The organism is Isoptericola sp. Y541 (genome assembly GCF_059445465.1).
This window is the reverse complement of record NZ_JCAIUJ010000001.1, coordinates 679972-736717: the sequence shown is the minus strand read 5'-3', so window position 1 is coordinate 736717 and position 56746 is coordinate 679972. Positions and strand designations below refer to the sequence as shown.

General features: G+C 73.3%; 47 protein-coding genes, 1 tRNA gene and 2 pseudogenes (2 of these 50 running past the window's edge). 34 read left to right on the top strand and 16 right to left on the bottom strand.

Going from position 1 to position 56746, the window contains the following annotated elements; all coding sequences use genetic code 11:
* The 10 genes from AC1C2V_RS03315 to AC1C2V_RS03270 form a co-directional block, all read left to right on the top strand.
* Positions 1-1036: the 3' portion of an ROK family transcriptional regulator gene (locus AC1C2V_RS03315; RefSeq protein ID WP_495388137.1), read on the top strand. Its footprint begins 200 nt before the window's first position; 1036 of the gene's 1236 nt are visible here — the last part of the coding sequence; the start codon falls outside the window, past its left edge; the stop codon is at positions 1034-1036.
* A 79-nt stretch (positions 1037-1115) separates the two neighbouring features.
* Positions 1116-2474 carry an extracellular solute-binding protein gene (locus AC1C2V_RS03310; protein ID WP_495388136.1) on the top strand — a complete coding sequence of 453 codons (1359 nt, stop codon included), beginning with the start codon at positions 1116-1118 and terminating at the stop codon, positions 2472-2474.
* Between the two features lie 4 nt (positions 2475-2478).
* On the top strand, positions 2479-3408 hold the full coding sequence (locus AC1C2V_RS03305; RefSeq protein ID WP_495388135.1) for a carbohydrate ABC transporter permease: 930 nt from the start codon (positions 2479-2481) through the stop codon (positions 3406-3408).
* Positions 3408-4325 (top strand): carbohydrate ABC transporter permease, encoded by a 918-nt coding sequence (locus AC1C2V_RS03300; protein ID WP_495388134.1) that lies wholly within the window; start codon positions 3408-3410, stop codon positions 4323-4325. Before AC1C2V_RS03305 ends, AC1C2V_RS03300 begins: the two co-directional genes overlap by 1 nt.
* 66 nt (positions 4326-4391) lie before the next feature.
* Positions 4392-7457 (top strand): alpha-mannosidase, encoded by a 3066-nt coding sequence (locus tag AC1C2V_RS03295; RefSeq protein ID WP_495388133.1) that lies wholly within the window; start codon positions 4392-4394, stop codon positions 7455-7457.
* A gap of 80 nt (positions 7458-7537) precedes the next feature.
* Entirely contained in the window at positions 7538-8728 is a 1191-nt protein-coding gene (locus AC1C2V_RS03290) for a glycoside hydrolase family 76 protein (RefSeq protein WP_495388132.1), read from the top strand.
* A 13-nt stretch (positions 8729-8741) separates the two neighbouring features.
* Complete coding sequence (locus tag AC1C2V_RS03285) at positions 8742-10643, top strand: ABC-F family ATP-binding cassette domain-containing protein (RefSeq protein ID WP_495388131.1); 1902 nt, start codon at positions 8742-8744, stop codon at positions 10641-10643.
* On the top strand, positions 10640-11110 hold the full coding sequence (locus AC1C2V_RS03280; protein WP_495388130.1) for an Lrp/AsnC family transcriptional regulator: 471 nt from the start codon (positions 10640-10642) through the stop codon (positions 11108-11110). Before AC1C2V_RS03285 ends, AC1C2V_RS03280 begins: the two co-directional genes overlap by 4 nt.
* A gap of 57 nt (positions 11111-11167) precedes the next feature.
* Positions 11168-12532, top strand: coding sequence for an L-lysine 6-transaminase (gene lat / locus AC1C2V_RS03275; protein WP_495388129.1), 1365 nt, complete (start codon positions 11168-11170; stop codon positions 12530-12532).
* Between the two features lie 162 nt (positions 12533-12694).
* Positions 12695-13288, top strand: coding sequence for a hypothetical protein (locus AC1C2V_RS03270; RefSeq protein WP_495388128.1), 594 nt, complete (start codon positions 12695-12697; stop codon positions 13286-13288).
* Between the two features lie 68 nt (positions 13289-13356).
* On the opposite strand, the gene AC1C2V_RS03265 is transcribed toward AC1C2V_RS03270, so the two are convergent.
* On the bottom strand, positions 13357-14301 hold the full coding sequence (locus AC1C2V_RS03265; RefSeq protein ID WP_495388127.1) for a hypothetical protein: 945 nt from the start codon (positions 14299-14301) through the stop codon (positions 13357-13359).
* Positions 14302-14663: 362 nt separating this feature from the next.
* On the opposite strand from AC1C2V_RS03265, the gene AC1C2V_RS03260 reads away from it, so the two are divergent.
* The 5 genes from AC1C2V_RS03260 (at position 14664) to AC1C2V_RS03240 (ending at position 20685) form a co-directional block, all read left to right on the top strand.
* Positions 14664-16325, top strand: a complete 1662-nt coding sequence (locus tag AC1C2V_RS03260; protein ID WP_495388126.1) for a peptide ABC transporter substrate-binding protein — start codon at positions 14664-14666, stop codon at positions 16323-16325.
* A gap of 90 nt (positions 16326-16415) precedes the next feature.
* Positions 16416-17420 carry an ABC transporter permease gene (locus AC1C2V_RS03255; protein WP_495388125.1) on the top strand — a complete coding sequence of 335 codons (1005 nt, stop codon included), beginning with the start codon at positions 16416-16418 and terminating at the stop codon, positions 17418-17420.
* Entirely contained in the window at positions 17413-18345 is a 933-nt protein-coding gene (locus AC1C2V_RS03250; protein ID WP_495388124.1) for an ABC transporter permease, read from the top strand. Before AC1C2V_RS03255 ends, AC1C2V_RS03250 begins: the two co-directional genes overlap by 8 nt.
* A gap of 17 nt (positions 18346-18362) precedes the next feature.
* Positions 18363-19379, top strand: coding sequence for an ABC transporter ATP-binding protein (locus AC1C2V_RS03245; protein WP_495388123.1), 1017 nt, complete (start codon positions 18363-18365; stop codon positions 19377-19379).
* Entirely contained in the window at positions 19372-20685 is a 1314-nt protein-coding gene (locus AC1C2V_RS03240; protein ID WP_495388122.1) for an ABC transporter ATP-binding protein, read from the top strand. The genes AC1C2V_RS03245 and AC1C2V_RS03240 overlap by 8 nt, the downstream gene beginning before the upstream one ends.
* Here the strand turns inward: AC1C2V_RS03240 and AC1C2V_RS03235 are convergent.
* Positions 20628-20798, bottom strand: a pseudogene (locus tag AC1C2V_RS03235) (hypothetical protein); the annotation flags it as partial. The gene AC1C2V_RS03240 and the pseudogene AC1C2V_RS03235 sit on opposite strands and share 58 nt — an antisense overlap.
* On the opposite strand from AC1C2V_RS03235, the gene AC1C2V_RS03230 reads away from it, so the two are divergent.
* Both AC1C2V_RS03230 and AC1C2V_RS03225 read left to right on the top strand, forming a co-directional pair.
* Positions 20751-21503, top strand: a complete 753-nt coding sequence (locus AC1C2V_RS03230; RefSeq protein WP_495388440.1) for a type 1 glutamine amidotransferase — start codon at positions 20751-20753, stop codon at positions 21501-21503. The pseudogene AC1C2V_RS03235 and the gene AC1C2V_RS03230 sit on opposite strands and share 48 nt — an antisense overlap.
* A complete protein-coding gene (locus AC1C2V_RS03225; protein WP_495388121.1) occupies positions 21503-22300 on the top strand; it encodes a serine hydrolase in 798 nt (265 codons plus the stop codon). The genes AC1C2V_RS03230 and AC1C2V_RS03225 overlap by 1 nt, the downstream gene beginning before the upstream one ends.
* A gap of 13 nt (positions 22301-22313) precedes the next feature.
* Here the strand turns inward: AC1C2V_RS03225 and AC1C2V_RS03220 are convergent, their stop codons facing one another.
* The 4 genes from AC1C2V_RS03220 to AC1C2V_RS03205 all read right to left on the bottom strand — a co-directional run bounded on the left by AC1C2V_RS03220 (position 22314) and on the right by AC1C2V_RS03205 (position 25631).
* A complete protein-coding gene (locus tag AC1C2V_RS03220; protein ID WP_495388120.1) occupies positions 22314-23558 on the bottom strand; it encodes an MFS transporter in 1245 nt (414 codons plus the stop codon).
* A 52-nt stretch (positions 23559-23610) separates the two neighbouring features.
* Positions 23611-24114, bottom strand: coding sequence for a MarR family winged helix-turn-helix transcriptional regulator (locus tag AC1C2V_RS03215; protein WP_495388119.1), 504 nt, complete (start codon positions 24112-24114; stop codon positions 23611-23613).
* Between the two features lie 341 nt (positions 24115-24455).
* Complete coding sequence (locus AC1C2V_RS03210; protein WP_495388118.1) at positions 24456-24746, bottom strand: hypothetical protein; 291 nt, start codon at positions 24744-24746, stop codon at positions 24456-24458.
* 15 nt (positions 24747-24761) lie between these two features.
* Positions 24762-25631 carry an alpha/beta fold hydrolase gene (locus AC1C2V_RS03205; RefSeq protein ID WP_495388117.1) on the bottom strand — a complete coding sequence of 290 codons (870 nt, stop codon included), beginning with the start codon at positions 25629-25631 and terminating at the stop codon, positions 24762-24764.
* Between the two features lie 104 nt (positions 25632-25735).
* Here AC1C2V_RS03205 and AC1C2V_RS03200 point away from each other — a divergent pair, with 104 nt between their 5' ends.
* Positions 25736-26416, top strand: a complete 681-nt coding sequence (locus AC1C2V_RS03200) for a TetR/AcrR family transcriptional regulator (protein ID WP_495388116.1) — start codon at positions 25736-25738, stop codon at positions 26414-26416.
* A gap of 22 nt (positions 26417-26438) precedes the next feature.
* Here AC1C2V_RS03200 and AC1C2V_RS03195 read toward each other — a convergent pair whose 3' ends face one another.
* Both AC1C2V_RS03195 and fdhD read right to left on the bottom strand, forming a co-directional pair.
* Complete coding sequence (locus tag AC1C2V_RS03195; RefSeq protein ID WP_495388115.1) at positions 26439-28760, bottom strand: FdhF/YdeP family oxidoreductase; 2322 nt, start codon at positions 28758-28760, stop codon at positions 26439-26441.
* A complete protein-coding gene (fdhD, locus tag AC1C2V_RS03190) occupies positions 28757-29647 on the bottom strand; it encodes a formate dehydrogenase accessory sulfurtransferase FdhD (protein ID WP_495388114.1) in 891 nt (296 codons plus the stop codon). The genes AC1C2V_RS03195 and fdhD overlap by 4 nt, the downstream gene beginning before the upstream one ends.
* A 133-nt stretch (positions 29648-29780) precedes the next feature.
* Here fdhD and fdhA point away from each other — a divergent pair, with 133 nt between their 5' ends.
* On the top strand, positions 29781-31004 hold the full coding sequence (gene fdhA, locus AC1C2V_RS03185; protein WP_495388113.1) for a formaldehyde dehydrogenase, glutathione-independent: 1224 nt from the start codon (positions 29781-29783) through the stop codon (positions 31002-31004).
* Positions 31005-31061: 57 nt separating this feature from the next.
* Here fdhA and AC1C2V_RS03180 read toward each other — a convergent pair whose 3' ends face one another.
* Positions 31062-31661: a TetR/AcrR family transcriptional regulator gene (locus tag AC1C2V_RS03180; protein WP_495388112.1), complete on the bottom strand. Its 600-nt coding sequence runs from the start codon at positions 31659-31661 to the stop codon at positions 31062-31064.
* Between the two features lie 222 nt (positions 31662-31883).
* Here AC1C2V_RS03180 and AC1C2V_RS03175 point away from each other — a divergent pair.
* The 9 genes from AC1C2V_RS03175 to AC1C2V_RS03135 all read left to right on the top strand — a co-directional run bounded on the left by AC1C2V_RS03175 (position 31884) and on the right by AC1C2V_RS03135 (position 41825).
* Positions 31884-31955: transfer RNA gene (locus AC1C2V_RS03175), tRNA-Gln, on the top strand.
* A gap of 169 nt (positions 31956-32124) precedes the next feature.
* A complete protein-coding gene (glmU, locus tag AC1C2V_RS03170; protein WP_495388111.1) occupies positions 32125-33792 on the top strand; it encodes a bifunctional UDP-N-acetylglucosamine diphosphorylase/glucosamine-1-phosphate N-acetyltransferase GlmU in 1668 nt (555 codons plus the stop codon).
* On the top strand, positions 33789-34772 hold the full coding sequence (locus AC1C2V_RS03165) for a ribose-phosphate diphosphokinase (protein WP_495388110.1): 984 nt from the start codon (positions 33789-33791) through the stop codon (positions 34770-34772). Before glmU ends, AC1C2V_RS03165 begins: the two co-directional genes overlap by 4 nt.
* 39 nt (positions 34773-34811) lie before the next feature.
* Positions 34812-35957, top strand: a complete 1146-nt coding sequence (locus AC1C2V_RS03160) for a glycosyltransferase (RefSeq protein ID WP_495388109.1) — start codon at positions 34812-34814, stop codon at positions 35955-35957.
* Between the two features lie 301 nt (positions 35958-36258).
* A complete protein-coding gene (locus AC1C2V_RS03155) occupies positions 36259-36879 on the top strand; it encodes a 50S ribosomal protein L25/general stress protein Ctc (protein WP_495388108.1) in 621 nt (206 codons plus the stop codon).
* A 109-nt stretch (positions 36880-36988) separates the two neighbouring features.
* On the top strand, positions 36989-37591 hold the full coding sequence (pth, locus tag AC1C2V_RS03150) for an aminoacyl-tRNA hydrolase (RefSeq protein ID WP_495388107.1): 603 nt from the start codon (positions 36989-36991) through the stop codon (positions 37589-37591).
* A gap of 105 nt (positions 37592-37696) precedes the next feature.
* On the top strand, positions 37697-38902 hold the full coding sequence (locus AC1C2V_RS03145) for a glycosyltransferase (protein WP_495388106.1): 1206 nt from the start codon (positions 37697-37699) through the stop codon (positions 38900-38902).
* Entirely contained in the window at positions 38899-40620 is a 1722-nt protein-coding gene (locus tag AC1C2V_RS03140) for a polysaccharide biosynthesis tyrosine autokinase (RefSeq protein ID WP_495388105.1), read from the top strand. Before AC1C2V_RS03145 ends, AC1C2V_RS03140 begins: the two co-directional genes overlap by 4 nt.
* A 44-nt stretch (positions 40621-40664) precedes the next feature.
* Entirely contained in the window at positions 40665-41825 is a 1161-nt protein-coding gene (locus tag AC1C2V_RS03135) for a glycosyltransferase family 4 protein (RefSeq protein WP_495388104.1), read from the top strand.
* Here the strand turns inward: AC1C2V_RS03135 and AC1C2V_RS03130 are convergent.
* From AC1C2V_RS03130 to AC1C2V_RS03115, 4 genes are read right to left on the bottom strand one after another with little or no spacing between them, the layout of a single operon-like run.
* Positions 41773-42975, bottom strand: a complete 1203-nt coding sequence (locus AC1C2V_RS03130) for a glycosyltransferase (protein WP_495388103.1) — start codon at positions 42973-42975, stop codon at positions 41773-41775. The two genes, AC1C2V_RS03135 and AC1C2V_RS03130, sit on opposite strands and share 53 nt — an antisense overlap.
* Positions 42972-43997 (bottom strand): glycosyltransferase family 4 protein, encoded by a 1026-nt coding sequence (locus tag AC1C2V_RS03125; RefSeq protein ID WP_495388102.1) that lies wholly within the window; start codon positions 43995-43997, stop codon positions 42972-42974. The genes AC1C2V_RS03130 and AC1C2V_RS03125 overlap by 4 nt, the downstream gene beginning before the upstream one ends.
* Entirely contained in the window at positions 43994-45379 is a 1386-nt protein-coding gene (locus tag AC1C2V_RS03120) for an O-antigen ligase family protein (protein ID WP_495388101.1), read from the bottom strand. The genes AC1C2V_RS03125 and AC1C2V_RS03120 overlap by 4 nt, the downstream gene beginning before the upstream one ends.
* Positions 45376-47400 carry a glycosyltransferase gene (locus tag AC1C2V_RS03115; protein WP_495388100.1) on the bottom strand — a complete coding sequence of 675 codons (2025 nt, stop codon included), beginning with the start codon at positions 47398-47400 and terminating at the stop codon, positions 45376-45378. Before AC1C2V_RS03115 ends, AC1C2V_RS03120 begins: the two co-directional genes overlap by 4 nt.
* Before the next feature lie 204 nt (positions 47401-47604).
* On the opposite strand from AC1C2V_RS03115, the gene AC1C2V_RS03110 reads away from it, so the two are divergent.
* From AC1C2V_RS03110 to AC1C2V_RS03100, 3 genes are read left to right on the top strand one after another with little or no spacing between them, the layout of a single operon-like run.
* Positions 47605-48636, top strand: coding sequence for an NAD-dependent epimerase/dehydratase family protein (locus AC1C2V_RS03110; protein ID WP_495388099.1), 1032 nt, complete (start codon positions 47605-47607; stop codon positions 48634-48636).
* Positions 48633-49955, top strand: a complete 1323-nt coding sequence (locus AC1C2V_RS03105; protein ID WP_495388098.1) for a methyltransferase domain-containing protein — start codon at positions 48633-48635, stop codon at positions 49953-49955. The genes AC1C2V_RS03110 and AC1C2V_RS03105 overlap by 4 nt, the downstream gene beginning before the upstream one ends.
* Complete coding sequence (locus AC1C2V_RS03100) at positions 49952-51184, top strand: class I SAM-dependent methyltransferase (protein ID WP_495388097.1); 1233 nt, start codon at positions 49952-49954, stop codon at positions 51182-51184. The genes AC1C2V_RS03105 and AC1C2V_RS03100 overlap by 4 nt, the downstream gene beginning before the upstream one ends.
* A gap of 19 nt (positions 51185-51203) precedes the next feature.
* Here the strand turns inward: AC1C2V_RS03100 and AC1C2V_RS03095 are convergent, their stop codons facing one another.
* The 3 genes and pseudogenes from AC1C2V_RS03095 to AC1C2V_RS03085 all read right to left on the bottom strand — a co-directional run bounded on the left by AC1C2V_RS03095 (position 51204) and on the right by AC1C2V_RS03085 (position 53688).
* Positions 51204-51704, bottom strand: a complete 501-nt coding sequence (locus tag AC1C2V_RS03095; protein WP_495388096.1) for an HNH endonuclease signature motif containing protein — start codon at positions 51702-51704, stop codon at positions 51204-51206.
* Positions 51705-51759: 55 nt separating this feature from the next.
* Positions 51760-52704, bottom strand: a pseudogene (locus tag AC1C2V_RS03090) (DUF222 domain-containing protein); the annotation flags it as partial.
* A gap of 405 nt (positions 52705-53109) precedes the next feature.
* Positions 53110-53688: a dTDP-4-dehydrorhamnose 3,5-epimerase family protein gene (locus AC1C2V_RS03085; RefSeq protein ID WP_495388095.1), complete on the bottom strand. Its 579-nt coding sequence runs from the start codon at positions 53686-53688 to the stop codon at positions 53110-53112.
* 182 nt (positions 53689-53870) lie between these two features.
* On the opposite strand from AC1C2V_RS03085, the gene AC1C2V_RS03080 reads away from it, so the two are divergent.
* The 3 genes in view from AC1C2V_RS03080 to AC1C2V_RS03070 are tightly spaced (at most 29 nt apart) and all read left to right on the top strand, a layout consistent with a single transcriptional unit that may run on beyond the window.
* Entirely contained in the window at positions 53871-55280 is a 1410-nt protein-coding gene (locus AC1C2V_RS03080; RefSeq protein ID WP_495388094.1) for a glutamate-1-semialdehyde 2,1-aminomutase, read from the top strand.
* A complete protein-coding gene (locus AC1C2V_RS03075) occupies positions 55277-56125 on the top strand; it encodes a sugar phosphate nucleotidyltransferase (protein ID WP_495388093.1) in 849 nt (282 codons plus the stop codon). The genes AC1C2V_RS03080 and AC1C2V_RS03075 overlap by 4 nt, the downstream gene beginning before the upstream one ends.
* A gap of 29 nt (positions 56126-56154) precedes the next feature.
* On the top strand, positions 56155-56746 hold the 5' end (the start) of the coding sequence (locus AC1C2V_RS03070) for a polysaccharide pyruvyl transferase family protein (RefSeq protein WP_495388092.1). 596 nt of this gene lie beyond the right edge of the window; only the first 592 of its 1188 coding nucleotides appear in the window; it begins with the start codon at positions 56155-56157; the stop codon falls past the right edge of the window.

The window sequence follows — 56746 nt, the reverse complement described above, 5'->3', positions numbered from 1 at the left end:
CCGGGGCAAGCCCCGCACGATGCTCTACCTGCAGCCGCAGGGCGCGTACGCGCTGGGCGTCCACATCGACCCGGTGGTGGTGACGTCGGTGCTGGTCGACCTCGAAGGGCGCACCGTGGAGAAGGTCGTCGAGCCGACGCCGGCGGGCCCCGAGGCCGTCGCCGCCTCCGTGGCCGCAGCCACCGAGGCCATGCTGGGGCGTGCGGGCGTCGACCGGTCCGCCGTCCTCGGCCTGGGCGTCGCCGCGCCGGGCCCGGTGGACCTGCGGGCGGGGACGGTCCTCCGGCCGCCGCTCCTGACGGGCTGGCAGGAGGTGCCCGTGCGCGACCTCCTGGGCGTCGCGACCGGCTTCGACGTCGTCCTGGACAAGGACGTCTCGGCCGCGATGGTGGCCGAGCTGTGGCGCGGCAACCGCATGCTCCGGGGCACGTCGCTGTTCTTCTATACCGGGTTCGGCGTCGCCGTCGCGGTGGCGCACGACGGCGAGCTGCTCGCGGGCTCGTCGCGCAACGCCGGCGAGGTGGGTCACCTGGTGGTCGACAACGACGGCCCGCTGTGCGGCTGCGGCAACCGGGGGTGCATCGGAATCTCCGCGGCGGCCGGGACGCTCGTGGCGGAGGCGGTGGCGGGCGGGGTGCTGCCGCCCGGGACCCCGGCGTCGTCGCCGAGCGAGCTGGACGCGGCGCTCACGACGCTGTGCCGGCTCGCGGCCGAGGGCGACGGGGCGGCGGCTCGGATCCTGGTGGTCTCGGCGCGCCGGGTGGCGCGGGGGATCACCGTGGTGGCCGACCTCGTGGACGCGGACGTCGTCGTCTTCGGCGGCCCGGCCTGGGCACGCCTGTCGCCGCACTACCTGCCGGTGGTGCGCCGCGAGCTCACCCTCGCCGCGACGTTGCGCGAGGTGCACCCGGTCGAGGTGCTGGGCTCCGCCGTCGGCGACCACGTCGGGGCGGTCGGCGCGGCGAGCCTCGTGCTCGACGGGCTCTTCACCCCGCGGCCGTCCGGGCTCGTCGACGGCGTGCCGCGGACCCCTTGACACTATTAACTCCATTAGATTGAGTTAATATGTCAGCCGGCCCGATGTCGTCGGGCCGCACATGTGGCAAAGGAGCACCATGCGACTGGCACCAACCCTCGCCGCGGGGACCGCGGTCACTGCGCTCGTCCTCGCCCTCGGAGCCTGCGGTTCGGGAGACGGCGGGGGCGACGGCGACGCGACGATCAAGATCGCGTACCAGAAGTTCGGCAACTTCACGCAGGCCGACGAGCTCTTCAAGGACGTCAAGGCCGAGTACGAGGAAGCGAACCCCGACGTCACCATCGAGCTGGTGCCCATCGAGGCCAGCCAGAACGACTACTTCACCAAGCTCGCCCTGATGAACCGGGCCCTCGGAACCGCGCCAGACCTCATGTACGAGGACACGTTCATGATCAAGTCGGACGTCGAGGCCGGGTACCTGCTGCCGATGGACGACTACCTCGCCGGCTGGGAGGACTGGGGCCAGTTCGTGGACCAGGCCAAGCAGGCCGGCATGGGCGACAACGGCAAGACCTACGGCGTCCCGATGGGCACCGACACGCGCGGCCTGTGGTTCAACAAGGAGGTGCTCGCCAAGGCCGGGCTGCCCGACGACTGGGCCCCCAAGAACTGGGACGAGCTCCTCGCGGCGGCCCGGGCGATCAAGAAGGCCGACCCGGACGTCATCCCGCTCAACGTGTACTCGGGCAAGCCCATGGGCGAGGGCTCCACGATGCAGGGCTTCGAGATGCTGCTGTACGGCACGGGCGGCACGCTCTACGACACCGACGCGGCGAGGTGGTTGGTCGGGTCGCAGGAGTTCGTCGACTCGCTCGACTTCATCAAGACCATCTACACCGAGGGGCTCGCCCCGACGCCGCAGCAGGCGCTCGACCCGAACGTGGGGAACACCGTCTCGGCCGAGTGGTTCCCGCAGGGCAAGCTCGGCATCTCCCTCGACGGGTCCTGGACCCCGGGCGCCTGGCTCGAGGAGGGCACGGCGCCGTGGCCCGAGTGGACCGACGTCATGGGTACGGCCGCCATGCCCACGCAGGAGGGCCAGGCCCCCGGCGCGGTGAGTATGTCGGGCGGCTGGACGATGGCGATCGGCTCCGGGTCGAAGAACCCCGACGTGGCGTTCGACGTCCTCACCCACGCCCTGGACAAGGAGAACTCGCTGCGCTTCGCGATCGACAACAGCCAGATCGCGGTGCGCTCCGACGTCGCCGAGGAGCCGTCGTACTCCGAGGCGAACCCGACGGTGCCGTTCTTCTCCGACCTCGTGGAGGTGACGAACTTCCGCCCGGCCACGTCCGACTACGCGCAGATCTCCAACGCCATCCAGGTGGCGATGGAGTCGGTGATGACCGGCCAGCAGGAGCCCGCGGAGGCGGCCGCGGTCTACGACAAGGCCGTGATCGCCCAGGTCGGCGAAGAGAACACGACGAACGGCTGACGACGTGACCACCGCCCTCGCCCCCGCACCGCCGGGGGCGGGGCCGTCGCCGGTGCGGCGCACTCCGGTGCGCCGCACCGCCGGCCGCCTCGTGCCGCTGCTGCCCGCCGTCGTCCTGCTCGCGTTGTTCATGATCGGGCCCGTGGTCTGGTCGTTCTACGGGTCGTTCACCAACGCGGCGCTGACGGGGCCGAACGCCCTCGCGCCCGAGTGGGTGGGGCTCGACAACTACGTCGCGCTGCTCAGCGACCCCGACTTCCCGAAGGCCCTGTGGCTGACGGTGCTCTTCGTCATCGCGTCCGCCGTCATCGGGCAGAACGTGGCCGGGCTCGGCCTGGCGATGCTTATGCGCTCCGCCCTGAAGCCCGTGCGGGCCGTCGTCTCGACGCTGGTCGTCACGGCGTGGGTGTTGCCGGAGATCGTCGCCGCCTTCGCGGCGTACGCCTTCTTCCACGCCGACGGCACGCTCAACTCGCTGCTGTCCGGCGTCGGGATCACCGGGGCCGACTGGCTCTTCGACTACCCCATGCTCGCCGTCATTCTCGCGAACGTCTGGCGGGGCACGGCGTTCTCGATGATGGTCTACTCGGCCGCGATCTCCGAGGTGCCGCCGGAGATCACGGAGGCCGCGACGGTCGACGGCGCCAACGGGTGGCAGCGACTTGTGTGGGTCACGCTGCCGACCATCCGCCGCAGCATCTCGACCAACCTCATGCTCACGACGCTGCAGACCCTGTCCGTCTTCACGCTGATCTACGTGATGACCGGCGGCGGCCCCGGCACCGACAGCTCGACCCTGCCGATCCTCGCCTACCAGGAGGCGTTCAAGTTCGCCCAGGTGGGCTACGGCACCGCGATCGCCACGGTGATGCTCGTCATCGGCGCCGCCTTCTCCGTCGTGTACATCCGCAGCCTGAAGCCGGAGGTCGACTGATGGCCCAGACCGTCCCCGCGCCGTCGCCCGTGCCCGCCGCAGAGGTCGGGGACGCGCCGCCGGCCCGCCGCCGCACGAGGCCGTCGGTCGCCGCGCCCGGGCCGCGCGCCGCACGCGTGGCGTCCAACGTCGTGCTCGTCGCCGTCGGGCTGTGCTTCCTGCTGCCGCTCGGCTGGATCGTGCTCGCCTCGCTCGACGCGAGCGCGACCCTGTCGGTGCGCCTTCCCGACGCGTTCACGTTCGCGAACTTCACGGCGGTCATGACGCCCGAGCAGACGTGGGTGCCGCTGGCGAACGCGTTCGTGCTGTCCACCGGCACCGGCGTCATCACGGTCCTGGCGTCGGTGCTCGCGGCCTACCCGCTGTCGCGCTACCGCATGCGGTTCAACAAGCCGTTCATGTACGCCGTCCTGTTCGGCACCTGCCTGCCGATCACGGCCATGATGGTGCCGGTCTACTCGCTGTTCGTGCGGCTCAACCTGCTCGACTCGCTGCCGGGCACCACGTTCTTCATGGCCGCGACGTCCCTGCCGATGGCGATCTGGATGACCAAGAACTTCATGGACTCCGTGCCGATCTCCCTCGAGGAGGCGGCGTGGACCGACGGTGCGTCGGCCATGACCACGCTGCGCAGGATCGTGCTGCCGCTCATGCGCCCGGGCATCGCGGTCGTGTTCATCTTCGTGTTCATCCAGGCGTGGGGGAACTTCTTCGTCCCCTTCGTGCTGCTGCTGACCCCCGGGAAGCAGCCGGCGGCCGTGAGCATCTTCGCCTTCTTCGGCCAGTACGGCTCGGTCGCATACGGGCAGCTCGCCGCCTACTCGATGCTCTACTCCATCCCCGCCGTCGCCCTCTACGTGCTCGTCTCGCGGCTCTCCGGCGGCTCCTTCGCGCTCGCCGGCGCCGTCAAGGGCTGACGGCGCCGCGCGTCCGATCAACCCGTCCCACCCGATCCATGTCCCCGTCACCAGGAGCTTTGATCCATGCACGACACCACCGCCCGCACCACCGCGCGCCTCGCGCGGTTCACCCACGACTGGCTCGAGCCCGCGGTGCTCCGCGAGACCCGCCCGCTCGACGTCGAGGCGTGGACCGTCGGCGGCGAGCCGGTGCCCTTCGCCGAGGCGACCGCGGCGACCTACGTGCCCTTCGCGATCGGCACCCCGTGGGGGCGCCCGTGGGACACCACCTGGTTCCACGTCACCGGGGCCGTCCCCGCGGAGTGGGCCGGTGACGGCGCGCCCGCCGGCACGCGCGTCGAGCTCGTCGTCGACCTCGGGTTCACCGGCGCCGGCCCGGGCTTCCAGGCCGAGGGCACCGCGTGGACCACCGACGGGCGCATCATCAAGGCCGTCGAGCCCCGCAACCAGCACGTGCCGCTGGCGCCCGGACAGGCGCTCGACGGCGACGGGCGGGTCGACCTCTACGTCGAGGCCGCCGCCAACCCCGACGTGCCGGGCGGGGCATGGACCCGCCCGACGCGCATGGGCGCCTGGGACACCTCCGGCCCCGACCCGATCTACGCGCTGCGCACCATGCACCTGGCGCTCGTCGACCAGACCACCTGGGAGCTGCTGCAGGACGTGCGCGCCCTGTCGGGCCTGGTGCGGGTGCTTCCCGCCACGAGCCCGCGGGCCGCCGAGGTGCTGCGCGCCCTGGAGGACATGCTCGACGCCGTCGACCCGGACGACGTGGCCGGCACCGCGGCGGCGGGGCGCGCGGCGCTCGCGGCGACCCTCGCCAGCCCGGCGGCCGCGTCCGCCCACCGCATCCACGCCGTGGGGCATGCGCACATCGACTCCGCCTGGCTGTGGCCCACGCGCGAGACGGTGCGCAAGTGCGCCCGCACGTTCTCCAACGTGCTCGCGCTGATGGACGAGGACCCGGACGTGAAGTTCGCCTGCTCGTCGGCCCAGCAGTACTCCTGGGTGCAGGAGGAGTACCCGGAGCTGTTCGAGCGGATCCGTGAGCGGGTGCGCGAGGGCCGGTTCGTTCCCGTGGGTGGCATGTGGGTGGAGTCGGACACGAACATGCCGGGCGGCGAGGCGCTGGCCCGCCAGCTCGTGGCCGGCAAGCGGTACTTCATCGAGGAGCTCGGCGTGGAGCCCAAGGAGGTGTGGCTGCCCGACTCCTTCGGGTACACGGCGGCGCTGCCGCAGCTCGCCCGGCTCGCGGGCAGCGACAACTTCCTCACCCAGAAGATCTCGTGGAACGACACGAACACCATGCCGCACCACACCTTCTGGTGGGAGGGCATCGACGGCAGCCGGGTCTTCACGCACTTCCCGCCCATCGACACCTACAACTCGGACCTCTCGGCCGAGGAGCTGCACCGCGCCGAGCGGCAGTACGCCGAGAAGGGCCGCGCGAACACCTCGCTCGCGCCCTTCGGCTTCGGTGACGGCGGCGGCGGCCCCACCCGCGAGATGGTGGCCGCGGCGCGCCGCACCCACGACCTCGAGGGCTCGCCGCGCGTGGAGCTGTCCGACTCGCAGACGTTCTTCGACGCCGCACGCGCCGAGTACGCCGCCCCGCCCACGTGGACGGGGGAGATGTACCTCGAGTACCACCGCGGCACCTACACCTCGCAGGCGCGGACCAAGCGCGGCAACCGCCGCAGCGAGCACCTGCTGCGCGAGGCCGAGCTCTGGGCGTCGACGGCGGCGGTGCGGACCGGGGCCGAATACCCGGCCGAGCGGCTGCAGAAGCTGTGGCGCACCGTGCTGCTGCAGCAGTTCCACGACATCCTGCCCGGCTCGTCGATCGCCTGGGTGCACCGCGAGGCGGAGCGCAACTACGCCGAGGTGGCCCGCGAGCTCGAGGGGATCGTCGCCGAGTCGCTGCGCGCGCTGGTCGGCGAGGGCGACCGCCCGGTCGCCGTCAACGCCGGGCCGTTCGCGCGCAACGGCGTCGCCGGGCTGGGCGTCGCGGCCCTCGACGCGCCGCGCGGCGCGGGCACGGCGACACCGGTGCCCGGCTCCGGCCCGTGGGGCGACGGCTGGGTGCTGGAGAACGACCTGGTGCGCGTGGCCGTGGACGCGAACGGGCACGTCGTCTCCGCCGTCGACAAGGCCACCGGGCGCGAGGCGATCCTGCCGGGCGCGAAGGCGAACCTGCTGCAGCTGCACCGCGACGTCCCCAACGAGTGGGAGGCGTGGGACATCGACGAGCACTACCGGCGCAGCACCACCGACCTGGTGGACGCGGCGAAGGTCGAGGTCGTCGATGGCGACGCCGGCCCCGCGCTGCGGGTGCTCCGCGAGGTCGGGTCGTCGCGCGTCGAGCAGGACCTCGAGCTGCCGGTGGACGGCCGCGCGCTGCGCATCACGACGCGCGTCGACTGGCACGAGCGGCAGAAGCTCCTCAAGCTCGCGTTCCCGCTCGACGTGCACGCCGAGCGGGCGACGTCCGAGATCCAGTTCGGGCACGTGCACCGGGCCACGCACGTCAACACGTCGTGGGACCACGCGCGGTTCGAGACGGTCGCGCACCGCTGGGTGCACGTGGGCGAGCCCGGCTTCGGCGTGGCCGTCGCCAACGACTCGACGTACGGCCACGACATCACGCGCACCCGCCCGGACGACGCGACCGACGAGCAGGGCGCGACCGGCACCACCGTGCGGCTGTCGCTGCTGCGCGCGCCGATGTTCCCGGACCCCGACGCCGACCAGGGCGAGCACGTGCTGCGCTGCGAGCTCGTCGTCGGCGCCGGCATCGACGACGCCATCCGGCACGGGTACGCGCTGAACCTGCCCGAGCGCGTGCTGACCGGCGACCACGGGGTGGAACCGCTGGTGACGGTCGACAACGACGCCGTGGTGGTCGAGGCGGTCAAGCTCGCCGAGGACAGCACCGGGGACGTCGTCGTGCGGCTCTACGAGAGCCGCGGCGGCCGGGCACGCGCCCGCGTCACCCCGGCATTCGCGCACGCCGGCGTCGAGGTGACGGACCTGCTCGAGCGCCCGCTCGGCACGCCGGAGCGTGACGGCGACGACGTGCTCCTCGACCTGTCGCCGTTCCAGGTCGTCACGCTGCGCGTGCGCCGCTGACGACCCCGCTGGTTGAGCTTGTCGAAACCCGGGATTCGACAAGCTCAACCAGCGTTCGATACCGAGCGAAGGAGAGCACGATGAAGTTCACCAGAGTGGTCGGCACGGTCGCGGCGCTGGCCTGCGTGGTGGGGGCGGCAGCGCCCGCGTCCGCGCAGGGCGGCGGGCACGGGGGCGACGGCGGTACGTCGCAGCGCACGCAGGGGGCGCGGGCGGTCGCCGGCTACGAGGCGATGCAGGAGCACCTGTACGCCGACGACGGGTCGTCGCTGTACCTGGAGCGCTACCCGCTCAAGGCGGACGACCGGGCGTACTCGTTCGAGTGGCCGTTCTCGCAGGCGCACATCGCGACGCTCGACCTCGCGGGCATCCCCGGGCGCACCGGCCGGGAGTTCGACGACGACCTCGCCGACCGCGGCGTCGGGCAGGAGCGCTACTGGAACGCGGGCGGCGGGACGACGGGCCTGCCCGCGTACGACTCCTACCCGCGGGCGCCCTACGGCGACGGCGGCGACATCTTCTACGACGACAACGAGTGGGTGGCGCTCGCCAAGGTGCAGCAGTACCTCGACACCGGTGACGACGCGGCGCTCGACCGGGCCGAGGAGATCTTCGACCTCGTCGTCTCGGGCTGGGACACCGACCCCACCCACCCCGCGCCGGGCGGCGTCTTCTGGACCCAGGCGGAGTGGAGCACCGACCGCAACACCGTCTCCACGATGCCGGGTGCGCAGCTCGCCACCCGCCTGTACATGATCACGGGGGAGCGCGAGTACCTGCACTGGGCCGAGCGGATGACGTCGTGGACCGACGAGTACCTGCTCGCCCCGGACGGGCTGTACTGGGACAACATCAAGCTGGACGGCTCGATCGACGAGACCCACTGGTCGTACAACCAGGGGGTGCCCGTGGGGACTTACGCCCTGCTGTTCGAGGCCACCGGGAAGAAGGAGTACCTGCGCAAGGCGCAGTCGGTGGCGCGCGCGTCGTACCGGTACTACGTCACCGAGGGTCGGCTCGACGACCAGCCCATGTTCTTCAACTCCATCTGGTTCAAGAACCTCCTGCTGCTGGAGTCGGTGACGGGCGGCAGCCGGTACCGGGACGCGATGGCCGACTACGCGGACTCGCAGTGGCGTGACGTGCGCGACCCCGAGACCGGGCTGTTCCCGGCCGACGGGGAGGCCACGGAGCTGCTCGGCCAGGCCGCGATGGTGCAGATCTACGCGACCCTCGCCTGGCCGCGCGGCAAGGCGGGCATCCTGTACTGACTACGCTCGGGGGGTGGCACATCTCCTCGGTGCGGACGGCATCACCCTGACCTTCGGCACCCGCACCCTCCTGCGTGACGTCTCCCTCGGGCTCGACGACGGCGATCGCACCGGCGTCGTCGGGCCCAACGGGGGCGGCAAGTCCACCCTGCTGCGCCTGCTCGCCGGCACGCAGGCGCCCGACGCCGGCCGCGTCACCCGCGTGGGCGGCTCCCGGATCGGCATGCTCGTCCAGCGTGACGTGGACGACGACGCCGCGACGATCCGCGACCTCGTGCACGGGGACAACGCCACCCACGAGTGGGCATCGGACGCGCGCATCCGCAACGTGCACGCCGGCCTGCTGGCCGACCTCGACCTCGACCAGCCGGCGTCCACCCTCTCCGGCGGGCAGCGCCGCCGCGTCGCGCTCGCGGCGCTGCTCGTCGAGGACCCCGACGTGCTGCTCCTCGACGAGCCCACCAACCACCTCGACGTCGAGGGCGTCGCCTGGCTGGCCGAGCACCTCCAGGCCCGATACGGGCGGCCCGGCGCCACCGGCGCGCTCGTCGTCGTCACGCACGACCGCTGGTTCCTCGACGCCGTGTGCACCCGCACCTGGGAGGTGCGCGGCGACGGGACCGGCGCCGTCGACGGGTACGAGGGCGGGTACGCGGCGTACATCCTGGCGCGCGCCGAACGGTCCCGGCAGGCCTCCACCGCCGCCGAGAAGCGCAACAACCTGCTGCGCAAGGAGCTCGCGTGGCTCAAGCGCGGCGCCCCCGCGCGCACCTCCAAGCCCAAGTTCCGGCTCGACGCCGCGGCCGCGCTCATCGACGACGAGCCGCCGCCGCGCGACAGCCTCGAGCTCACCCAGATGGCCACGCGGCGTCTGGGCAAGGACGTGCTCGACCTCGAGGACGTCACCGTCACCGTGCCTGTCTCCCCGGTTGAGCCCGTCGAAACCACCTCGCTGGTTGAGCCTGTCGAAACCAAGGTCTCGACAAGCTCGACCGGCGAGAGGGGCGAGCGCCGCGTGCTGCTCGACCACGTCACCTGGCGGCTCGGCCCGGGCGACCGGTACGGCGTCGTCGGCGTCAACGGCTCCGGCAAGACCACCCTGCTGGCCCTGCTCGCCGGTCGCCGTGAACCCGACTCCGGGCGCGTGCGGCGCGGCAAGACCGTGCACGTCGCCGAGCTCACGCAGGACGTCAGCGAGCTCGACGACGTCGCGCACCTCACCGCTGTCCAGGTCGTCGACCGCGAGAAGCGCACCGTCGTCGTGGACGGCAAGGAGCTCACCGCCGGGCAGCTCACCGAGCGGCTCGGCTTCACGCGCGAGCGCGCGCACACCCTGGTGCGCGACCTGTCCGGCGGCGAGCGTCGCCGCCTCCAGCTGCTGCGCCTGCTGGTCTCCGAGCCCAACGTGCTGCTGCTCGACGAGCCCACCAACGACCTCGACACCGACACCCTCGCCGCCGTCGAGGACCTGCTCGACGGGTGGCCCGGCACGCTGATCGTCGTCTCGCACGACCGGTACCTGCTGGAGCGGGTGTGCGACCGGCAGTGGGCGTTGCTCGGCGACGGCGCGCTGCGGGACCTGCCGGGGGGAGTCGAGCAGTACCTGGAGCTGCGTCGGCGCCGTCCTGTGCGGGTCGGGTCGGGCGTGTCGAACCCGCCGTCGGTCGTGCCTGTCGAGACCACGGCCGGGTCGGCGTCGGCTGCCGACGTGCGCGCCGCGAAGAAGGAGATCTCCCGGGTCGAGCGGCGGCTGTCGCGGATCTCGGACGAGGAGCGCGCCCTGCACGAGAAGATGGCGGCCGACCCGACGGACTACGAGGGGGTCGCCGCGCTCGACGCCCGGCTGCGGGAGCTGGCGCGCGAGAAGGAGGAGCTCGAGATGGCGTGGCTCGAGGCGGCGGAGGTGGCGGGATGACGGCGGACCGGGTGGTGGACGGCGTGCTGGACGGCGTCGACCGCGTGCTGGTGCAGGCCCTGCGCGAGGACGGGCGGGCCACGCTCGCCGTGCTCGCCGGGATCTCGGGGCTGTCGCAGTCGGCCGTGCAGGCGCGGGTGCGCAAGCTCGAGGCGCGCGGCGTCATCACCGGCTACCGCGCCGTCGTCGACCCCGAGGCCGTGGGGCTGCCCATCGCGGCGTACGTCGAGATCACGCCGCTGGACCAGTCGCAGGCCGACGACGCCCCCGAACGGCTGCGCGACGTGCCCGGCATCGAGGCGTGCTGGTCGGTGGCCGGCAACGCGAACTACCTGCTGCTCGTGCGGGTGCCGTCGCCATCCGCGCTCGAGGACCTGCTCGGCGTGATCCGCCGCGAGGCGAGCGTCTCCACGCGGTCCACCATCGTGCTCCGCACCTACTTCGAGGGGCGTCCGGTCACCGCCTGACGAAGGATCTCCTGCGAACATCTGGTTAGGCCGGAGAATCTCCCCTACGGTCGGAGTATGACCGAGACAATTTCTCAGCGCCCAGCCTCCAGCGTCGGCGGCTCGATCGAGGCCACGGCCGTCCTCGAGTCCCTGCGCGAGCACATGCTCGTCGACGGTTTCGACCTCGTGCTCGACCTCGAGCGCTCGCACGGCTCGACCCTCGTCGACGCCCGCGACGGGCGGGAGTGGACCGACCTGTTCACGTTCTTCGCCTCCAACCCCCTGGGCATGAACCACCCGGCCCTGTTCCGCGACCCGGTGTTCCGCGAGGAGCTGACCCGCGCCGCGATCAACAAGCCGTCCAACTCCGACGTCTACACCGTCGAGCTGGCCAGCTTCGTCGCCACGTTCGCCCACGTGCTCGGCGACCCGGCCCTGCCGCACCTGTTCTTCGTCGACGGCGGCGCGCTCGCCGTCGAGAACGCACTCAAGGTCGCGTTCGACTGGAAGTCGCGGCACAACGAGAGCCACGGTCGCTCGCCCGAGCTCGGGACCCGGGTGCTGCACCTGCAGCACGCGTTCCACGGGCGGTCGGGCTACACGATGTCGCTCACCAACACCGAGCCCGGCAAGGTCGCCCGGTTCCCCAAGTTCGACTGGCCGCGCATCAGCTCGCCCTACCCGGGGCACGACGCCGACGGCACGCCGCGCGACGTCGAGGCGCTCGAGGCGGCAGCGCTCGCCGAGGCCCGGGCGGCGTTCGAGGCGCACCCACACGACATCGCGTGCTTCATCGCCGAGCCGATCCAGGGCGAGGGCGGCGACCACCACCTGCGCCCCGAGTTCCTCCAGGCCATGCAGGCCCTGTGCCACCAGCACGACGCGCTGTTCATCCTCGACGAGGTGCAGACCGGCGTCGGCATGACCGGCACCGCCTGGGCCTACCAGCAGCTCGGCGTGCAGCCCGACGTCGTCGCGTTCGGCAAGAAGGCCCAGGTGTGCGGCGTCATGGCCGGCGGGCGCGTGGACGAGGTCGGCGACAACGTCTTCCACGTGTCCTCGCGCATCAACTCCACCTGGGGCGGCAACCTCGCCGACATGGTGCGCTCGCGCCGCATCCTCGACGTGATCCAGGCCGAGGGCCTGATCGAGCGCGCCGCGAGCGTCGGCGCCGGCCTGCTCGCGCGGCTCGAGGAGCTCGCGGCCGCGCACCCAGGTGTCGTCACCGACCCCCGCGGGCGCGGGCTCATGTGCGCGGTGTCGCTGCCGTCGCGCGCCGTGCGCGACGCCGTCGTCGCCGGCCTGCACGACGAGGGCTTCCTCATCCTCGGGTGCGGGGAGCGGTCCGTGCGGTTCCGACCGGCGCTCACCGTCGAGGAGTCCGTGCTCGACTCTGCTGTCGACGCCCTCGATCGGGTGGTGTCGCGCGTCGCTGGTTGAGCCTGTCGAAACCCGGCGCACCGTTGACGGCAGGTCCGGGGATCGCGCGCACGGTAGCGTTCACGGGCGCCAGGGCGCCCTCCGCTTCGGGACTTCTACTACCGTGCGCGCGATCCCCGGACCTGCCTTCTTTCGTCTTTCGGGTGGTGGCAAAGTGGGGCCGTGACCGACTACCGCATCGAGAACGTCTCTGGTGATCCTGCACGGATCGTGACCGTGCTGCCCGGCAGCGGGTATACCGCGGAGGGGCCGGTGCTGGCGCGGCCGGCTGCTGCGCTGCGCGACGCCGGGTGGTCGGTGCGGACGGTCGTGTGGGACGGCGTCTGCCGGGGCTTCGACGAGGCGCGCGCCGTGTACGGCGCGGTGCTGCGCGAGGGGCTCAACGCCGCGCCCTCGGCGGCGCACCTGGTGCTGGCCAAGTCGCTCGGCACGCTGGCGCTGCCCCTCGCCGTGGAGCTGGGGCTGCCTGGCGCGTGGCTGACGCCGCTGCTGACCTCGGACATGGCTCCGGACGTGCGTGCCGCTGCGGCCGGGCTGGGGGAGTCAGGCGTCCCGGCGCTGCTCGCCGGGGGCACGGCGGACGAGCTGTGGGACCCCGCCCTCGCGGCGGCGTCCGGGGCACGCGTCGTCGAGGTGGTGGGGGCCGACCATGCCCTCGAGGTTGTAGGCGACCCAGCGCGGACCCAGCAGGTGCTCGACGGCGTGACCTCCGCCGCCCTCGGCCTTGCCGAAGAGGTCCTGCGCCGCCGCGACTGAACGGTGCGGCAGTTCCAGGACGGTGCGGCAGTTCGAACTGCCGCACCGTCCCCGAACTGCCGCATCGCTCAGAACCGTCGGCGCGGCGACGGGAGGAGCGGAACGAGCCGCGCCGCGCGCCGCACCTCGGGTGGGAACCGCGCGAGCAGGCGCCGTGTGACGTCGTCGGGATCCTGTGCGTCGCGTGCGACGAACCGCAGCGGCCGGACGCCGAGGCGCTCGGTGATCGCGTCCTCGCGCACCTTCTCCTCGAACAGCGCCTCTTCGGCGTCGTACCTTGGGCCGAACGCGCCGTCGCGGTACTTGACCCGCCCGTCGAACTCCGCGAGCACGCGGTGCTCCGGCCAGGCGAGGTCGACGAAGAATCGCCCGGCGTGTGTGCCGACCTCGAACTGCGTCCGCGGTCGGGGCAGCCCGGCCCGGAGCGCGACGTACCGCAGCCATGACTCCCACGGCGGATCGGCGCCGCCGTCGGCGAGCTCGAGGACGAGACGACCTCGAGCCGAGCCGTTGCACCGACCCCGCTGGCGGAGCGCCGCGACGGCGGCAGCACGGTCGAGACCGTGCTCAAGCGCCCAGTCGGCGACGACGAGACCGTCGAGCGGGTGCAGGGTGGTGATGCAGTCGACCACGGTCCGGGTGAGGTCGGTGACGGGCAGCCCGCCGACCTCGACCCAGCGCTCGGGCAGCCCGCGATGCCTCACGATGTCACGCGCCGACCGCGTGCTGCCGCCGGACCGCTGCAGCACGTGCGTCCTCGTCGGCGGCTCCCAGAGCGGGACGCCGTGCAGCAGCGCCGCGCTCTCGTGGCTGAACACGTGATCCGCCTGCAGCTGGCGGTGTACGGCGCCGACACAGTCCCGGGCGCGGGCGCGAGCACCCCGTGGGCCGCCGTCGCCGCTGCTGCGGTAGGCGCCGCGCCGTAGCCGCTCGATCTCACCGGTGCCGGCCGTGCGTCGGAGCATCACCGGGTCGTGCTCGCGCGCGATAAGGATCTGGCGGTCGTCGGTCATCCAGTCAGAGTGCGAGCCTGCCGTGAGGGCGTGGCGCCGGGGAAGCGGACCTGTGGATGACGGCCGTCCGGGGGCAGGCTCGCCGCGGCAGTTTCGAGACGGTGCGGCAGTTCGAACTGCCGCACCGTCCTGGAACTGCCGAACGCTCGGCGGGCTGCCGACGTGCCGGGGGTGCGACACACGGGGATCGTTACGCATCCTTAACAGTGATTTTCACCACGACAGCTCAAGATGGCGATATGTTCCACGGCAGTGTTGCCGTGGGTTCGCGGGTGCGGACGGCGACGACGTGCACGACGACGTGAACGACAGCATGGCAATGGGGCCTTGAGCGACCACGACGTGGGGAGAAGCCGGTGACGATGGGGCGAAGGGCCGCAATGGCGGCCGCGGCGACAGCGGTGGCGCTGACGCTGGCAAGCTGTTCCGGTGGTGGCGGGAACGACGACGGTGACGGCGGGGACGGCGGCGGTGGCAGCGACTCGGACGCGACGCTGCACCTCGGGCTCGCGCAGGACGTCGAGACGCTGCTGCCGATGGACTCGAACGTCGGGGACAACATCTCCGTGCTCGACGTCGTGTACGACGGCCTGGTCCGGTACGACCCGGGGACCACCGAGCCGTACAACTACGTCGCCGAGAGCGTCGAGAGCGACGACAACACGGTCTGGACCATCAAGATCAAGCCGGACCTGACGTTCCAGAACGGCGAGCCGGTCGACGCCGACGCGTTCGCGCGGGCCTGGAACTACGCCGCGTACGGACCGAACGCGATGGCGAACAACTACTTCTTCGAGCGCATCGCCGGCTACGAGGAGATGCAGGGCGAGACGGACGACGACGGGAACGTCGTCGAGGAGCCCGCCGCGAAAGAGCTCTCGGGCCTGAAGGTCGTGGACCCGCAGACGCTCGAGGTCACTCTCACCGGGCCGTTCGCCGCCTTCTCCACGATGCTCGGCTACACCGGGTTCTTCCCGATCGCGCAGGAGTGCCTCGACGACATCGAGGCGTGCGCGGTGCAGCCCATCGGCAACGGTCCGTTCCAGGTCGAGAAGTGGGACCAGGGCGTGAACCTCACGGCCAAGCGCTGGGAGGACTACACGCTGGAGGAGACGCCGGAGTACGGCGCCATCGAGTGGACCGAGTACACGGGCGAGGACAACTGGCCGGACTTCCAGGCCGGCAACCTCGACTTCGCCGTCCCGCCGCCCGCCGAGCAGGCGGCCGCGGCCAACGACCCCGACCTGCAGGAGCGCTACGTCGAGGGCCCGGGCGCCGCGCTCACGTACCTCGCCTTCCCGCTGTACAAGGACGGTCCGTGGCAGGACGTCGAGTTCCGCAAGGCGGTCTCGATGGCCATCGACCGGCAGGGCATCATCGACGCCCTGCTGCCCGGTCAGCGCGTGCCCGCCGACAGCTGGGTGGTGCCCGACGTCGTGCCGGGCGGCACGGGCGGCACGTGCGAGTTCTGCGAGTTCGACCCGGACGCGGCCAAGGCGGCGCTGGAGCAGGCCGGGGGCTGGCCCGAGGGCGAGACGATGACCATCCACCTCGGCCAGGACGCGACCGAGCAGGAGCTGTTCAAGGCGGTCGGCGACTCCATCCAGGAGACGCTCGGCATCCCGTACGAGCTGGACGCGACGCCGGACTACTTCGCCCGCCGCTCGGCGCGTGACTTCTCCGGCCCGTTCCGCTCCAACTGGTTCCCGGACTACCCGCTGAACGAGAACTACCTGGCCCCGGTGTACGCCAGCGGGGACGCGAAGAACGGCAACACGGAGTTCGGGTATTTCAGCGAGGACTTCGAGGCGGCGATCAAGGCCGGCGACGAAGCCGCGACTCTCGACGAGGCGGTCGCCCAGTACCAGGAGGCCGAGAAGATCCTGGCCGCCGACTTCCCGACGGTGCCCGTGGTGGTGGCGCAGAACACGTACTACTACAGCGAGAACGTCTCGAACGTCGTGCTCGACCCGTTCAGCGGCGAGCCCAAGCTGCGCCTCCTCGAGGTCAGCAGCGGCATGTGACACCGCCGGTTGAGCTTGTCGAAACCACGTCGCATCGGTTTCGACAAGCTCCACCGGCGTTCCCTCCCCGCACCACCAGAAAGACTGTGAATGGCCCGCTACATCTTGCGCCGTGTCTTCCTGGGCGCGGCCACCCTGCTGCTCGTGATGTTCGTGCTGCACCTGCTCACGACGTTCGCGATCCAGCTCAACGGCAACCCCGCCCTCGCGTTCTTCGGCGACCACATCCCGACGAAGTCGCAGCTCGCCGCGGTGGAGGCGCGCTACGGCCTCGACGACCCCTGTTACGACCAGCCGGGCAACCCGTGCCTCGGCCCGTTCGTCGAGCGGTTGGGCCAGTACGCGCAGGGTGACTTCGGCACCAACCTGCGCGGGCGGGAGGTGACGGACATCGTCGCGACGGCGGCGCCGAACACCCTCAAGCTGTTCCTCATCGTGACGATCGTGTGGTTCGTGCTCGGCATGGGCCTGGGCACGATGGCGGCGCGCTGGCGCGGCCGGTCCGGGGACCACGGCATCCGGCTGACGTCGGTGCTGATCGACGCGTTCCCGATCTTCGTGCTCCTGTTGGTGTACCGGTACGTGTTCTCGGTGCCTCTGAACGGCTGGGCCAAGGAGACGTTCGGGGCGAGCAGCCTGCCCGCGCTGTGGTTCCGGCCGTCGTTCGACGACGACCATCCGTGGGCGACGTTGCTGGTGCCCGGGATCCTGCTGGGCCTGGCGGGGTCGGCGGCGTTCATCCGGCTGGTGCGCGCGAGCCAGCTCGAGTCGTACGCGGGCGACCACGTCCGCACGGCACGCTCACGCGGGCTGAACGAGCGGCACGTGGTGCTGCACCACGTGGTGCGCAACTCGGCGGTGCCGGTCGTGACGGCGATCGGACTGACCTTCACCGAGGCGCTCGCGGGCGCCGTCATCACCGAGGGGATGATGAACATCTACGGCATGGGCGGGGTGCTGTGGGAGGCGGTCCGCGCCGCGGACGTGGCGCTCGTCCTCGGCGTGGTCACGATCCTGGCGGCGGTGACGGTGGCCGTGATGCTGGTGGTCGACATCGCCTATGCCGCCCTCGACCCGAGGATCCGATATGCCTGAGCCCTCCGCCGTCATCGCCACCCCGGAGGCGCCGGGCGTGGACGCGTCGGCGTCGCTCGGTGGGGACGCCTGGCGCCAGCTCCGCCGCCGGCCGGACGTGATCGTCTCCGCGATCGTCGTCGTCTTCTTCGCCGTGATGGCGGCGTTCCCGACGCTGTTCACCAGCACGAACCCGCAGCGCTGCGTCATCGGGGACTCGAAGATCCGGCCGCAGGGCGTCGGCGCCACCCACCCGCTCGGCACCGACGTGCACGGGTGCGACCTGCTGGCGCAGCTGGTCCACGGGGCCCGTCCGTCGCTGCTGCTGGCGTTCGTGGTCGTGGGCGTGTCGCTGATCATCGGCGTGGTGCTCGGCCTGCTCGCCGGGTACTACCTGGGCTGGGTGGACACGCTCGTGTCCCGGACGATCGAGGTGTTCCTCGTCATCCCGCTGCTGCTCGCCGCGCTGCTGCTGCTGTCGCTGTTCCGCAACGTGAACGTGGGGGGCGGCACGTTCGACGTCATCCTGCTGCCGGCGGTGGTGCTCACCATGTTCGGCTGGATGGGGTATGCCAGATACGTGCGGGCGAGCGTGCTGGAGGCGAAGAACCTCGACTACGTGACCGCCGCCCGCGCGCTGGGTGCGTCGGACCTGCGGGTGATGGTGCGGCACGTGCTGCCCAACGCGATCGGCCCGGTGACGGCGCTCGTGCCCACGGCGATCGCGGGCGTGATCAGCGCGGAGGCGGTGCTCGCGTTCCTCGGCATCGGGGTCCGCCCGCCCGCGATCAGCTGGGGGATCATGATCACGAACGGTGCGGACTGGGTGACAGGCGGGTACGCGTACCTGCTGCTGTACCCGCTCGGGTGCCTGATCCTCACGGTCCTGGCGCTCGTCGTCCTCGGCGACGCCCTGCGCGACGCCCTCGACCCGAGGCTCCGGTGAGGGGGCAGGTGAACGACATGAAACCCGATCTCGGCGCCACGCTGCTCGAGGTGGAGGACCTGGCCGTCGAGTTCCGGTCCGACGACGGCGCCGTGCGCGCGGTCGACGGGCTCAGCTACCGGGTGGAGGCGGGGCGCACGCTGGCCCTGGTGGGCGAGTCGGGGTGCGGCAAGTCCGTGAGCTCGCTCGCGGTGATGGGCCTGCTGCCGCCGACGGCGCGCGTCGTGCGGGGGGCCGCGCGCTACCGCGGCACGGACCTGCTCGGGCTGTCGCCCACGAAGCACCGCGCGCACTGCGGCACGCACGTCGCGATGGTGTTCCAGGACGCGCTGGCCGCGCTCAACCCGGTGCACACGGTGGGCTACCAGCTCTCCGAGTCGCTGCGGGCGCGCTCCGGGGTGTCCCGACGCGAGGCGCGGAAGCGGGCGGTCGAGCTGCTCGACCTCGTGAAGGTGCCGAATGCCCGTCAGCGGGTCGACGAGTACCCCCACCAGTTCTCCGGCGGCATGCGGCAGCGCGTGATGATCGCGTCCGCGCTCGCCCTCGACCCGGACGTGCTCATCGCGGACGAGCCGACGACGGCGCTGGACGTCACGGTGCAGGCGCAGGTGCTGCGCCTCCTCGCCGAGATCCAGGCGGAGCGGCAGATGGGGCTGGTGCTCATCACGCACGACCTGGGCGTGGTGGCCGGCGTCGCCGATGACGTGACGGTGATGTACGCAGGGCGGGCCGTGGAGCACGCACCCGTGCGCGACCTGTACGCCGCCCCCGCACACCCGTACACCCGGGCGCTGCTGCGCTCGGTGCCGCGGGTCGACGCGCCGGACGACCGCACCGCCGGCGGCCGGCTGCCCGTGGTGCCGGGCCGCCCGCCCGTGCCGGGCCGCGTGCCCTCGGGCTGCCCCTTCCACCCCCGGTGCGACATGGCGCAGGACGTCTGCCGCACCGACGTGCCGCCGCTCGACGACGTCGCCCCCGGGCGGTCGTCGGCCTGTCACTTCGCCGCCGAGCTCCTGGGAGGCGTCCGTGCCTGACCGGCCCGATCGCACGACGGACACCTCGTCCGACGTCCCGCCCGACACCTCCTCCGACGTCGTGCTCGAGGTGCGCGACCTCGCGAAGTCGTACCCGGTGCGCAGCGGCGTCGTGATCAAGCGCACGACGGGCCACGTGCAGGCCGTGGACGGGGTCTCGCTCGCGCTGCGGCGCGGGCGCACGCTGGGCCTGGTGGGGGAGTCCGGGTCCGGCAAGTCCACGCTGGCGCGCGTGCTCGTGGGGATCGAGAAGCCCACCCGCGGCCAGGTGCTGGTGGACGGCGAGGACGTGTCGACGATGTCGCGGGCCGCCCGCCGCGAGCTGCGCCGGTCGGTCCAGATGGTCTTCCAGGACCCGTACACGTCGCTCAACCCGCGGATGTCGGTGGGCGAGATCGTCGCCGAGCCGTTCCGCATCCACCCCGACGCCGTCCCCGCCGGCGGGCGGCGCAAGGCCGTCGCGGACCTCCTCGAGCTGGTGGGCCTCGACCCTGATCACACCCACCGCTACCCGCACCAGTTCTCCGGCGGCCAGCGCCAGCGCATCGGCATCGCCCGGGCGCTCGCGGTCAAGCCGCGCGTGCTGGTGTGCGACGAGCCGGTCTCCGCTCTGGACGTGTCCGTGCAGGGGCAGGTCATCAACCTGCTGGAGGACCTGCAGGACGAGCTCGGCCTGGCGTACCTGTTCATCGCGCACGACCTGGCCGTCGTGCAGCACATCGCCGACGAGGTGGCCGTCATGTACCTCGGCCGCGTCGTCGAGGAGGGCGACGGGCCCGCGGTGTACGACGACGCGCACCACCCGTACACCCGAGCCCTGCTCTCCGCGGTGCCGGTGCCGGATCCGACGGCCCGACCCGCCGAGGGCGCGCTGCTGCTGGAGGGCGACCCGCCGTCGCCCGCCGATCCGCCGTCCGGCTGCCGGTTCCACACGCGCTGCTGGCTCGCCCGGCAGCTCGCCGCGCAGCAGGGCGTGTCCGGCGACGGGCCGGACGCCGTGCCCGAGCGGTGCCGCACCGAGGACCCGGTGCTGGTGCCGCTCGGCCGACGCGACGACGCGTTCGTGCCGCACGCCACCGCCTGCCACTTCGCCCGCGAGGCGGCGGCGCTGGGTGGTGCGCCCGACGTCGACCCCGAGGCGACCCTCGACCCCGACGCCGCCCGCGCCGTCGTCCACCACGCCCAGACCGAACCCGTGCCCGAGACCGTCCCCGACAGCACCGTCCCCGACAGCACCGTCCCCGACAGCACCGTCCCCGACAGCACCGTCCCCGACAGCACCGTCCTCGAGAGCAGGGAGCGCTGACCGTGCCCGACCCCCGACCGACCGTCGTCCTCGTCCAGAACTCCCCCCGCAGCGGGCCGGGGCGCATGCCCGGCTGGCTGGAGGAGGACGGCGCCGCCGCCGTCGTCGTCCAGGGGGCCGACCTCGCCGAGCAGGTCCCCGCGCTCGCCGGTGACGGCGCCTCTGTAGATGGCCTCGTGCTGCTGGGCGGCGGGCTGCTGCCCGACGAGGACGAGCACGCCCCCTGGCTGCCGCACGAGCGTGCGCTCGTGGCCGAGGCGCTGGACGTGGGCGTACCGGTGCTCGGCATCTGCCTCGGCGGCCAGGTGCTGGCGCACGTCACGGGCGGCACGGTCACCGGGCGCTCGGGGGAGACCGAGAAGGGCCTGTGCCCCGTGCGCCTGCTGGACGATGCGGCCGACGACCCGCTGCTCGGTCCCGTCGGACCGCTGGCCGACGACGGGGTGGTGCGCATGGTCGAGAGCCACGTGGACTCGATCACCGGCCTGCCGCCGGCGGCCGTCCACCTCGCCACGAGCGACGCGTGTGGCGTCCAGGCGTTCCGGGTGGGAGACGTCGCCTGGGGGCTGCAGTTCCACCCCGAGGCGGCGCCCGAGCGCATCGGCACCTGGGACGCGCACGAGCTGGCCGGCCTCGGCTTCGACCGCGACGAGCTGCTGGCGGCCGCGCTCGAGGAAGCGCCCGTCAACGAGCGGCAGGCCCGCGCGCTGTCCGCCGCCTTCGCCGCCGTCGTCCATCGCTGTGAGCGCGCAGGTGGCCCCGCCGATCGGCGTGTCGAGGGCCAGTCGCGCGCCCACGGCGTGGGGGGTGGGCGCTGATGCCGGCCACCGGGACGCACTCGGACGGCGTGCCCGTCGTCGCCTACCAGGTGCGGTGGGCGGGCGGGGAGGTGCTCGCGGAGCGGTCCGCGGACGCCTCGTTCTACGCCGCGTCGACGGTCAAGCTCGCGGTGCTGGCGGCGGCGGCCCGGGCGCTGGACTCCGGTGCCCTGACGCTCGAGCAGGAGGTGGCCAGCACCGACACGTTCCGCTCGCAGGTGCCGGGCGCGCCCGACTATCGCATCGAGCCCGACGACCTCGACCCCGGCATGCCCGCCCCCGGCACCTTCATGCCGGTGGGGCTCGTGGTCGAGCGGATGGTGGTCGTCTCCTCCAACGAGGCCACGAACATGGTGATCGACCTGGTGGGTCTGGACGCCTCCAACCGCGTACTGGCCGACGCAGGAGCCACCGGGAGCGTCGTCGGCCGCAAGTACAGCGACCTGGCCGCCGAGGACCGCGGCGACAGCCACCGCGTCACGGCGGCCGACCTCGCCGCGCTGATGTCCGCCGTCGTCACCGGGCGCCTCGCGGGGCCCGAGCGCACCGCCTGGATGCTCGACCTGCTCGCCCGCCAGACCGACCGGCAGCTCACCGCCGCCGCGCCCGAGGGCGCGCCGTACGGGTCCAAGTCGGGCTGGGTGGACGGCATCCGGCACGATGTCGCGTACATCGGCGAACCCGGTCCCGACGCACTGGTCGTCGCGGTCTGCACCCGCGGCTACGACGAGGTGCAGGCGGAGGAGACGCTGAAGGCGCTGGGCGAGCTCGCGCTCACCCTCACGAGCGCGCGCTGAGCGGGTCGGCGGTTCAGCTGCGCTGCCGGGCCGACGCCAGCCACATCGCCGAGGCCATGACGCCGAGGAGCGCGGCGACGACGGCCAGCGGCGCCGTCCAGCCGCCCGTCGCCTCGTGCACCGCGCCCATCGTCGTCGGCGCGAGAGCCGCGCACCCGTAGCCCGCCGTCTGCACGACCGCCGACGCCCGCCGTGCCACCGCGACTCCCGGGCTGCGCTGCGCCACCAGCGTGAAGATCGCGGTGAAGTTGCCGCCCTGCGCGGCCCCGGCGAGGCACACCCAGAGGAGCCACAGGTCGGGCGCGAGGAGCAGCCCCAGCGGCAGGGAGATCCACAGCGCCGACAGCAGCATGGCCACGGTGCGTGCCGACAGTCCCCGGGCGATGCCGGCCGGCACGATGAACGAGCCCAGCACCGCGCAGAGCTGGAACGGCGCCGCCGCGCCGCCGGCGCCGACGGCGGTCATGCCGAGGCGGTCGTGCAGCATCTCCGGCAGCCACGCCGTCACCGCGTAGTAGCCGCTGGCCTGGCCGGCGAACGCGACCGACAGCAGGACGACGAGGCGCCGCACCGCCGCCCGGGCGGCAGGGTCGAGGGCCGCCAGCTCCGCGCGGGCGGACGCAGGGCGCGCCGCCCGCACCCCGTCCCCTGTCGCCGCGCGCCCGCGGGCCGCGAGCCGACGGCCCGCCGGGACCCACGCGACCAGCGCGAACACCGCGAGCACGCCCCACCCGGCCAACGCCCACTGCCAGCCGAACGCCGTCGCGAGCGGCACCGTGAGCATCGTGGTGAACGTGGACCCCAGGTTCATCATCGCGCTGTACGCGCCGGTCACGGCCGCGGCCCGGCGCCGGAAGTCCCGGGTGATGACCACCGGCACCGCCACGTTGCCGATGGTGATGGCGATGCCGACCACGGCGGTGCCGGCCAGGGCCGCCGGCACCGAGCCCGCCGAGCGCAGCACCGTGCCGGCGAGGATGCCGGCCAGCGCGGCGCCCAGCGCGAGCTCCGGGCCCATCCGCGCCACCAGCACCGAGGCCAGCGGCGTGCACAGCGCGAAGCACAGCACCGGTACGGACGTGAGCAGCCCGGCCCCCGTGGGGGTCAGGCCCAGCCCCGCCGCGACCTCGTCCACCACCGGCGGCAGGGACGTGATGGGGGCCCGGAGGTTGAGCGCCACCAGCAGCAGTGCGGCCAGCAGCAGGCCCGTGCGGGCGCCGTCGTCCCGGGCGCCGGACGGGGAGGGGTACTGAGTCACTCGATGATCACTCGATGATCACTCGGTCGTCGATAGGTCGGTCATCCGGTCGTCACTCGTCGAACTGGCCGACCACGGTGCGCAGGAGGTCGGCGAGCTGCGGTCGCACCGCGGCGGGGAGCGCGTCCAGCACGCGCGCCTCGACGTCGAGCAGGTCGCTCATGGCCGCGTCCACCCGCTGGCGGCCCGAGGCCGTCAGCTGTACCAGCACCCCGCGCCGGTCCTCCGGCGCTCGGTGCCGCTCCACCAGGCCGCGCTCCTCGAGCCGGTCGATGCGGTTGGTCATCGTGCCGCTGGTGACGAGCGTCTGGGCGACCAGCACGCCGGGGGACAGGCGGTACGGATCGCCGGCGCGACGCAGCGCGGACAGGACGTCGAACTCCCACGTCTCCAGGTCGTGCCGCGCGAACGCGCCCCGACGTGCCCGGTCCAGGTGGCGCGCCAGCCGGCTCACCCGGGAGAACACCGTCAGGGGTTCGACGTCCAGGTCCGGGCGCTCGCGGTGCCACGCGTCGACGATCCGGTCGACCTCGTCGGAACGCGCCTCGACATCCATGGGGACGAGACTACCGCCGGTCTCTCGACGTCAAGAATCTTGATGCGACACTTGGGTTGCGGCGAGGTGGTACGGAGGTCTCGTCGCGAGGCGCGCCATCCGCCGCTCGTTCCTCGCGGCTCCCGCCAGGCCCGACCAGCCTCGCGACGAGACCTCCCGTACCACCTCGCGCTTTCGTCCTGCGCGCCGCTTCGCTTCCGCTCGAAGAACTACCTCGCCTGAGGTCGGACTATCTGGTCCGAACCCGGACTACCTCGCGGAATCTCGGACTACCTCGCGGAATCTCGGACTACCTCGCGGAATCTCGGACTACCTCGGCGAGACCCGGACTTCCTGGGCTGTCAGGCCTGGGCGGCCTCGCCCTCGGCGGTCTCGGTGACGACCTGCTCGACGGTGACGTGTCGCGCGCCGCGCAGCGTGACGAACGCAACGGCGGCGGCGGCGAGGACGACGACCGCCGCGACGAGGAACGCGGTGTGCATCCCGCTGACGTAGGCGCTCCCGGCGACCTGCGCGGCGGAGGCGTCCAGATGGGCGGGGACCGACCCCTGGGCGAGGCCCTGGAGCCCGGCCTCGTCCAGGCCCAGGGCTGCCGTGCCGGAGTGCACTCGTGCCGCGACGAGCGAGGACATGACGGCGGTGCCGGCTCAGGCGTCGTGGGCTCGCAGGAACTCGTCGACGATCGGCAGCACCTGGTCGGGGAGCTGCCACAGGACGCCATGGCCGCCGCCGGGCACCAGCTCGACCCGCGAGTCCGCCACGTGCGCCGTGACCCGCTGTCCGGCGACGACGGGGTCGCCCAGGCGGGTCTCGGCGCCGAACACGGCGAGCGTGGGCGCGGTGATCGCGCGCAGCTGGTCGTCGGTCAGGGGGGTCGGCCACGGCGTCCGCCGGCGGTAGCGCGTCGCGGCACGCGCGAGGGCGCGGTCCTCGTCGGACGTCGTGACCCCCGGGGTGAGCCACTCGTCGAGCCGCGCGAAGCTCCGCGCGGTGGGCACGGCGGCCGCGCGGACCATCCGGGCGACGACCTTCCGCGACGGCTTGACCAGCGCGGTGATCCCCTCGCCGAGGGTGAGGCTGGCCAGTCGGCGCGGGGCGCGGCTCGCCAGGAGCGCGGCGAACCAGGCGCCCTCGGAGTAGCCGAGGACGTGCGCGCACTCCAGGCCGAGCCCCGCCAGCAGTTCCTCGCCCCACGCGCCGTAGTCGGCCGGCGTCGTCAGCGGCGCGGTCTGCTCGCTCCGGCCGGCCGTGCCGACGACGTCGGGCGCGTACACGACGCGGTCGGCCGCCAGCGCTGGCACGACGCCGTGCCAGCTCAGGCCGGTGCCGTTGAGGCCGTGCAGCAGGACCAGCGGCGTGCGTGGGCCGGTACCGGAGCGGCGCACGTGGGTGGTCCCGAACGAGGTGGCGACCTGCAGGTCGGACGACGGCAGCGGCCAGCGGGACTCCAGCGCGCCGTACGCGGTTTCGTACGCGGTCCGTGCGGCGTCGTTCGTGAATCGGCCGGTGGTGGTCATCGGGAGCACTCCTGGGTCGTTGGTGATATGACCGTACCATCAACTTGGTACGGACGTATCATCAAGGCGACGACCGGCTGTGGTCGCCACCGACGAAGGGGAGAGTGCCTGTGCCACGACGGGTGGACCATGCGGAGCGCCGCCGGCAGATCACCGACGCGAGCCGGCGCGTCGTCGCGCGCGACGGGCTCGAGGCGGCGACGTTCCAGGCCGTCGCCGGCGAGGCGGGGGTCTCGGTGCGGCTGGTGCAGTACTACTTCGGCAACAAGCACGGCCTGCTCGTCGCGACCCACCGCGCCGTGATCGAGGACGCCGCCTCCCGCTTCGGCGGCGGCGCCCCGGACGACGCGCCCGAGCCGCCGCCCCGCGACCTCCTGCGCGCGGTCCTCACGGCGCTGCTCCCGCTCGACGACGCGCGCCGGGCCGACGCCGTCGTCCTCGCCGCGTTCCATGCCGCGGCGCTGACCAGCGCGACCGTCGGCGCGGACGCGCTGCTGGGGGCGCCGCGCGCCCTCGTCGACCTGGTCGCCGCGCAGCTCCTGCGTGATTCCGACGGCGACGGCTCCGAGGACGGCTCCGAGGACGGCTCCGAGGACGGCTCCGACAGCGCGTCCGACGGCGCTTCCGACCGTGACGCCGCGGTGCTGGACGCGGAGCTGGTCCTCGCCGCGGTCGCGGGGCTGACCCAGGGGATGCTGCCCGGCCACTACTCGCCCGAGGCCGCGCTCGCGATCGTCGACCGGCTGCTCGACCGGGTGCTCGGCGCGGTAGGCCGGGCCGTGTAGACAGCCAGGCCGGGCAGGCCGGTCACACGGGCTCGAGCCGCACCACGACGGCCTTGGAGACGGGTGTCCTGCTCGTCTCGGCGATCGCGCCGAGCGGCACGAGGACGTTCGCCTCGGGGAAGTAGGCCGCCGCGCACCCGCGCGCCGTCGGGTAGGCGACGACCTGCTGGCCGCGCAGCACGCGGTCGACGCCGTCGTGGTACTCGCTGTGCACGTCGACCGTCGCGCCGTCGGTGAGGCCGAGCTCCGCGACGTCGTCGGGGTGGACGAGGACGACGGCGCGACCGCCCTTGATGCCGCGGTAGCGGTCGTCGCGGCGGTAGATCGTGGTGTTGAACTGGTCGTGGGAGCGGATGGTCTGCAGCAGCAGCCGGCCCGGCGGGCACTCGACCGGGGCGAGCTCGTTGACCGTCAGGTGCGCCCGGCCGTCGGGCGTGGGGAACGTGCGCGAGTCGCGCGGCCCGTGCGGCAGCAGGAACCCGCTCTCGCGGCGGACCTTCGCGTTGTAGTCCTCGCACCCGGGCACCACGCGCGCGATGTGCTCGCGGATCGCGTCGTAGTCGCGCTCCATGGCCGCCCAGTCGACCGACCCGGACCCGCCGCCCGGCGCGTCGGGCCGCGCGTCGAGGACGGCCCGCGCCATCCGCGTGACGATCGCGACCTCCGAGAGCAGCCCCGGCCCCACGGGCTCGACCTTGCCGCGCGACGCGTGCACCGCGCACACCGTGTCCTCGACGGTGACGAACTGCTCGCCCGACGCCTGCCGGTCGACCTCCGTGCGCCCGAGCGTGGGCAGGATCAGCGCCTCGCGCCCGACGACGGCGTGGGAGCGGTTGAGCTTGGTCGAGATCTGCACCGTGAGGTCGGCGCGGCCCAGGGCCTCCTCCGCGGCGCCCGTGTCGGAGATCGCGGAGACGAGGTTGCCGCCGAGCGCGACGAGCGCCCGGATGCGGCCGGCCGCCATGCCCTCGATCGTGGCGACGGCGTCGACGCCGTGCTCGCGCGGCACCGCGAAGCCGAACTCCGCCTCGAGCGCGTCGAGGAAGTCCGCCGGCATCTGCTCCCAGATGCCCATGGTGCGGTCGCCCTGCACGTTGGAGTGGCCGCGGATCGGCGACGCCCCCGCACCCGGGCGGCCGATGTTCCCGCGCAGGAGCAGCAGGTTGACGATCTCCTTGATCGTGGGTACGGCCTTCGCGTGCTGGGTCAGGCCCATCGCCCACGTGACGATGACGCGCTCGGCGTGGAGGTAGCGGTCCGCGAGCTCGTCGATCTCGGCACTCGTCAGCCCGGTCGCGACGAGCACGGCCTCCTCGTCGAGGTCCGCCAGGTGCGCGGTCAGCTCCTCGAGCCCCGACGCGTGCTCCGCGAGGAACGCGTGGTCCAGCACCGTCCCGGGGGCCGCGAACTCCGCGTCGAGCACCCGCTTCGAGACGGCCTGCAGCAGGGCCATGTCCCCGCCGAGCCGGATCTGCAGGAACTGGTCGGCGAGCTGCGTGCCGCGGCCGGCCAGCCCGCGCACCGTCTGCGGGTTCTTGTAGCGCATGAGCCCGGCCTCGGGCAGCGGGTTCACCGCGACGATGCTCGCCCCGCTCTCCTTGGCCTCCTCGAGCGCGGTCAGCATGCGCGGGTGGTTGGTACCCGGGTTCTGGCCCATGATCACGATGAGGTCGGACTTGCCGAAGTCGTCGTAGGTGATCGTGGCCTTGCCGACGCCGATGGTCTCGCCGAGCGCGGCCCCCGTGGACTCGTGGCACATGTTCGAGCAGTCGGGCAGGTTGTTGGTGCCGAAGGCGCGCACGAACAGCTGGTAGACGAACGCCGCCTCGTTGGACGCGCGCCCGCTCGTGTAGAACGCGGCCTGGTCGGGGTCCTCGAGGCCGCCCAGCCGGTCGGCGAGGAGGGCGAACGCCTCGTTCCAGCCGATCGGCTCGTACCGGTCGGAGTCCGCGGCCTTGTGCACGGGCTCGACGAGCCGGCCCTGCTGCCCCAGCCAGTGCTCGGAGCGGGTGCGCAGGTCGGTGACCGGGTGCTTCGCCCAGAACTCCGCGCCCACGACCAGCGGCGTCGCCTCCCACGTGACGGCCTTCGCGCCGTTCTCGCAGAACTCCGCGGGCTTGCGCCGGTCCGGGTCCGGCCACGCGCAGCTCATGCAGTCGAAGCCGTCCTTGTGGTTCATCGACAGCAGCAGCTTCGCGGTCCTCGCCGGCCCCATCCCGCGCACCGCGGGCAGGAGGGCGTGCATGACGCCGGGCACGCCCGCCGCCCACTCCTTCGGCGGCCTCGTCCGTGCCGGCCGGTCGTCGGGCCGGTCGTTCGTGCGGTCGTTCGTGCGGTCGCTCATGCGGCGTCTCCTCTGCGGTGGTCCCGCGCGTGATCGGTCCCGGCGTCTTGCTCGACGACGCGGTGCCCGCCGGCGTAGACGACCAGCGAGGGGTCGCGGACGAAGCCGACCAGCGTGAGCCCGGCCTCGTCGGCGAGCTCGGCGGCCAGCGACGACGGGGCGGAGACCGCCGCGAGCACCGGCACGCCGGCCATGACCGCCTTCTGGGTGAGCTCGAAGCTCGCCCGCCCGGACACCACGAGCACCGTGCCGCGTAGCGGCAGCATCCCGGCTGCGGCGGCCCAGCCGACCACCTTGTCGACGGCGTTGTGGCGGCCCACGTCCTCGCGGACCACGAGGGGCTCGCCGGTCGCGGCGTCGAACAGCCCCGCGGCGTGCAGCCCGCCGGTGCGGGCGAACAGGTCCTGCGCCGCGCGGAGCCGGTCGGGGAGCGTCGCGAGCAGCCCGGCGTCCACGCGCACCGGGTCGTCCGCTACCTCGAACGCGCTGCGCGTGCGCACCGCGTCGACCGACGCCTTGCCGCACAGCCCGCACGCGCTGGACGTGAAGAACTCCCGCGCGAGGGCCGGGTCCGGCGGCCGCACCCCCGGGGCGAGGCCGACGTCGAGCACGTTGTAGGTGTTCGACCCGCTGCCCGGGGTGCCGGGCGAGCCGGCGCAGTAGCGGGCGCCGGCGACCTGGTCGCCGGCGGTCACGACGCCCTCGGAGACGAGGAACCCGGTGGCGAGCTCGACGTCGTGCCCCGGGGTGCGCATCGTGACGGCGTACGAGCGCCCGCCCACGCGGATCTCCAGCGGCTCCTCACCCGCGAGGAGGTCCTCGCGGCTCGAGGTGCGTTCGCCGATCGTGATGCGCCTGACGCGGCGTCGGACGGTGACCCGAGGCATACGGCAGGCCTAGCAGACCCCCGTGGTGCACACAACGGCAGCCCGGCCTGCCGGTCGGCCACGAGGCGCCTACCGTCGTCGTACCGGCCCGGACCGGTGCCGGTCGTGCAGGGCGTGTTCAAGGAGGAGCACCATGGCAGAGAAGAACCGCGCGGTCGCCTACAAGGGGACCGGCCAGGTCGAGGTCATCGACATCGACTACCCGACGTTCGAGCTCAAGGACGGGCCGGGGGTGAACCCGGCCAACGTGGGCCGGAAGGTGCCGCACGGCGCGATCATCAAGACCGTCGCGACGAACATCTGCGGCTCGGACCAGCACATGGTCCGCGGCCGCACCACCGCCCCGACCGATCTGGTGCTCGGCCACGAGATCACGGGGGAGGTCGTCGAGACGGGCCCCGGCGTCGAGTTCGTCAAGGTCGGCGACCTGGTCTCGGTGCCGTTCAACATCTCGTGCGGGCGGTGCAAGAACTGCAAGGAGCGCAAGACCGGCATCTGCCTGAACGTGAACCCGGACCGCCCGGGCAGCGCCTACGGGTACGTCGACATGGGCGGCTGGGTCGGCGGGCAGGCGAACTACGTGCTGGTGCCGTACGCCGACTGGAACCTGCTGGTCTTCCCGGACCGGGACCAGGCGCTCGAGAAGATGATGGACCTGACGATGTTGTCCGACATCTTCCCGACCGGCTTCCACGGCGCCGTGACGGCCGGGGTCGAGGTCGGGTCCACGGTCTACGTCGCGGGTGCCGGGCCCGTCGGGCTCGCCGCCGCGACGGGGGCGTTGCTGCTGGGGGCGGGGGTCGTGATCGTCGGAGACCTGAACGAGGGCCGGCTCGCCCAGGCCCGGTCGTTCGGCTGCGAGACCGTCGACCTCACGAAGGGCGACCCCGGCGAGCAGATCGAGCAGATCCTGGGCGTCCCCGAGGTCGACTGCGCGGTCGACGCCGTCGGGTTCGAGGCCAAGGGCCACGGCTCGGACTCGGGCCACGAGGCCCCGGCGACCGTCCTCAACTCCCTGATGGACGTCACCGCCGCGGGCGGCGCGATGGGTATCCCGGGGCTGTACGTCACCGGCGACCCGGGCGGCGTCGACGAGGCCGCGAAGAAGGGGGCGCTGTCGCTCAGCCTGGGCACCGGCTGGGCCAAGTCGCTGTCGTTCACCACGGGCCAGTGTCCGGTGATGAAGTATCACCGGGGCCTGATGCAGGCGATCCTGCACGACCGCGTGCAGATCGCGAAGAACGTCAACGCGAAGGCGATCACGCTGGACGAGGCGCCGCAGGGCTACGCCGAGTTCGACGCGGGGTCGGCGACGAAGTACGTGATCAACGCCAACGGCTACCTCGACGGCCGGTGACGGACTCCTGCTCGCCGGGCGCGGGCTCGACCGGCGAGCAGGGGTCGGACGGGTGGGTCAGGAGGACTTGGTCAGCTCGGGCTTCGTGACCATGCCGGAGAGCCCGTTCCAGGCGAGATTTACCAGGTGCGCGGCCACCTCGGTCTTGTCGGGGCTGCGGGCGTCCAGCCAGTACTGCCCGGTCAGGGCGACCATGCCCACGAGCATCTGCGCGTAGAGCGGGGCGGCCTCGGGGTCGAGGCCGTTGGCCTTGAACTGGTCGCCGAGGATGTGCTCCACGAGGGTGGCGACGTCGCCGATGAGGCTGGAGAACGTGCCGGTGGCCTGGGCGACGGGGGAGTCGCGCACCAGGATGCGGAACCCGTCCTCCGACGCCTCGATGTAGCCGAGCAGCGCCAGCGCGGTGCGCTCGACGATGACCTTGGGGTGCCCGCCCTGCTCCAGCGCGCCGATCAGCGCGGCGGCGAGCGCACGGACCTCGCGGTCGACGACGACGGCGTAGACGCCCTCCTTGCCCCCGAAGTGCTCGTAGACGACGGGCTTGGACACCTCGGCGCGAGCCGCGATCTCCTCGACGCTGGTGCCGTCGAAGCCCTTCTCGGCGAAGAGGCCGCGGCTGACGTTTGGGCGCACGCGGGTCGGCAGGCATGCGCCCATTGTGCCCGCTCCCTCTGTGGGGTGGTCCTGCAATGTGGATCGGTCCTGCAGTGTGGATCGGTCCTGCGATGTGGATCGGTCTCGCGATGTGGTGCGCGCCACGGCGCCGGCGCCCGCGAGAGGGTGGACGGCGTGCCGGAGCGCCCCCGCGGACCTGGCAGACTGAGAACGGACGCCCGACGGTGCCGCGCTCCCGGGCGCGAAACCGGCCCGGGGGCCCGATCCGCCTTGGTGTAATCGGCAGCACAGAGGTTTTTGGTGCCTTTGGTCCAGGTTCGAATCCTGGGGGCGGAGCTCGTGCACACCCGACAGAGACGGAGCACTCGTGGTCTCGACCCATCGACAGGCTCAGGACAGCGCAGGCTCGACCGCCGCAGGACCGGCCCCCACAGGGGCCGATGCCGCGCCCCCCACCCCCAGGCCCGCAGCGGTCGTCGTGCTGGCCGCGGGCCAGGGCACGCGCATGAAGTCGTCCGTCCCGAAGGTGCTGCACGCCCTCGGTGGCCGCACGATGCTCGGGCACGCGATGGCGGCCTCCCGCGAGCTCAACCCGCAGCACGTGGCCGTCGTCGTACGGCACGAGCGTGACCAGGTCGCGGCCGCGGTGGCGGAGCTCGACCCCGCCGCGCTCGTCGTCGACCAGGACGAGATCCCCGGCACAGGCCGCGCGGTGCAGTGCGCGCTCGACGCGCTCGACGCGCGGGCCCACGCGGGGCGCGCCACCCAGCTCGTGCACGACGACGCGGTGGACGACGAGCTGCACGCCGACCACGCCAACGGCGGCGACCACCCGCTCGGCGACGGCCTCGACGGCGCGGTGGTCGTGCTCGCGGGGGACATCCCGCTGCTCGACGGCGCGACGCTCGGCGAGCTGCTGGCCGCCCACCACGCGGACGGCAACGCGGTCACGATCCTCACCACCGAGGTGGCCGACGCGAACGGGTACGGGCGCATCGTGCGCGAGGCCGACACCGGCGACGTCCTTTCGATCGTGGAGCACAAGGACGCGACCGCGGACCAGCTCGCGATCCGCGAGATCAACAGCTCCGTCTTCGTCTTCGACGCCGCGGTGCTGCGCCGCGGGCTGGCGGGCCTCGACCGCGACAACGCCCAGGGCGAGGTCTACCTCACTGACGTCGTGGCCCGTGCCCGCGCCGAGGGCGGGGCCGTGCGCGCCCTGCTCAGCGACGACCCGATGCTCGTGGAGGGCGTCAACGACCGTGTCGCGCTCGCGACCCTGGGCGCCGAGCTCAACCGGCGCGTGCTGACCGACTGGATGCGGGCCGGCGTCACGGTCGTCGACCCGGCGTCCACCTGGGTTGACGTCGACGTCGAGCTCGCCGCCGACGTCACGCTGCTGCCCGGCACCCAGCTGCACGGCGCCACGAAGGTGGACTCCGGCGCGACGATCGGCCCGGACACCACGCTCACCGACGTCGAGGTGGGTACCGGCGCGACCGTCGTACGCACGCACGGCTCGCTGTCCGTGATCGGCCCGGACGCGAGCGTCGGCCCGTTCGCCTACCTGCGCCCGGGCACCGAGCTGGGTACCAAGGGCAAGATCGGCACGTTCGTCGAGACGAAGAACGCGCAGATCGGCGAGGGCTCCAAGGTGCCGCACCTGTCGTACGTCGGGGACGCCACGATCGGCGAGCACACCAACATCGGCGCAGCGTCGGTCACGGTCAACTACGACGGCGTGCAGAAGCACCGCACGGTCATCGGCTCGTACGCGAAGACGGGCGCGGACAACATGTTCGTCGCGCCGGTCACCGTGGGCGACGGGGCCTATACCGGTGCGGGATCGATCATCGTCAAGGACGTGCCCGCGGGCGCGCTCGGCGTCGCCCGCGCCCAGCAGCGCAACATCGAGGGCTGGGTGGAGCGCCGTTGGCCCCACACCCCGGCCGCCGAGGCCGCCGCGCGCGCCCGCACCGACGACGACGAGGCGAGCGGGCAGCTCGGTGCGCAGGCGCAGCGCCAGCTCGCCGAGCACAATGCCCTGACCGGCGCGATCCCCGTGGTCCGGCCCGACCCGTCCGACGAACGACCCGCCTCCGACAGTCCCGCCCCCGACAGCCCCGCCTCCGACAGCCCCGCTACCGACAGCGAAGGAAGCACGCAGCGATGAACAACTTCATCCCCGGAACCGGCGAGCGCACCCTGGTCCTCGCCTCGGGACGGGCGCACCCCGAGCTCGCGGAGGCGGTCGCGAAGGAGCTCGGCATCGAGCTGCTGCCCGTCTCGGCGTACGACTTCGCGAACAGCGAGACGTACGTGCGGTTCAGCGAGTCGGTGCGCGGCAGCGACATCTTCCTGCTGCAGAGCCACACCGCGCCGGTGAACCAGTGGCTCATGGAGCAGCTGCTGATGGTGGACGCCGCGAAGCGGGGCTCCGCGCGCTCCGTGACCGCCGTCGCGCCCTTCTACGCCTACGCCCGGCAGGACAAGAAGAGCCGCGGGCGCGAGCCCATCTCCGCACGCCTCGTGGCGGACATGCTCAAGACCGCCGGCGCCGACCGTGTGCTCAGCGTGGACCTGCACACGCCGCAGATCCAGGGCTTCTTCGACGGCCCGGTGGACCACCTGTGGGCGATGCCCGTGCTGGTCGACTACGTGCGCACCCGCGTGGACCTGTCCAACGTCGCCGTGGTCTCTCCCGACGCCGGCCGCATCCGCGTGGCCGAGCAGTGGGCGGCCAAGCTCGGCGGCTGCCCGCTCGCCTTCGTGCACAAGACGCGCGACGTCACGCGCCCCAACTCGGCCGTCGCGAACCGTGTGGTCGGCGAGGTCGAGGGTCGCGACTGCGTGCTCGTCGACGACCTGATCGACACCGGCGGCACCATCGCCGAGGCCGTCAAGGTGGTCATGGACGGCGGCGCCCGGTCCGTCACGGTGGCGGCCACGCACGGCGTGCTCTCCGACCCTGCCGCGCAGCGTCTGCAGGAGTGCCAGGCCACCGAGGTGGTCGTCACCGACACGCTGCCCATCTCGGTCGACAAGCGGTTCGACAAGCTCATCGTGCTGTCCATCGCCCCGCTCGTCGCGCGGGCCATCCGCGAGGTCTTCGACGACGGCTCCGTGACGAGCCTGTTCGACGGCAACGTCTGAGCGACGCACGCGCGGAGGTCGTCCGAGGGGAGGCGCCTGGTGGACGTGACCGTGGTGGTCCCGACCTACAACGAGGGGCCGAACGTCGCGGAGCTGGTGCGTAGGCTCGCCGCGGCGCTCGGTGACGACGTCGCGCCCGGCGGCGCGGAGGTGCTGTTCGTCGACGACTCGACGGACGGCACCCCCGCCGAGATCGCGCGCGTCGCGGCGGCGACGGACCTCCCGGTACGGCTGATCCACCGCGTCGCCCCCGACGGCGGCCTGTCGGGGGCGGTCGCGGCCGGCCTGCAGGAGGCCGCCGGGGAGCTGACGGTCGTGATGGACGGCGACCTGCAGCACCCGCCCGAGATGGTGCCCGTGCTGCTGGCCACGGCCCGCGAGACCGGGGCCGACGTCGTCGTCGCGTCGCGCTATACCGGCCGCGGCGACGCCGGAGGCCTCGACGGGGGTTACCGGCGGTGGGTCTCCAAGGCGTCCGGGCTGCTCGCCCGGTCGATGTTCCCCGTCAAGCTGCGCGACGTCTCCGACCCGATGACCGGGTTCTTCGTCGTGCGCCGCGGCGCCGTCGACCTGGCGGCGCTGCGGCCCCGGGGGTTCAAGATCCTGCTGGAGATCCTCGCGCGCCAGCGCCTCGCGGTGGTCGAGGAACCGTTCGTCTTCGGCGAGCGGTACGCGGGCCGGTCCAAGGCGACCGTGGCCAACGGCCTGCGCTACGTGCACCAGCTGACCCTGCTGCGGTTCGGCCGCCTCTCCCCGTTCGCGCTGATCGGCGCGATCGGGGCCGTGCTCAACCTCGCGATCCTCGCGGTGCTGCAGGTCACAGGGGTGCACTACCTGCCGGCCGTGATCGCGGCCAACGGCGTGACGATCGTCATCAACTTCATCCTGCAGGAGCGGTTCGTCTTCGCCGACCTGCGCGCCGGCGCCCACGGTTTCTGGGGCCGGTTCGTGCGGTCGTTCGCGTTCAACGGCACCGAGGCCGCGATCCGCACGCTGCTGCTGTGGTGGATCGTCGAGCGCGCGGTGCCGCACCCCGAGCTGGTGCAGGCGGTGCTGATCCTCGTGGCGTTCGTCATCCGGTTCGTCTTCCAGGCGCAGGTGGTGTACCGCCCGAGCGGCCCCGGCGGCACCCGTGACGCCGTCGAGGAGCCCGGCCGCAGCCCGGACGAGCACGCGCAGCCCTGAGCCGGGCTATACTCGTCCGGTTGCCTCGGCGAGGGACGTCTGACGGGCGCCGGTCCATGCGGGTTTGAAGCTGCGACCAGGCCGCGCACCCGCAGAACAGGATCCGTCGGATTTCCGTGATCGACTGGGCGGCTGTCGGTGCACCGTGCGCTCGCGCGGGTGCCCCACGGCGCGCTCCCGATCGCGTCCGTCATGTGTCCCACGCCGACGCAGCCGCAGTTCCGCGGGGACCACCACCTCGTGGACAGCCGATGGCTCCCTCTGGTCGTCGGCACGCACAGACATCCCAGGAGTGATCCACGTGTCCGACATCAAGCTCGCAGCCGAGGCCCGCACCGAGTTCGGCAAGGGCGCCGCCCGCCGCATCCGCCGCGAGAACAAGATCCCCGCCGTCCTGTACGGGCACGGCGCCGACCCGGTCCACATCACCCTGCAGGGCCACGCGACCATGCTTGCGATGCGCCACTCGAACGCCCTGTTCGCCATCGAGCTGGACGGCAAGAGCGAGCTCGCCGTCGCCAAGGACGTGCAGCGCACGCCGGTGAACAGCACCATCGAGCACATCGACTTCCTGATCGTGCGCCGCGGCGAGAAGATCGCCGTCGACGTGACGGTGAACGTCGTGGGCGAGTCGGCCCCGGGCACCATCCACTACGTCGAGACGCAGACCCTGTCGATCGAGGCCGTGGCCACCAACCTGCCCGAGTCGATCGAGGTGTCGATCGAGGGCCTCGAGGCCGGCACGCACGTCACCGCCGGCGAGGTCGCCCTGCCGGAGGGCGCCACGCTGCTCACCGACCCCGAGGCCGCCGTCGTCATGGTCGCCGAGCCGCGTTCCGAGGTCGCCGCCGACGAGGAGGCCGCCGAGGCCGAGGCCGCCGCCGCGGAGTCCGCCGCGGCCGCCGAGTCCACCGAGGGCTGAGCAACCCCCTCGCTGTGAGCATGATTCTGGCCCGCTTCCGGCCTCGGAGGTGGGCCAGAATCATGCTCACAACAGTTCGGTGCCGGCGCAGGAGAGGAAGCGAGACCCCATGACCGACAGCCCCTGGCTCGTCGTCGGGCTGGGCAACCCCGGCCCGAAGTACGCGGGCAACCGGCACAACGTCGGGCAGATGGTGCTCGACCTGCTGGCCGGGCGCACCGGCGCCCGGTTCGCCCGGCACGCCCGCGCGCAGGCGGTCGTCGCCGAGACGCGGCTCGGCGTGCTGCCCGGCGGGCGTCCCGGGCCGCGCGTCGTGCTCGCCAAGCCCACCACGTACATGAACACCTCCGGTGGGCCCGTCTCCGGGCTGGTCAAGTACTACGGCATCGACCCCGCGCACCTCGTCGTGGTGCACGACGAGGTCGACATCCCGTTCGACACCATAAAGCTCAAGGTGGGCGGCGGCGAGGGCGGCCACAACGGCCTGCGCGACATCACCAAGGCCCTCGGCACCAAGGACTTCGTGCGCGTGCGTGTGGGCGTGGGCCGCCCGCCCGGCCGGATGGACACCGCCGACCATGTGCTCAAGGACTTCTCCGCCACCGAGCGCAAGGACCTGCCTATCCTCGTCGACGACGCCGCCGACGCCGTCGAGCTGGTGCTCGTCGAGGGCCTCCTCGCGGCGCAGGGGAAGTACCACACGAAGGTCTGACGCCGGGGGTTTCACCCGGGTGGAAAGGCCTGGAACGGCCCCATTTCGTGCCCCGGTCTCCTTACGCTCGTCGGGCGGTCCAGACCGTCCGCACGAGGAGGAACCATGGGCTCCACGGTGGCGCTCGCGCACGACTACCTGACCCAGCGTGGAGGCGCCGAGCGGGTGGCGCTGACGATGGCGCAGGCCTTCCCGTCGGCACCTCTCTACACGACGCTGTACCACCCGGACGGCACGTTCCCCGAGTTCTCCGACGTGGACGTGCGCACGTCGCGGCTCGACCGGGTGGCGCTGCTGAGGCGCAACCACCGGCTGGCCCTCCCGCTGCTCAAGGGCGCGGTCGAGGAGCAGGCAATCGACGCCGAGGTGCTCCTCGCGAGCTCGAGCGGCTGGGCGCACCGCTACCGGGGTGCACGGCGGACGGTCGTGTACTGCTACACGCCGGCCCGCTGGCTGTACCAACGCGAGCGCTACCTCTCCGGGGCGTCCGGTCGGGCGTGGAAGGACCGCTGGCGCACCGGTCTCGCCGGTGCGGCCCTCGGGCTGCTCGGCCCGGGTCTACGTGGCTCGGACTCGGCGGCGGCCGCGCGTGCGGACGTCTACCTCGCCGTCTCCACCGTGGCGCAACGCGCCGTCGCCGAGGCGTACGGCATCGATGCCGAGGTGGTGCCGCCGCCGCCGGCGATGGAGCCGGACGGGCCGGTGATCCCGGTCCCCGGCCTGGCGCCGGGCTACCTGCTCTGCGTAGCCCGACTCCTGCCGTACAAGAACGTCGACGTCGTCGTCGCGGCGGCGAGGCGCCTGCGGCTGCCGCTCGTCGTCGTCGGCGTCGGCCCGGACCGGGAACGGCTCGAGCGGCTGGCGGGGGATGCGCTGGTCGACGCGCCGCCCGGAGCGGCCGACGCCTCGCGGCCGGACGGCGTGCGGTTCGTCGGCAAGGTCGACGACGACCGGCTGCGCTGGCTGTACGCCCACGCGTCAGTTCTCGTCGCCACGTCATTCGAGGACTACGGGCTCACGCCGCTGGAGGCCGCGGCGTTCGGGGTGCCGTCGGTCACCCTCTGCACGGGCGGCTACCTCGACACGGTGATCGACGGCGTGACGGGTCTGTACGTGGACCGTCCCGACGGCGCTCTCGTCGCCGAGGGGATCGAGGCCGCTCTCGGCCGCACCTGGGACCTGGAGGCGATCGCGATGCACGTGAAGGGATTCTCGCGCGAGGCGTTCGTCGCCCGGCTGCAAGCGGTCGTGGCCCAGGAGGTCGATGCCGTCCGGCGGTCCGGCGCGCACGGGACGGTCGCGGTCCGATGACGGTCCGGGAGTTCCTGCGGGTGCTGTGGGAGGGCAAGTACTTCCTCGTCGCGTCGGTCGTCCTCGCGCTCGCGGCGGCCGTGGTGTACGCCGACCGGAAGCCCGACGTGTTCGAGGCGACCGCAACCGTCCAGATCAACGCCGTCGACCTGGGGGACGGCGAGACCCCCGCGACCACGACGACCGTGGACACGGATCCGCGGCTCGTCGAGGCGCCGGGCGTCCTCGACATGGTGGGTGCAGCCGTCGCCGCAGGCGCGAGCCGGCAGAGTCTTGCGGCCCAGATCTCTGGCCAGTACGACGCGGACTCCCAGATCATGACCATCACCACCAGCGCGAGCACTCCCCAGAGCGCGGTCGAGCTGGCGAACGCCACCGCGTCGGCGTACGTCGAGAGCCTCCCGGGTGTGGTCGACGACCAGATCGCCGAGGTCGACGCGAGGCGCGACGCGCTGCGGGCCCAGCTCGACGCCGTGGACCGGCAGGTGAAGAAGTCCCCGAAGGACCCGCTGGCCGGCGCGGAGCGGGACACGATCATCGAGCAGTACCAGACGCTCTCCGCGAGCAGGAGCACACTCGAGTCGATCGTGACGCCGGCGCAGGTCCTCACACCGGCGACAGGGTCGTCCGCGGTGGTCGTCGGCCTGCCCGGGTACAGCATCGTTCTCCTGGGTGCGCTCGCGGGCCTCGCGGTCGGCGTCGGGATCACGCTGGCGCGGCGAGCCCTCGACTCCCGCCTCCGGGCCCGTGCCGATGCCGCCGTTGCTGCGGGGGTCCCCGTCCTCGCGGAGCTGTACGGGGTGTCCAGGGCCGTCAAGGCCTACCGCCGGACGCAGGTGCTGCCGATCTCGAGCAGGGTGGCCTCCCCGTTCACGGAGTCGATCCGGGAGCTGCGCACGGCGCTCCACGTGGCGATGCACGACCGGGAGCACGCCGTGGTGGTGGTGACCGCGACCGACCCGCACGCGCCACGGTCGTTCATCGCCGCGAACCTTGCCGCGTCGTGGGCCATGAGCGGACGGACGACGGTCGCGGTGTCGGGCGACCTGCGTCGACCCGACCTGGAGGCGCTGCTGCCGAGCGCGGCCGGACCAGAGACCGACCCCGACGGCCTGCGCGGCACCCAGGTCCCCAACCTCCGCTTCCTGGCGCTCCACGACCCGACGATGGACCCGGCGGACTTCCTGGCGACGGCCCGGGTCCGCGAGACGATCGACTCGGCCCGGGAAGCCGGGGAGGTGCTCGTGATCGACGCCCCGCCCGTCCTGGCGGCAGCCGACGCCACGATCCTCGGCGCCTTTGCCGACTGCGTCGTGCTCGTCGCGACCGCGGGCCGGACCGCCCGGAGCGTCCTGACCGAGGCCGCGGAGCGGCTCCGGATCAACGGTGTGCCGCTCACCGGCGTCGCGCTCGCCGGGGTGAAGGGTGACAGCCGGATGGTCTACGCCTCGACCTACGGCGAGATCGTCGAGACCGAGCATGCTGTCGACGAGCCGACGCCGACGCCGACGCCGACGCCGACGCCGACGCCGATGCCGACGCCGGAGGCCGCCGCCGAGCCCGCGGCCACGGCTTCGGGCCCGCCCCCGGCCGTCCCGCCCGCCGGGGCTGACCAGTCCCCGTCCCCGTCGGCGGGCGCGGGCGAGGGTCCCGACGCGAGCCCTGACGAGGCGGCGCCCGCGATCGGCAAGCTCCTGCGGACCGCGCGCCGGCCGTGAGCGGCCGCCGCCGGGCTGCCGGGCAGGGTCCGCTGCGGGTCGTCGTGATCGACCACACGGCGTCGCTGGGCGGCGGGGAGCTGGCGCTGCTCCGGCTCGCCGCGGAGCTCGACCCCCGCCGCGTTGAGCTCCGCGCCATCGTCCTGGACGACGGGCCGCTCGTGCCCAGGCTCCGCGCCGCGGGGGTGCGCACGGCGGTCGTGACGACCGGGTCGAGGATGCGGGCCATGGACCGTCATGCGCTCGGCGGTTCCTGGCGGTCGGTCCTGGCGGTCGGCGAGACCACCCGGCTCCTGGTCCGGGTCGCGAGCTTGCTCTGGTGGGCGGACGCCGACGTCGTGCACACCAACTCGTTGCGGGCGGACGTCATCGGGCTCCTCGCGGCGGCGTGCCGCCGGGTGCCGGTGGTGTGGCACGTCCACGACCGGATCGCCGACGACTACCTCCCCGCGACGGCGGTCAGGATGCTCCGGGCGCTGGCGCGTCGCGGCCCGCGCGCGGTCGTCGCGAACTCGGCGGCGACGGCGCGGACACTGCCGGGAGTGCGCGACCTCACCGTCGTCCACCCCGGGTACGCGGCGGACCAGGCGGTGCCGACCTTCGACGCGCGGGTGGCTCCAGGTCTCCCGGTGATCGGACTCGTCGGACGGCTCAGCCCGACCAAGGGGCAGCTGGAGCTGGTGCGTGCGGCGCGCACGGTGCTGGACCGTCGTCCCGACGCGCGGTTCCGCCTGGTCGGGGGGGCTCTGTTCGGAGCCGAGGGCTACGCGGACGCCGTCGACGAGGAGATCGACAGGTTGGGCCTGCGCGACGCCGTGGACGTCGTCGGGTTCAGCGACTCCCCGGAGCAGGAGCTCGACCGGCTGTCGGTCTGCGTCCATGCCTCGCCCGTCCCGGAGCCGTTCGGTCAGGTGGTCGTGGAGGCGATGGTGCGCGGGGTGCCCGTGGTCGCGACGGACGCCGGCGGGGTACCGGAGATCGTCCGGCCGGACGGGCAGGACCTCGGCGTGCTCGTGCCACCGGGAGACGCGCCGGCGCTCGCCGCGGGAATCCTGGCCGTGCTCGACGACCCGGACGGTGCGGAGCGGCGGGCACGCGCGGCGTACGACGACGCGGCACGACGGTTCCCCGCGCGCGGGACGGCGCGCGCCGTCACCGAGGTGTGGGAGCGGGCCGCCGGACGGCGTCGACGACGTCCGACATGAGGGCCACCTGACGCTCCCAGGTGGGGATCGGCTCGAGATCCCGGGTCGGCCGGGGCCGCCGAGGAACCGTGTCGGACAGCAGCGCGCCTCGCACGTCGGCGGCGAAGGTCTCCGGTGCGGTCACCATGACGCGTGGGTCAGCCGAGTCGCGGAAGCCCGCCACGGGCGTCGAGACGACGTTGTGGCCCACCGCGCGGTACTCGTACAGCTTGAGCGGGTCGAGGCTGTCGGTGAAGTCGTCGACGACGTGCGGCACGACGAGCACCTCGGCGTGCTGGAGATAGGCGGGCACCTCGTCGAACGGTCGGGCACCGAGAAGCACGACGCCCGCGCGCCGGAGGCGGTCGACGGCCGGGCGTTCCAGCGCGACCGGGCCGACGAGCACCAGCGTGCCGACGCCGTCGAGCGCGCGGGCGGTGGCCTCGCACAGCCCGACGTCCAGCCGGTCGGGGTGGAGCGTGCCGACGTAGACCGCGGTCCGCCCGGGCGGCAGGCCGGCCGGGCGGGGCGCCGGGCGCCGGTAGCGCTCGAGATCGACGCCGTTGGTCACCAGAACGACCGACCGGGCGTCGGCCTTGCGGGCCGCGAGAGCGGGGGAGCACACGCTCACGGTCGCGGCATGGTCCACGAGGTAGCGGTCGCTCTCGATCACGCGTCGCGACTCGGCCGCACCGCGCGAGGCGACGGTCCAGTCGTCGGTCACGTCGTAGAGCGTCGGCCACCCGCTCTCGCGGGCCAGCGTGGCGCCGTACGGGTCGTTGACCCACAGCACAGGCCTCGACAGGCCGAGCCCCCGCGCCGCTCGCTGAACGGCGGCGGCCCGGCGCGCGTCGCCGTCCGGGGCGACGCGCCGCGGGAGCAGCTTGGTCAGCTCGAGGAGCCAGAGCCGGCGCGGGCCCACCCCCTCGACCGCGGGAGCCGGCCGCAGCCCGCGTCCGCGCCGGGGCCGCGCCGATCGGGTGATCGCGTGCACGGGATCGCTGACGGGCTCGACGAAAAGGACACGCATCGCCGGCCGCGCCCGCAGGAGCCCGGCGACGAGATGCTGGTTGCGCCGCCAGACCTCGTCCCAGGGCTCGAGGGACACGACGACGAGGTCGGGTCCGCCGTCGGGCTCCGAGGTCGGCGGCGGGGCCGGCAGCGGGGTCATCGCAGCACGCTCCGGTACACCTGCTCGGTCGCTGCGACCTGGTGGGCGAGCGAGAACTCGCTCTGCTGCCTGGCCTGCAGGGCGGCCCCGTAGCGGTCGCGCAGCCCCGGGTCTCCGGCGAGATCGCGGAGCCGCCGCGCCGCGTCGGCGACGTCGCCGGTGGCGTAGAGCCCGGGCGCGCCGTCGGGGCCCAGCGACTCGACGTGGCCGCCGGATCCGTCGGCCACCACCGGGATGCCGCTCGCCATCGCCTCGAGCACGCTGAGCCCGAAGTGCTCGCCGGGCGTCGGCGCCAGGAAGATCGAGGCGTCGGCCATGAGGGCGGCGACGTCGTCGCGGTATCCGAGGAGGTCGACGACATCATCGAGCCCGAGCTCCGCCACCAGCGCCTTCGTCGTGACCTCGAGGGATCCAGTCCCGGCGACCTGCAGGCGCCACCCCACATCCGCGAGGCCGGACGCGGCGAAGGCGCGGACGCCGGCGTCCACCCGCTTCTCCGGCTCAAGGCGGGACGCGACGAGCACCGTGGGCGAACGCAGCGCGCCCCCGCGAGGATGCGGCCGCTGCTCCACACCGGCGACGATCACCTGGCTCGGCCCGTCGATCCGCTCCTGCACGAACCTGCTGATCGCGATCTGGGCGGCCACCGTCCGGCGGATCACGTGGGCGGCGACGCGGCCGCGGGGGCTCCGGCCGCGGATGAGGGCGAAGTGCCGGGTCACGACCAGCGGGACCCGCCGCGTGAGCACCCGGGCGTCGAGGCACACCGCGGTCTCGGCCGCCGTCATGTGCGCGTGGACCACGTCCGGCCGGGGCCCCGCGGCGAGCGACCGACGCGCCTGGGCCACCGACGTCCCCGGCCGGAGCTCGACCGCGCCGCCGACCACGCCCCGGATCGGGGCCGCGGCCCCGCCGATCAGGGTGACGTCGTGCCCGGCCTCGACCTGTGCCAGCGCGAGGCGGGCGACGTGCGCCTCGACCCCGGCGAACGCGTCGGTCACGACGACGTGCGTGATCCTCATGATGCCTCCGTCTGCAGGGCCGGTAGCGGCCGGAGCGCTTCCGGGGTCGAGCGTCGCGCGGCGACCAGCCGGTCGCCGAGCCGGTGGTCGACGCCCGGCGGGCCCGGCGCCTTCTCGTACCCCTCGGCACCCAGGCAGACGCCCACGAGCAGGAAGGGCAGGGACACGATGATCGAGACCCAGAACTGGTCGAACTGGCTGGAGACGAGGCGCGACGCGAGCAGGGCGACCGCGAGGGTCCCGTACCGCGGGTCCATCCGCCACGCGACCACCACAGTCCCGAGCATCAGGATGGAGAAGCCCGCGAGGCCCACGACCCCGACGGACGAGAGCACCTCCGCGACGGCGTTCGGCGGTTGGAACCCCGGCTCGGGCCCCGTGGTCCACCAGCGCAGGCCGGCGCCGAACCACGGGTTCTCCCGCCAGACGTCGAAGCCCCCCTCGATACCGGCCGCGCGGAACGCCGTGGAGTTGAACGGATCGTCCCCCGTGAGGTCCTCCTGGACGCGGCTCGCGACGAAGGCTGCCGCCGGGATCATGGTGAGCAGGATGAGCCGCGGCCCGATTCGCGGCCCGTGCCCTGGGCGAAGGGCGAGGACGAGGAGGCCGACCCCGAGGCCGACGATCGCCTGGCGGGACTGCACGGCCAGCATGCCGAGGACCAGCACGTAGAACGTGGGGACGCGGAACCACGCGGGCCAGTGCAGCCAGGGCTGCCGGACGAACGCGACGAGCGCGAACGACATGAAGATCGGCCCCGCGAGGTTCTTGTGCATGGCGAACGGCCAGCTCGGATAGGCCGCGGTGGTGATGCCCTGCGCGAGCTGTGCCGCGGCCACTGCGCAGGCGTTGAGCGCGATGACCAGGACGAGGGCGGTGACCAGCGTCAGCCCGAGCGTCGCGCGCCCGGCCCGGCCCACCGCCCAGCCCACGACGAGCGCCCCGCCCACCAGGAGCCACGCATGGAACCACTCGACCGTGTTCTGCCGGAAGGGGGTGGCGACGACGGCGAACAGGGTCGCGAGCTGGTAGATCGCCGAGAGCCACAGCATCGACCGCAGCGCCGGCGTGAAGGGTCGCGTGGAGAAGAGGAGGGCGACCCAGAACACCGCGAACATCGTCACGTCGCTGAGCGTCATGTTCAGGGTGTCGCCGCCGACGCGTTCGGCGACGACGAACGTGGGCATGGCGACGACCGCCACCATCGACGGGTCGTAGACGGTGACCCCGACGAGGACGACGACGGCTGCGGCGGCCACCCCGAGGCTGAGGTCGTGGGCGAGCGTGTACGTGACGCCGATGACGGCGACCGCGAGGACAGCCGCCCACGTGGCGGCGGTCGTCGTCGCCCGGAGGTCCACGCGACGGCCGACGGCGGTCACGGGGCCGCCACCTCGCGGTCCTCCAGGAGGGCGGGCCCGGCGAGGTAGGTGCGCAGCCGGCGCACCGCGGACTCCCGCCGCGGGCCGTGGAGCGCGGCGGAGCGCACCATCGCGCCGGCGACGAGCCCGGCCCGTGCGGCGGCCCATCCGGCCGTGCCGAAGTGCTTGCGGAGGTAGCGCTCCTGCGAGGCGTGGAAGTGCAGCTCGCGCACGCGGGCGTCCGTGCTGGTGCCGGCGCCCTGGTGCGTGACCTCGGTGGTCGCCACGACGGCGTGGCGCCAGCCGCGCCGGTCGGCCCGGTAGGCCCAGTCCGTCTCCTCGGCGTAGAGGAAGAACCGCTCGTCGAGGGCGCCCACGCTCCGCAGAGCCTCGGCGCGGATCAGCAGCGCCGAGCCGATGACGAAGGAGCGTTCCCCCGGGATCCGGAGCCGGCCCAGCCCGGCGGCCTCGAGCCAGGACCGGGCGGGCGAGGGGAACGGCCAGGCGACGCGGCCGGGCCGCCCGTCGCCGTCGACCTGGGTGGGGCCGACGCTCGCGAGGCCGGGGTCCGCGTGCAGGGCGGTGTGGAGCGTCGCGACGGCCTCAGGGCCGACGACGGCGTCGGGGTTGAGCAGCAGCACGTCGGCGCCGGGGTCCTGGCGGTGCGCCAGGGCCAGGTTGACCGCGGCCGCGAACCCCAGGTTCCGACCGGGGTCGTGGTAGGCGCCGCCGTAGGCCTCCGTGATCGCGCGGTGCCGCGGGTCGGACGAGTTGTCCACCACCGTCAGGGGGTGGGCGCCGGCGAGCGGTGCGAGCGCGTCGCGCAGCAGCTCCGGCGCGCCGTAGGCCACCACGACCACCTCGGCGCGGGGCGGTGCCGTGGTGCCGCGGCCGTCGTGCGCCGACGGCCACGGAGCCGGCACCGGGTGGTCCACGACCGCGGCGTAGACCGCGCGATACCCCCCGGCGACAGCAGACCAGGAGCATTCCATCGCGCGGGCGAGCCCCGCCTCGCGCAGCACGGCGGCCCGCTCCGGTCGCGTCGCCTCGCGGATGCCGTCCAGGAGGGCACGCGGGTCGCCGGGCGGCACGAGGACGCCCGCCCCCTCCACCACGTCGGGGACGGAGCCGACCCGGGTCGCGACCACCGGCGTCCCGCACGCCATCGCCTCGACGGCGACTCGGCCGAACTGCTCGGCGAGCCCCGACGCGAGCACGGACGGGACGACGAGCACGTCCAGGTCGCGGTAGAAACCCGGCAGGTCCTCGGTCTCAAGCGGGCCGAGGAAGCTCACGCGGTCCGCGAACGGTCGAGCGCGCCTGCGAAGCCGCGACTCCTCGGGCCCGGCTCCGGCGACGACGAGCTCGAGCCCGTCGTCCCGGCCGACGGCGTCCAGGAGGACGTCGACGCCCTTCTGCGTCGTCAGGCGCCCCGCATACCCCACCCGGACGCGGGTGCCTGGCTGCCGGGGCGCGCCGGACGGGGAGAAGAGCGCGGTGTCGAGCCCCAGGGGGATCCGCTCGACCAGGCCGCGCGCCCCCTTGTAGCGCACGATGCGGGCGGCGTCGTGGTTGCACGTGACCACGGCGCCGGCGTGGCGCAGCGCGACCCACTCCAGCGCGCGGAACGGCCACGGGTACCGCTTGAGGAGGTTCTGCGCCGAGTAGAGCAGGTACGGGGCCGGCGGGGCGGGGCGGTGACCGCGCAGCGCGTCGGCGAACCGCCGTGCGGCGCGGACCGCCAGGATCTCCGCGGTCGCGAGCGCCACCGGCTCCTCGTGGATGTCGAGCACGTCCCACCGTTCGCCGAGCACCCGCCAGAGCGCCCGCGGGTCGAAGAGGAAGAGGGCGGGATGGCGGCCGAGGGTGCGCGCCGGCTCGAGCTCCTCGTCCGGCGTCGGCGTGGGGCGGACGTCGCGGCCGCCCTCGTCCCACACGGCGGCCGTCAGGACACGGACGTGGTCGCCGTGCCGCCGCAGCTCGGCCTCGCGACCGCGCCAGGCGTCGACGACCGCGCTGTGGGAGATTCGCAGGACCCTCATGCCACCCGATCCTCGCCGCCGCTGCCCGGGCGGGGAACGCCGTGGCGCCGGAATCACCCGGGCGACGAGGGTTTTCACCCCGGGCAACTCTCACGGTGGGTGCCGGCCGCTGGTTAGCGTCGAACCGGCTGCGAAGCCACCGGACCACGGGCCTGCACCACGCTCCCGAGGGCCGGCCGGAACAACGACGACGGGGGACGGACGATGCGAGTGCTCGTCGATGGTGACCGCGGATATGTCGGGGCGGTGCTCGTGCCGTTCTTGCAGGCGGCGGGGCACGAGGTGGTAGGGCTCGATGCCGGCTGGTACGACGGCTGCGACTTCGGGCCGCCCGTGACCGGCTACGAGCAGCGCACCGGGGACGTCCGGGACGCGCGGCCCGAGGACCTCGTCGGCTTCGACGCGGTGATCCACCTGGCCGCGATCTCGAACGACCCGCTGGGCCACCTGAACCCGCAGGCCACGTTCTCCGTGAACACGGACGGCGCGGTGCGCATGGCGCGCGCGGCCCGATCGGCCGGGGTGCCGCGGTTCCTGTTCTCGTCGTCGTGCTCGCTGTACGGCGCGGCGGGCGACGCACCCGTCCACGAGGGCTCGGGGTTCAACCCCGTCACCCCGTACGGGGAGTCGAAGGTCCAGGCGGAACGGGGGATCTCGGCGCTGGCCGGCGACGACTTCTCGCCCACGTTCCTGCGCAACGCCACGGCGTACGGCTCGTCGCCGCGCCTCCGGGCCGACATCGTCGTCAACAACCTCACCGGGACCGCCTATACGCGCGGGCAGGTGCGGCTGCAGTCCGACGGCAGCCCCTGGCGGCCGCTCGTGCACGTCGAGGACATCTCACGCGCGTTCCTCGCGGCGCTCGAGGCGCCGCGGGAGGTCGTGCACGACCGGGCGTTCAACGTGGGGCGTGACGAGGACGTCGTGCAGATCCGCACCGTCGCCGAGCAGGTCAGCGAGATCACCGGGGCGCCGGTGACGTTCGCCGCCGGCGCCGGTGCCGACGCCCGCAACTACCGCGTCGACTTCACGCGGATCCGCGCCGAGCTGCCCGAGGCCGCACCGCGCTGGACCGTGCCCGACGGCATCCGCCAGATCTGGCGGGCCGCCCAGCGGTACGGGCTGCAGGCCGACGACTTCGAGGGGGCACGCTTCGTGCGGCTGCACCGGGTGCGTGAGCTCGCCGACTCCGGCGCCCTCGATCTCGAGACGCTGCGGACGGCGGTGGCGGCGTGACCGCGCAGCCGCAGGCCCGGCATGCGGAGCTCGCCGTGGCGGAGACGGAGGGCAGCGTGCCCGCCGCAGCGCCCGCTCCGGCATGCCGCCTGTGCGGCGCCGCGCTCACCACCACGTTCGTCGACCTCGGCATGTCCCCGCCGTGCGAGACCTACCCGACGGCGGCGCAGGTGGACGGCCCGGAGACCTTCTACCCGCTGCACGTGCGAATCTGCGACCGGTGCCTGCTGGTTCAGTTGCCCGCCTACGTGGCCGCGGAGGAGATCTTCGACGACTACGCCTACTTCTCCTCGTACTCCGCCTCCTGGGTGGAGCATGCGCGGCGCTACGTGGACGGCGCGGTGGAGCGGCTCGGGCTCACCCCCGCGCGGTCGTTCGTCGTGGAGGTCGCGAGCAACGACGGCTACCTGCTGCAGCACGTCGCGGACCGGGGGATCCGCTGCCTCGGCATCGAGCCGTCCGGGAACGTGGCCGCCGCCGCCGCCGAGCGAGGCATCCCCACCGTGGTGGAGTTCCTGGGCGCCGAGACCGGACGACGCGTGCGGGCCGAGCACGGCCCGGCCGACCTCGTCGTCGCCAACAACGTGTTCGCGCACGTGCCGGACATCCTCGACTTCGCGCGCGGGCTGCGGCAGCTCGTCGCGGACGACGGCCGGGTCACGATCGAGATCCCGCACCTGCTGCGGCTCGTCGAGGGCAACGAGTACGACACGATCTATCACGAGCACTACAGCTACCTGTCGCTGCTGACCACGCAGCGCGTGCTCGCCGCCGCCGGGCTCACCGTGGTGGACGTCGACGAGCTGCCCAGCCACGGCGGGTCCCTGCGCACCTGGTCGGCGCCCACGCCCGACGGCCCGCAGCCCGAGCCCTCGGACGCCGTCGCGCGAGTGCTCGCCGCCGAGGCCGCGGCCGGGCTGCACAGCGTCGAGGGGCACGCCGGTTTCGCGGAGCAGGTCGCCGCCGTGCGCGACGACGTGCTGCGCTTCCTGCTGACCGCTCGCCGCGAGGGCAAGCGCGTGGTCGCCTACGGGGCGCCGGGCAAGGGGAACACCCTGCTCAACCACTGCGGCGTGCGGCCCGACCTCATCGAGTTCGCCGTCGACCGCAACCCGTACAAGCACGGCCGGTACACGCCTGGCATGCACATCCCCATCCACGCGCCCGAGGCGCTCGACGCGGCGCGACCGGACTACGTCGTCGTGATGCCGTGGAACCTGCGGCGGGAGATCTCCGCCCAGCTGGCGCACGTCGCGGACTGGGGCGGCCGGCTGGTGACCTTCCTGCCGCGGCTCGAGGTCTTCGAGCCCGGCACATGAACGCACCCGTGCCTGGGTGGCGCTGCCGGTGGTGCCGGTCGGACCGTGCCACGGTCGTGCTCGACCTGGGTGACCAGCCGGCGGCCGACCGGTTCCCTACGCCGGACGAGCCTGGGCCGGACCCCGCGTACCCCTTGCGGATGGTGCTGTGCGAAGCGTGCGGGCTCGCCCAGCTCGAGGACGACCCGACCGGTGCCGAGGAGCCGCGCGGCGTCGAGCCCGCCGCGCTCGTGGCTCAGGCCCACGACGCCGTGCGGGACCTCGTCGGGGCCGGGCTTGTGCCGGCGCGGGCGCGCGTGATGGAGATCGCCAGCCCGCACGGCGGGTCGTGGCTCGGCCCGCTGCGTGAGGTGGCGCCCGACACGGTGCTCCTGGGCGAGGCCGGCCCGCGGCACGCCGGCGCTCCAGCCGGTGTTCGCGCCGACCTGGTCGTCGACTCGCTCGGGCTCATGCACGAGCCCGACCAGCGCACGGCATGGCAGGGGCGGGCCGACCTGCTGACGTCCGAGGGCGTGCTGGCGGTGCACGTGCACCCGCTGACGACCATCCTGCGCGACGGCACCTGGAACGCCCTGCGGCACGGGCACTTCGCCTACTACTCGCTCACCGTGCTCGTCGCGGCGGCGCGCGCCGTCGGGCTGGTGCCGGTCGGGCTGTGGCGCTACCCGCTGTACGGCGGCACGTGCGTGGTCGCGTTCGCCCGGGTGGGTTCGGCCCGCGCAGGTTACGCCGCCCGCGACGACCGGTTGGGCGGCGCCCTCTCCGAGGCGCTGCGTGCGGAAACCGCTGCGGGGGCGACTCGGGTGGACGGGGTCGGCACGCTGCAGCAGCACGTCGCGCGGACGTCCACCGCGCTGCGTGCGTGGTTCGACGCCCGTGCTGGCGACGTCGTCGTCGGGTACGGCGCGGCCTCGCGAGCCGTCGCGCTGCTCGCGGCCGCCGGTGTGACGGCGGAGAACCTGACGGCGGTGGTCGACGGGTCGACGGCCAAGCACGGGCGTGCCATGCCGACCGCGGCCGGTGCCGGCGCACGGGTGCCGATCGTGGCGCCCTCCGCGCTCGCGGAGCTGCGCCCGGCCTGGGTGCTGGTGCTCGTGCCGGACCTCCTGTCCGAGGTACGCGCCGCGCACCCTGAGGTGGAGTCGGCCGGCGGCACATGGGTCGTCGCGGAGCCGGAGCCCGTTGCCTTCCGGGTCGTCACGGGTGCCACCGGCGCGCTCGGTCGATAGCCGGGCGCGCACCGGCGGCTCACGGTGGCTCCTCGGAGGACCCGGACCAGGCGTCGGGAACCGGCCGCCCGTGGCGGTCGGTGAAGCGCCACATGCCACCGTCGTGGCGCATCGTGATGCCGTGCGCGTCGACGTGGTCGTGGTGGTGCCAGCAGAGCAGGGCCGAGTTCTCGGCCGAGGTGCCGCCCCCGTCCGCCCAGTGGGTGACGGCGTGGTGCACCTCGCACCGTGGCGGGGGTTCGTCGCAGCCCGGCCAGGTGCACCGCCGGTCGCGGGCGATCACGGCGCGCCGGAGCGGGCCGGTCACGGTGCGTCGCGACCGACCGACGTCGAGCACCTGGGACCGCGGTCCGAGCACGATGCGGGTCACCTCGCTGTCGCAGGCGATCCGCCTCAGCAGTGACTCCGGGAGGGGGCCGCGCCCGTCCAGGAACTCGGCGGGGTCGTCGGCCAGCGCCGCCCCCCCAGTCAGGTCCAGGGGTGCGGGCGCCGACGGGCACACCGGGCGAGGCCGTGGCACCGGTGAGCACCCGCTGCAGCTCAGTGAACGAGACGGTGACGTTCAGGTGCGGCCGCACCGCAGCTCCGGTTCCCACGGTGCCGGCGTCGAGCGCTGTCCGCGCGAGGTCGGCGAGGCCTTGGGCTCGGCGCTGGGCGGGCGTACGCCGGTCACCCGCGGCGGGCCGGCCGGTGACGGCCTCCAGAGCGGCGCGTAGCACCTGGCCGTGCTCCTCGGTGAGGAAGCCTGCCAGGTGGTAGCCGTCCCAGGTGGGGGAGAGGTCGACGAACTCCTTCTCGCGGGCCGTGGCGTAGCCCCGCTCGTCGGACTCCGGGTCCGCCACGTGCGCGAAACGCCTGACGAGGCGCCGGAATTGTCCCGGGGTGGACAGCCCACCCAGGGAGAGCAGGTGCTCTTCGCCCGTGACGGGAGAGCCGGCCGGAACGTCCGGCGCACCCTCGTCGGCCGCGTGCCTGTCCGGGTCGTCGTCGCCGTCGACGGGGTCGGCTCCGCCGACCGGCGCCGTCAGTGCGTCGCGCCGAGCGTCGGAGGTGGGCGCGACGTCGACCATGGCGCGCAGGTGGTCGGCGCCGAGCCGCCCGGCGAGGGCGGCGGCGCCGGTCGCGGGCAGGACGTCGCGCAGGGCACGCGCCGTCCGGACATCGCGACGCGCGGTACCCAGGGCCACGTTCTCGGCGCGGGCCAGCCAATGCGCGAAGCTGCGCGACCCGTCGAGCGACCACCGCCCGTCGGCCTCGAGCGGGGGCAGCACCTGCCACCGGGCGGCGTCCACGCGCTCGCCGATGCGCCGGAGCCGGGCGGAGACCTGGACGAGCCCGATCGCCTCGAGGGCGTCGAGGGCACCGCGGTCGAGCGCGTCGACCAGCGCCGCGACACACGACTCCACGGCGTCGACGGCGCCGGTCACGTCGAGAGGAGCGATGGCGAACGCCGCCTCGGCGTCGAGCGCCGGCAGGTGCGGGACCGGCGCGGCGAGCGCGACATCGTCGGTCAACGTCATCCGGGGCCCTCCTGAGTCTCGCTGGCCGCTCGCGGCCCGCTGCCGCGCTCTCGAGCACCTGGACGCTATCGAACAGGAGTTCGAAAGGGCCAGGGGTGGCGATGAATCTGTGGACGACCTCGCCGTCCACAGGCGGACCCGCAGCCTCGGCGCGACGTACCCCCTGGCGACGACCTCGGGGGCGCTCGCGGTGGGTCGCCGCTCGCCTGGGCCCGTTCGAACATGCGACGGGGGGATGGACACGGTGAGTTCGCCGGCGCGATCGCTCACTCGTTGACGCACACGATCATCGCCAACGTCGGCTGGCACCTCGGCTGCCCTGGTGACGAGGTGGCCATGGAGGAGTTCTCGGCGCAGTGCCCCGAATGTGAAGCTCGGTGCGCCTCGGCGCGACACACCGTGGCGCTATCGGGGCCTTTGTGGCGTTCCGGACGAGCCCGCGAGCAGCTGCTCGGACAGCACGGCCCACGACCCGGCGGCGGCGTCGCGGTCGCTGACGAGCGAGACGGGCAGGGGCCAGTCGACGGCGAGGTCGGGGTCGAGATGGTGCACGGCGACATCCTCGGCGGGGTCGTGCTCGGCGTCGATGCGGTAGCAGACGTCGGCCGTGTCGGTCAGGGTCTGGTGCCCGTGCAGGCAGCCGCGCGGCACGTACAGCACGTGGAAGCCGACGTCGTCGAGCCGGAACGCCTCCCAACGGCCGAACGTGGGCGATCCCGGCCGGGCGTCGACGACGACGTCGTGCACGGCGCCGTGCGCCACGCGCACCAGCTTGGCCTCGCCGCCGCCCACGCGGCCGTGCAGCCCCCGCACCACGCCCAGGCGGGAGCGGGACTGGCTGTCCTGCACGAACGCCGCGGGAACCAGGCCGGCGCGTGCCGCGGTGGCGGTGTCGAACGTGCGCGTGAACAGCCCGCGCTCGTCCCGGTGCGGGGTGGGGGCGAGAAGCAGAACTCCGTCGAGGGTGGTGGGCAGCACCTGCATGGTCACACCGTACGGAGCGGGCAGCGGTCGGGACGGGTGAAGTCCTCCGGCCCACTGGATGAAAAGGCCTGCGGCCCCTTCAACCGGCAGGAACCGCATCGCAGACTGGCGGCGGGGACGGCCCCTGCCGCCCCCACCACGCTTCACGACCCACCTCCTGACCCACTCCGCTGGGGGACACGATGACGCAGCTGGCGCAGCACCTGTCGCAGCCCGCCGGGCAGGGCCCGTCGTTCGAGCGCTCGGCGGCGGCCCAGGACCGGCTGCACCGGCTGGTGCCCGGGGGTGCGCACACGTACGCCCGCGGCGCGGACCAGTACCCCGAGCGCATGGCGCCGGTGCTCGCGCGCGGGGCGGGCGCGCACGTGTGGGACGTCGACGGCAACGAGTACGTCGAGTACGGCATGGGGCTGCGCAGCGTCACGCTCGGGCACGGGTTCCGACCCGTCGTCGACGCCGTGGCGGCGGCGATCGCCGACGGCGTGAGCTTCTCGCGGCCCAGCACGTGGGAGCTCGACGCCGCGGAGGCGTTCTGCGACCAGGTGCCGGGCGCGGACATGGTGAAGTTCGCCAAGAACGGCTCGGACGTCACGACGGCCGCGGTGCGCCTGGCCCGCGCCGCCACGGGCCGCGACCTCGTCGCCGTGTGCGCCGACCACCCGTTCTTCTCCACGGACGACTGGTTCATCGGCACGACGGCGATGGACGCGGGCATCCCCCGCGCGATCGCCGACCTCACCCTCCGCTTCCCGTACGGGGACCTACCCGCGGTGGAGGCCCTGCTCGCCGAGCACGACGGCCGCGTCGCCGCCCTCGTGCTCGAGGCCGCGACGGCCCACGCGAGCCCGCCGCCCGGGTACCTCGAGGGCCTGCGCGACCTGTGCGACCGCCAGGGCGTCGTGCTCGTCTTCGACGAGATCATCACAGGGATGCGCTGGGCCGCCGGGGGCGCGCAGTCGGTCTTCGGCGTGACGCCGGACCTGTCGACGTGGGGCAAGGCGCTCGGCAACGGGTTCGCCGTGTCGGCGCTCGCGGGGCGTCGCGAGCTCATGGAGCTCGGCGGGCTGGCGACGGACGCACGCCGCGTCTTCCTGCTGTCGACGACGCACGGCGCCGAGACGGCGGGCCTGGCGGCGTGGCTGGCCGTGCACCGGGAGTACGCGGCGGCGGATGTGCCCGGCATCATGGCCGCCCAGGGGGAGCGGCTGCGCGCGGGCGTGCAGCAGGTCGTCGACGCGGCAGGGCTCGGTAGCCACGTGACCGTCTCCGGGCACCCGGCGTGCCTGGTCTTCGGCACCCGCGACCCCGCCGGCGCGCGCTCGCAGGCGTACCGCACGCTCTTCCTCGCCGAGCTGCTGCGCCGCGGCGTGCTGGCCCAGTCGTTCGTGGTCTCCGCTGCGCACACCGACGTCGACGTGGACCGGACCGTGGACGCCGTCGCGGGGGCGCTGCCCGTGTACGCCGCAGCGCTCGACGCCGGCACCACGGACGGGTTCATCGACGGCAGGCCGGTCGCCCCGGCCTTGCGACCCCGCGCCGCCCCGCGCCGCGTCCATCACGTGCCCGGTACCGCCGAAGGGAGTTCGTCATGAAGGTCGTGCTGTTCTGCGGCGGGCTGGGGATGCGGATGCGCTCCGGCCCGGACTCGCTGCCCAAGCCGATGATGCCGATCGGGTCGCGGCCCGTCCTGTGGCACATCATGAAGTACTACGCGCACTTCGGGCACACCGAGTTCGTCCTGGCCCTCGGCTACGGGGCGAACGCCGTCAAGGATTACTTCCTGAGCTACCAGGAGACGCACTCCAACGACTTCGTCCTCACCAAGGGGGGCGAGCAGGTCGAGCTGCTGAGCAGCGACATCAGCGAGTGGCGCATCACGTTCGTCGACACCGGCATCGACACCGCCATCGGCGAGCGCCTCCGCCGCGTGCGTCGGTTCCTGGACGACGACGAGGTGTTCCTCGCCAACTACGGGGACGTGCTCACGGACGCGCCGATGGACCGCATCGTCGACGATTTCATGGCCACGGACGCCGTGGGCTCGCTCATGGCCGTCTCCCCGCAGGACTCGTTCCACGTGGTGCGGTTCGACCCCGACGGGACGATGCGCGACCTCGAACCGGTGGCCGACATGACCATGTGCATCAACGGCGGCTACTTCGTGCTGCGCCAGGGCATCTTCGACTACCTCGCCGAGGGGGAGGACCTGGTCATGGACGCCTGCGTCCGTGCCGCCCGGGACGGACGCTTCCGGGTGCACCCGCACCGAGGGTTCTGGGCGCCGATGGACACGCTCAAGGAGCGGTCCGCGTTGGAGGAGATGAACCGGATCGGCGACCGGCCGTGGGCCGTGTGGGACGCCCGCCGCCAGCTCTCCGTGCGCCGCGCACCGGAGGTCGACGTGGGCGACGTCGCCCCGCTCCCACGGGCCGTCTAGTGGGTCGTCGATCGGGGCGCAGCGTCCGCGTGGGGCTGGTCGGCGAGTTCGGCGTCCACAACTTCGGGAACGAGGCGTCGCTCGCGGCCATGCTCGACATCCTCCGGGCGGACCGCAGGATCACCCCTGTGGTCGTCGCCGACAAGCATGACGTGGTGGCGGCCGAGCATCGTGTCGCGGCGGTTCCGCTGCACCACCCGACGGCTCCCCGGGGCGGCGCCCGGGGCCTCGTGGGCAAGGTGGCCGACGCGTGGTCGGCCGTGCGGACGGTGCGTGGACTCGACGTGGTGCTCGTTCCGGGGACCGGGATCTTCGAAGGGCTGGCGATCGCCCCGGGAGGTATTCCGCTAACCCTGTTCTGGTACGCGCTCGCGGCCCGTCTCCTGCGGCGTCCCTTCGTCGTGCTGTCGGTGGGGGTCGACGAGGCCTTCCACCCAGTGACAGCGCGCCTCTTTCGATGGACGCTGAGCTTGGCGACCTACCTGTCGGTGCGGGACGAGGGGTCGGCGCGAGCGGCACACCGGCTCGGGGTACGGAGAAGGCCGGCCCTGGTTCCTGACCTGGTGCTGGGCATCCCGGGTGACCGCCGGGACGTCGGCACGAGACAGGTCGCGGTCGCAG

Excerpts from the sequence above, each read along its gene's own strand:
- AC1C2V_RS03310 (WP_495388136.1), top strand. The coding sequence starts at position 1,116 with ATGCGACTGGCACCAACCCTCGCCGCGGGGACCGCGGTCACTGCGCTC.
- AC1C2V_RS03300 (WP_495388134.1), top strand. The coding sequence starts at position 3,408 with ATGGCCCAGACCGTCCCCGCGCCGTCGCCCGTGCCCGCCGCAGAGGTC.
- AC1C2V_RS03295 (WP_495388133.1), top strand. The coding sequence starts at position 4,392 with ATGCACGACACCACCGCCCGCACCACCGCGCGCCTCGCGCGGTTCACC.
- AC1C2V_RS03290 (WP_495388132.1), top strand. The coding sequence starts at position 7,538 with ATGAAGTTCACCAGAGTGGTCGGCACGGTCGCGGCGCTGGCCTGCGTG.
- AC1C2V_RS03280 (WP_495388130.1), top strand. The coding sequence starts at position 10,640 with ATGACGGCGGACCGGGTGGTGGACGGCGTGCTGGACGGCGTCGACCGC.
- lat (WP_495388129.1), top strand. The coding sequence starts at position 11,168 with ATGACCGAGACAATTTCTCAGCGCCCAGCCTCCAGCGTCGGCGGCTCG.
- AC1C2V_RS03265 (WP_495388127.1), bottom strand. The coding sequence starts at position 14,301 with ATGACCGACGACCGCCAGATCCTTATCGCGCGCGAGCACGACCCGGTG.
- AC1C2V_RS03260 (WP_495388126.1), top strand. The coding sequence starts at position 14,664 with ATGGGGCGAAGGGCCGCAATGGCGGCCGCGGCGACAGCGGTGGCGCTG.
- AC1C2V_RS03255 (WP_495388125.1), top strand. The coding sequence starts at position 16,416 with ATGGCCCGCTACATCTTGCGCCGTGTCTTCCTGGGCGCGGCCACCCTG.
- AC1C2V_RS03250 (WP_495388124.1), top strand. The coding sequence starts at position 17,413 with ATGCCTGAGCCCTCCGCCGTCATCGCCACCCCGGAGGCGCCGGGCGTG.
- AC1C2V_RS03245 (WP_495388123.1), top strand. The coding sequence starts at position 18,363 with ATGAAACCCGATCTCGGCGCCACGCTGCTCGAGGTGGAGGACCTGGCC.
- AC1C2V_RS03230 (WP_495388440.1), top strand. The coding sequence starts at position 20,751 with ATGCCCGGCTGGCTGGAGGAGGACGGCGCCGCCGCCGTCGTCGTCCAG.
- AC1C2V_RS03225 (WP_495388121.1), top strand. The coding sequence starts at position 21,503 with ATGCCGGCCACCGGGACGCACTCGGACGGCGTGCCCGTCGTCGCCTAC.
- AC1C2V_RS03215 (WP_495388119.1), bottom strand. The coding sequence starts at position 24,114 with ATGGATGTCGAGGCGCGTTCCGACGAGGTCGACCGGATCGTCGACGCG.
- AC1C2V_RS03210 (WP_495388118.1), bottom strand. The coding sequence starts at position 24,746 with ATGTCCTCGCTCGTCGCGGCACGAGTGCACTCCGGCACGGCAGCCCTG.
- AC1C2V_RS03205 (WP_495388117.1), bottom strand. The coding sequence starts at position 25,631 with ATGACCACCACCGGCCGATTCACGAACGACGCCGCACGGACCGCGTAC.
- AC1C2V_RS03195 (WP_495388115.1), bottom strand. The coding sequence starts at position 28,760 with ATGAGCGACCGCACGAACGACCGCACGAACGACCGGCCCGACGACCGG.
- fdhD (WP_495388114.1), bottom strand. The coding sequence starts at position 29,647 with ATGCCTCGGGTCACCGTCCGACGCCGCGTCAGGCGCATCACGATCGGC.
- fdhA (WP_495388113.1), top strand. The coding sequence starts at position 29,781 with ATGGCAGAGAAGAACCGCGCGGTCGCCTACAAGGGGACCGGCCAGGTC.
- AC1C2V_RS03180 (WP_495388112.1), bottom strand. The coding sequence starts at position 31,661 with ATGGGCGCATGCCTGCCGACCCGCGTGCGCCCAAACGTCAGCCGCGGC.
- glmU (WP_495388111.1), top strand. The coding sequence starts at position 32,125 with ATGAAGTCGTCCGTCCCGAAGGTGCTGCACGCCCTCGGTGGCCGCACG.
- AC1C2V_RS03165 (WP_495388110.1), top strand. The coding sequence starts at position 33,789 with ATGAACAACTTCATCCCCGGAACCGGCGAGCGCACCCTGGTCCTCGCC.
- pth (WP_495388107.1), top strand. The coding sequence starts at position 36,989 with ATGACCGACAGCCCCTGGCTCGTCGTCGGGCTGGGCAACCCCGGCCCG.
- AC1C2V_RS03145 (WP_495388106.1), top strand. The coding sequence starts at position 37,697 with ATGGGCTCCACGGTGGCGCTCGCGCACGACTACCTGACCCAGCGTGGA.
- AC1C2V_RS03140 (WP_495388105.1), top strand. The coding sequence starts at position 38,899 with ATGACGGTCCGGGAGTTCCTGCGGGTGCTGTGGGAGGGCAAGTACTTC.
- AC1C2V_RS03130 (WP_495388103.1), bottom strand. The coding sequence starts at position 42,975 with ATGACCCCGCTGCCGGCCCCGCCGCCGACCTCGGAGCCCGACGGCGGA.
- AC1C2V_RS03125 (WP_495388102.1), bottom strand. The coding sequence starts at position 43,997 with ATGAGGATCACGCACGTCGTCGTGACCGACGCGTTCGCCGGGGTCGAG.
- AC1C2V_RS03115 (WP_495388100.1), bottom strand. The coding sequence starts at position 47,400 with ATGAGGGTCCTGCGAATCTCCCACAGCGCGGTCGTCGACGCCTGGCGC.
- AC1C2V_RS03110 (WP_495388099.1), top strand. The coding sequence starts at position 47,605 with ATGCGAGTGCTCGTCGATGGTGACCGCGGATATGTCGGGGCGGTGCTC.
- AC1C2V_RS03100 (WP_495388097.1), top strand. The coding sequence starts at position 49,952 with ATGAACGCACCCGTGCCTGGGTGGCGCTGCCGGTGGTGCCGGTCGGAC.
- AC1C2V_RS03085 (WP_495388095.1), bottom strand. The coding sequence starts at position 53,688 with ATGCAGGTGCTGCCCACCACCCTCGACGGAGTTCTGCTTCTCGCCCCC.
- AC1C2V_RS03080 (WP_495388094.1), top strand. The coding sequence starts at position 53,871 with ATGACGCAGCTGGCGCAGCACCTGTCGCAGCCCGCCGGGCAGGGCCCG.
- AC1C2V_RS03075 (WP_495388093.1), top strand. The coding sequence starts at position 55,277 with ATGAAGGTCGTGCTGTTCTGCGGCGGGCTGGGGATGCGGATGCGCTCC.